43 protein-coding genes, 3 tRNA genes and 3 pseudogenes (2 of these 49 cut by a window edge) are annotated in these 57,024 nt (G+C 72.0%); 21 read left to right on the top strand and 28 right to left on the bottom strand.

Translation table 11 applies throughout. The features are described 5' to 3' along the window. Window positions 1-1,067: the 5' end (the start) of a nitrite reductase large subunit NirB gene (gene nirB / locus ACFZDJ_RS04455; protein WP_391056029.1), read on the bottom strand. 1,567 nt of this gene lie to the left of the window's left edge; 1,067 of the gene's 2,634 nt are visible here — the first part of the coding sequence; its start codon is at window positions 1,065-1,067; its stop codon lies beyond the left edge, outside the window. 249 nt (window positions 1,068-1,316) lie between these two features. After that, a pseudogene (locus tag ACFZDJ_RS04450) lies at window positions 1,317-2,951 on the bottom strand (IS200/IS605 family accessory protein TnpB-related protein). A 218-nt stretch (window positions 2,952-3,169) separates the two neighbouring features. Here ACFZDJ_RS04450 and ACFZDJ_RS04445 point away from each other — a divergent pair. Then, window positions 3,170-3,952 (top strand): TSUP family transporter, encoded by a 783-nt coding sequence (locus tag ACFZDJ_RS04445; RefSeq protein ID WP_390927564.1) that lies wholly within the window; start codon window positions 3,170-3,172, stop codon window positions 3,950-3,952. Between the two features lie 16 nt (window positions 3,953-3,968). Here ACFZDJ_RS04445 and ACFZDJ_RS04440 read toward each other — a convergent pair whose 3' ends face one another. From ACFZDJ_RS04440 to ACFZDJ_RS04430, 3 genes are all read right to left on the bottom strand, one after another. Beyond that, window positions 3,969-4,586: a class F sortase gene (locus ACFZDJ_RS04440; RefSeq protein ID WP_384905445.1), complete on the bottom strand. Its 618-nt coding sequence runs from the start codon at window positions 4,584-4,586 to the stop codon at window positions 3,969-3,971. A 178-nt stretch (window positions 4,587-4,764) separates the two neighbouring features. After that, complete coding sequence (locus ACFZDJ_RS04435; RefSeq protein WP_360263456.1) at window positions 4,765-5,286, bottom strand: hypothetical protein; 522 nt, start codon at window positions 5,284-5,286, stop codon at window positions 4,765-4,767. Window positions 5,287-5,672: 386 nt separating this feature from the next. Beyond that, entirely contained in the window at window positions 5,673-7,343 is a 1,671-nt protein-coding gene (locus ACFZDJ_RS04430) for a M4 family metallopeptidase (RefSeq protein ID WP_391056025.1), read from the bottom strand. Between the two features lie 157 nt (window positions 7,344-7,500). Here ACFZDJ_RS04430 and cutA point away from each other — a divergent pair. The 3 genes and pseudogenes from cutA to ACFZDJ_RS04415 all read left to right on the top strand — a co-directional run. Beyond that, window positions 7,501-7,860 (top strand): annotated as a pseudogene (gene cutA / locus ACFZDJ_RS04425) (divalent-cation tolerance protein CutA); the annotation flags it as partial. A gap of 95 nt (window positions 7,861-7,955) precedes the next feature. Then, on the top strand, window positions 7,956-8,390 hold the full coding sequence (locus ACFZDJ_RS04420; protein WP_390927570.1) for a gamma-glutamylcyclotransferase: 435 nt from the start codon (window positions 7,956-7,958) through the stop codon (window positions 8,388-8,390). Window positions 8,391-8,554: 164 nt separating this feature from the next. After that, a complete protein-coding gene (locus tag ACFZDJ_RS04415) occupies window positions 8,555-8,761 on the top strand; it encodes a hypothetical protein (protein WP_391056023.1) in 207 nt (68 codons plus the stop codon). Here the strand turns inward: ACFZDJ_RS04415 and ACFZDJ_RS04410 are convergent. The 3 genes and pseudogenes from ACFZDJ_RS04410 to ACFZDJ_RS04400 all read right to left on the bottom strand — a co-directional run bounded on the left by ACFZDJ_RS04410 (window position 8,751) and on the right by ACFZDJ_RS04400 (window position 12,021). Then, the gene (locus ACFZDJ_RS04410) at window positions 8,751-10,883 is read right to left on the bottom strand and encodes an alpha-galactosidase (RefSeq protein ID WP_391056021.1); all 2,133 of its coding nucleotides are present in this window, start codon (window positions 10,881-10,883) and stop codon (window positions 8,751-8,753) included. The two genes, ACFZDJ_RS04415 and ACFZDJ_RS04410, sit on opposite strands and share 11 nt — an antisense overlap. A 167-nt stretch (window positions 10,884-11,050) precedes the next feature. Then, window positions 11,051-11,305: pseudogene (locus ACFZDJ_RS04405) on the bottom strand (membrane-associated oxidoreductase); the annotation flags it as partial. An 8-nt stretch (window positions 11,306-11,313) separates the two neighbouring features. Further along, window positions 11,314-12,021: a vancomycin high temperature exclusion protein gene (locus ACFZDJ_RS04400; RefSeq protein WP_054233541.1), complete on the bottom strand. Its 708-nt coding sequence runs from the start codon at window positions 12,019-12,021 to the stop codon at window positions 11,314-11,316. A 356-nt stretch (window positions 12,022-12,377) separates the two neighbouring features. Here ACFZDJ_RS04400 and ACFZDJ_RS04395 point away from each other — a divergent pair, with 356 nt between their 5' ends. The 5 genes from ACFZDJ_RS04395 (at window position 12,378) to ACFZDJ_RS04375 (ending at window position 19,499) form a co-directional block, all read left to right on the top strand. Next, a complete protein-coding gene (locus ACFZDJ_RS04395) occupies window positions 12,378-13,202 on the top strand; it encodes a CbiX/SirB N-terminal domain-containing protein (protein WP_391056019.1) in 825 nt (274 codons plus the stop codon). A 62-nt stretch (window positions 13,203-13,264) separates the two neighbouring features. Next, complete coding sequence (locus ACFZDJ_RS04390) at window positions 13,265-14,602, top strand: deoxyguanosinetriphosphate triphosphohydrolase (protein ID WP_384905427.1); 1,338 nt, start codon at window positions 13,265-13,267, stop codon at window positions 14,600-14,602. Between the two features lie 91 nt (window positions 14,603-14,693). Further along, window positions 14,694-15,959 (top strand): NAD(P)/FAD-dependent oxidoreductase, encoded by a 1,266-nt coding sequence (locus ACFZDJ_RS04385; protein ID WP_168508544.1) that lies wholly within the window; start codon window positions 14,694-14,696, stop codon window positions 15,957-15,959. A gap of 145 nt (window positions 15,960-16,104) precedes the next feature. After that, on the top strand, window positions 16,105-18,009 hold the full coding sequence (gene dnaG, locus ACFZDJ_RS04380) for a DNA primase (RefSeq protein WP_390927578.1): 1,905 nt from the start codon (window positions 16,105-16,107) through the stop codon (window positions 18,007-18,009). 179 nt (window positions 18,010-18,188) lie between these two features. Further along, entirely contained in the window at window positions 18,189-19,499 is a 1,311-nt protein-coding gene (locus tag ACFZDJ_RS04375) for a sigma-70 family RNA polymerase sigma factor (protein ID WP_391056016.1), read from the top strand. Window positions 19,500-19,766: 267 nt separating this feature from the next. On the opposite strand, the gene ACFZDJ_RS04370 is transcribed toward ACFZDJ_RS04375, so the two are convergent. The 4 genes from ACFZDJ_RS04370 to ACFZDJ_RS04355 form a co-directional block, all read right to left on the bottom strand. Beyond that, entirely contained in the window at window positions 19,767-21,695 is a 1,929-nt protein-coding gene (locus ACFZDJ_RS04370) for an ABC transporter transmembrane domain-containing protein (protein ID WP_391056013.1), read from the bottom strand. After that, window positions 21,695-23,428 carry an ABC transporter transmembrane domain-containing protein gene (locus tag ACFZDJ_RS04365; protein ID WP_391056010.1) on the bottom strand — a complete coding sequence of 578 codons (1,734 nt, stop codon included), beginning with the start codon at window positions 23,426-23,428 and terminating at the stop codon, window positions 21,695-21,697. Before ACFZDJ_RS04365 ends, ACFZDJ_RS04370 begins: the two co-directional genes overlap by 1 nt. Before the next feature lie 203 nt (window positions 23,429-23,631). Next, window positions 23,632-25,086, bottom strand: coding sequence for an FGGY family carbohydrate kinase (locus ACFZDJ_RS04360; protein ID WP_390927585.1), 1,455 nt, complete (start codon window positions 25,084-25,086; stop codon window positions 23,632-23,634). A 212-nt stretch (window positions 25,087-25,298) separates the two neighbouring features. Further along, window positions 25,299-25,604, bottom strand: a complete 306-nt coding sequence (locus ACFZDJ_RS04355) for a hypothetical protein (RefSeq protein ID WP_054233549.1) — start codon at window positions 25,602-25,604, stop codon at window positions 25,299-25,301. A gap of 145 nt (window positions 25,605-25,749) precedes the next feature. Between ACFZDJ_RS04355 and ACFZDJ_RS04350 the strand changes: the two genes are divergently transcribed. The 3 genes from ACFZDJ_RS04350 (at window position 25,750) to ACFZDJ_RS04340 (ending at window position 26,139) form a co-directional block, all read left to right on the top strand. Further along, window positions 25,750-25,822: transfer RNA gene (locus ACFZDJ_RS04350), tRNA-Asn, on the top strand. 5 nt (window positions 25,823-25,827) lie between these two features. After that, window positions 25,828-25,900: transfer RNA gene (locus tag ACFZDJ_RS04345), tRNA-Asn, on the top strand. A 165-nt stretch (window positions 25,901-26,065) separates the two neighbouring features. Next, window positions 26,066-26,139 (top strand) — tRNA-Ile (locus ACFZDJ_RS04340). A 225-nt stretch (window positions 26,140-26,364) separates the two neighbouring features. Here ACFZDJ_RS04340 and ACFZDJ_RS04335 read toward each other — a convergent pair. Both ACFZDJ_RS04335 and ACFZDJ_RS04330 read right to left on the bottom strand, forming a co-directional pair. Then, window positions 26,365-27,444 carry a glycoside hydrolase family 5 protein gene (locus tag ACFZDJ_RS04335; RefSeq protein ID WP_389599946.1) on the bottom strand — a complete coding sequence of 360 codons (1,080 nt, stop codon included), beginning with the start codon at window positions 27,442-27,444 and terminating at the stop codon, window positions 26,365-26,367. 590 nt (window positions 27,445-28,034) lie between these two features. Then, on the bottom strand, window positions 28,035-28,883 hold the full coding sequence (locus ACFZDJ_RS04330; RefSeq protein ID WP_391056007.1) for a DUF1932 domain-containing protein: 849 nt from the start codon (window positions 28,881-28,883) through the stop codon (window positions 28,035-28,037). A 438-nt stretch (window positions 28,884-29,321) separates the two neighbouring features. Between ACFZDJ_RS04330 and ACFZDJ_RS04325 the strand changes: the two genes are divergently transcribed. Beyond that, window positions 29,322-30,239 (top strand): class I SAM-dependent methyltransferase, encoded by a 918-nt coding sequence (locus ACFZDJ_RS04325; protein ID WP_391056004.1) that lies wholly within the window; start codon window positions 29,322-29,324, stop codon window positions 30,237-30,239. Window positions 30,240-30,329: 90 nt separating this feature from the next. Beyond that, entirely contained in the window at window positions 30,330-31,085 is a 756-nt protein-coding gene (locus tag ACFZDJ_RS04320) for an SDR family NAD(P)-dependent oxidoreductase (protein ID WP_391056001.1), read from the top strand. 15 nt (window positions 31,086-31,100) lie between these two features. Here ACFZDJ_RS04320 and ACFZDJ_RS04315 read toward each other — a convergent pair whose 3' ends face one another. The 3 genes from ACFZDJ_RS04315 to ACFZDJ_RS04305 form a co-directional block, all read right to left on the bottom strand. Beyond that, window positions 31,101-31,850, bottom strand: coding sequence for an SDR family oxidoreductase (locus tag ACFZDJ_RS04315; RefSeq protein WP_390927592.1), 750 nt, complete (start codon window positions 31,848-31,850; stop codon window positions 31,101-31,103). Between the two features lie 119 nt (window positions 31,851-31,969). After that, window positions 31,970-33,448, bottom strand: a complete 1,479-nt coding sequence (locus ACFZDJ_RS04310) for a GAF domain-containing protein (RefSeq protein WP_391055998.1) — start codon at window positions 33,446-33,448, stop codon at window positions 31,970-31,972. A gap of 28 nt (window positions 33,449-33,476) precedes the next feature. Beyond that, on the bottom strand, window positions 33,477-34,514 hold the full coding sequence (locus tag ACFZDJ_RS04305; RefSeq protein ID WP_075026728.1) for a rod shape-determining protein: 1,038 nt from the start codon (window positions 34,512-34,514) through the stop codon (window positions 33,477-33,479). Window positions 34,515-34,811: 297 nt separating this feature from the next. Between ACFZDJ_RS04305 and ACFZDJ_RS04300 the strand changes: the two genes are divergently transcribed. Further along, window positions 34,812-38,474: a S8 family serine peptidase gene (locus ACFZDJ_RS04300; protein ID WP_391055996.1), complete on the top strand. Its 3,663-nt coding sequence runs from the start codon at window positions 34,812-34,814 to the stop codon at window positions 38,472-38,474. A 131-nt stretch (window positions 38,475-38,605) separates the two neighbouring features. Here the strand turns inward: ACFZDJ_RS04300 and ACFZDJ_RS04295 are convergent, their stop codons facing one another. The 3 genes from ACFZDJ_RS04295 to ACFZDJ_RS04285 form a co-directional block, all read right to left on the bottom strand. Then, the gene (locus ACFZDJ_RS04295; protein ID WP_391055994.1) at window positions 38,606-40,042 is read right to left on the bottom strand and encodes a carboxyl transferase domain-containing protein; all 1,437 of its coding nucleotides are present in this window, start codon (window positions 40,040-40,042) and stop codon (window positions 38,606-38,608) included. Continuing rightward, on the bottom strand, window positions 40,035-41,552 hold the full coding sequence (locus ACFZDJ_RS04290; protein WP_391056826.1) for an AMP-binding protein: 1,518 nt from the start codon (window positions 41,550-41,552) through the stop codon (window positions 40,035-40,037). The genes ACFZDJ_RS04295 and ACFZDJ_RS04290 overlap by 8 nt, the downstream gene beginning before the upstream one ends. A gap of 300 nt (window positions 41,553-41,852) precedes the next feature. Then, window positions 41,853-42,602: a metallophosphoesterase gene (locus tag ACFZDJ_RS04285; RefSeq protein WP_390927598.1), complete on the bottom strand. Its 750-nt coding sequence runs from the start codon at window positions 42,600-42,602 to the stop codon at window positions 41,853-41,855. 81 nt (window positions 42,603-42,683) lie between these two features. Between ACFZDJ_RS04285 and ACFZDJ_RS04280 the strand changes: the two genes are divergently transcribed. The 5 genes from ACFZDJ_RS04280 to ACFZDJ_RS04260 all read left to right on the top strand — a co-directional run bounded on the left by ACFZDJ_RS04280 (window position 42,684) and on the right by ACFZDJ_RS04260 (window position 47,458). Then, window positions 42,684-44,138 carry an aminotransferase class I/II-fold pyridoxal phosphate-dependent enzyme gene (locus tag ACFZDJ_RS04280; protein WP_391055991.1) on the top strand — a complete coding sequence of 485 codons (1,455 nt, stop codon included), beginning with the start codon at window positions 42,684-42,686 and terminating at the stop codon, window positions 44,136-44,138. A gap of 269 nt (window positions 44,139-44,407) precedes the next feature. After that, complete coding sequence (locus ACFZDJ_RS04275) at window positions 44,408-44,848, top strand: DUF6086 family protein (RefSeq protein ID WP_391055988.1); 441 nt, start codon at window positions 44,408-44,410, stop codon at window positions 44,846-44,848. Window positions 44,849-44,999: 151 nt separating this feature from the next. Further along, on the top strand, window positions 45,000-45,614 hold the full coding sequence (locus ACFZDJ_RS04270) for a transcriptional regulator (RefSeq protein ID WP_390927604.1): 615 nt from the start codon (window positions 45,000-45,002) through the stop codon (window positions 45,612-45,614). After that, window positions 45,611-46,228 (top strand): toxin-antitoxin system, toxin component, encoded by a 618-nt coding sequence (locus ACFZDJ_RS04265; protein ID WP_391055986.1) that lies wholly within the window; start codon window positions 45,611-45,613, stop codon window positions 46,226-46,228. Before ACFZDJ_RS04270 ends, ACFZDJ_RS04265 begins: the two co-directional genes overlap by 4 nt. A 6-nt stretch (window positions 46,229-46,234) precedes the next feature. Then, window positions 46,235-47,458, top strand: a complete 1,224-nt coding sequence (locus tag ACFZDJ_RS04260; protein WP_390927608.1) for an MAB_1171c family putative transporter — start codon at window positions 46,235-46,237, stop codon at window positions 47,456-47,458. A 1-nt stretch (window position 47,459) separates the two neighbouring features. Here the strand turns inward: ACFZDJ_RS04260 and ACFZDJ_RS04255 are convergent, their stop codons facing one another. Beyond that, complete coding sequence (locus ACFZDJ_RS04255; RefSeq protein WP_391055983.1) at window positions 47,460-48,545, bottom strand: MerR family transcriptional regulator; 1,086 nt, start codon at window positions 48,543-48,545, stop codon at window positions 47,460-47,462. A 144-nt stretch (window positions 48,546-48,689) separates the two neighbouring features. On the opposite strand from ACFZDJ_RS04255, the gene ACFZDJ_RS04250 reads away from it, so the two are divergent. Beyond that, window positions 48,690-49,607 carry a RimK family alpha-L-glutamate ligase gene (locus ACFZDJ_RS04250; protein WP_390927612.1) on the top strand — a complete coding sequence of 306 codons (918 nt, stop codon included), beginning with the start codon at window positions 48,690-48,692 and terminating at the stop codon, window positions 49,605-49,607. Here the strand turns inward: ACFZDJ_RS04250 and ACFZDJ_RS04245 are convergent. The 7 genes in view from ACFZDJ_RS04245 to ACFZDJ_RS04215 are tightly spaced (at most 15 nt apart) and all read right to left on the bottom strand, a layout consistent with a single transcriptional unit that may run on beyond the window. Then, window positions 49,588-50,193 carry a hypothetical protein gene (locus tag ACFZDJ_RS04245; RefSeq protein ID WP_391055980.1) on the bottom strand — a complete coding sequence of 202 codons (606 nt, stop codon included), beginning with the start codon at window positions 50,191-50,193 and terminating at the stop codon, window positions 49,588-49,590. The two genes, ACFZDJ_RS04250 and ACFZDJ_RS04245, sit on opposite strands and share 20 nt — an antisense overlap. Continuing rightward, window positions 50,162-51,016, bottom strand: a complete 855-nt coding sequence (locus tag ACFZDJ_RS04240; protein WP_391055977.1) for an FkbM family methyltransferase — start codon at window positions 51,014-51,016, stop codon at window positions 50,162-50,164. The genes ACFZDJ_RS04245 and ACFZDJ_RS04240 overlap by 32 nt, the downstream gene beginning before the upstream one ends. Next, complete coding sequence (locus ACFZDJ_RS04235) at window positions 51,013-51,264, bottom strand: Trm112 family protein (protein WP_390927618.1); 252 nt, start codon at window positions 51,262-51,264, stop codon at window positions 51,013-51,015. The genes ACFZDJ_RS04240 and ACFZDJ_RS04235 overlap by 4 nt, the downstream gene beginning before the upstream one ends. Continuing rightward, on the bottom strand, window positions 51,261-52,166 hold the full coding sequence (locus tag ACFZDJ_RS04230; protein WP_075026885.1) for a hypothetical protein: 906 nt from the start codon (window positions 52,164-52,166) through the stop codon (window positions 51,261-51,263). The genes ACFZDJ_RS04235 and ACFZDJ_RS04230 overlap by 4 nt, the downstream gene beginning before the upstream one ends. Before the next feature lie 15 nt (window positions 52,167-52,181). After that, on the bottom strand, window positions 52,182-52,964 hold the full coding sequence (locus ACFZDJ_RS04225; RefSeq protein WP_390927620.1) for a methyltransferase domain-containing protein: 783 nt from the start codon (window positions 52,962-52,964) through the stop codon (window positions 52,182-52,184). After that, a complete protein-coding gene (locus tag ACFZDJ_RS04220) occupies window positions 52,961-54,367 on the bottom strand; it encodes a condensation protein (protein ID WP_391055975.1) in 1,407 nt (468 codons plus the stop codon). The genes ACFZDJ_RS04225 and ACFZDJ_RS04220 overlap by 4 nt, the downstream gene beginning before the upstream one ends. Then, on the bottom strand, window positions 54,364-57,024 hold the 3' portion of the coding sequence (locus tag ACFZDJ_RS04215; protein WP_391056824.1) for an alpha-(1->3)-arabinofuranosyltransferase family protein. 1,929 nt of this gene lie beyond the right edge of the window; the window shows 2,661 of its 4,590 coding nt (coding positions 1,930-4,590); its start codon lies beyond the right edge, outside the window — the gene reads right to left on this strand; it ends in the stop codon at window positions 54,364-54,366. The genes ACFZDJ_RS04220 and ACFZDJ_RS04215 overlap by 4 nt, the downstream gene beginning before the upstream one ends.

Here is a 57,024-nt window from a genome sequence, read left to right as displayed (position 1 = left end):
GCGCCGTGCGCGTCGCCGAAGGACGCGACGTCGACGCCGAGCAGCTTCAGCTTCGTGGACAGGTCGGCGCCCGTGAAGCTGGCCTCGTCCGCGGCGATCGTCGCGGCGGCCGTCTCGGCCATCTCGTAGCCGGGCGCGACCAGGCCGTACACCCGGCCGTCCGAGGCGAGGGCGCACTCGCCGATCGCGAACACCTGCGGGTCCGAGGTGCGGCACTGGTCGTCGACCGTGATACCGCCGCGCTCGCCGACCGTGAGCCCGGTGTCGCGGGCGAGCTGGTCGCGCGGGCGGACGCCGGCCGAGAACACCACGAGATCCGTGGGCAGTTCGGAGCCGTCGGAGAGCTTCATCCCGGTCACGGCGCCGTCGTCGCCGGTGACGATCTCCTGGGTTCCCGTGCCCGTGTGCACGCTCAGGCCCATGTCCTGGATGGTGCGCAGAAGCGCCGCGCCACCGCCCTCGTCGACCTGTACGGGCATCAGACGCGGCGCGAACTCCACGATGTGCGTGGTCAGTCCGAGCCCCTTCAGCGCGCCCGCGGCTTCGAGTCCGAGCAGGCCGCCGCCGACCACCGCACCGGTCGTCGCCCTCGCCTTCGCGTACTCCTCGATGGCGAGCAGGTCCTCGATGGTGCGGTACACGAAGCAGCCCTCGGCGTCCTTGCCGGGCACCGGCGGGACGAAGGGGTACGAGCCGGTGGCGAGGACCAGGGTGTCGTACGTGATGACCAGACCCGAGCGCGCCGTGACCTGCCTGGCCTCCCGGTCGATCGTCTCCGCCGGGTCGCCGAGGTGCAGTTCGATGCCGTGCGCGGTGATGAACTCGGCGTCGGTGAGGGAGAGTTCCTTCGGAGTGCGGCCCGAGAAGTACGAGGTGAGTTGGACGCGGTCGTACGCCGGGCGCGGCTCCTCGCACAGCACGACCACACGGTGCGTGGCGGTCAGGCCGCGTTCGGCCAGCGCTTCGAGGAAGCGCTGGCCGACCATGCCATGGCCGACGAGCACGATGGTGTGCGCGCTGCCGTCGGTGGCGTTCGCCGCCGTCGTCATCGTCGTGTCCGTGGACATTCAGGAGCCTCCGTCGTTGGTGAGCAGGTGGAGCAGCGGGGCGCTGTCCGCGGGGGAGCGGTGCGGTTCCCTCCCGGGCCGAGGGTGAGGGCCGGCCGGGTCAGGGAGCGGGCGCATTCGAGGTCATGCACCGCAGCCTGCGACGCCGGTGTTACCCGGTCGCATCACGGCTGTTTCCCGGGAGGAACGCTGCCCTCAGCGGGAGCGGCACCCGGTTGTGAGGGTTTGGTGGGGTCAACCGAACCGTTCCTATGGACTGAGCGGGAGTGAGTCCTGTTGCCAGTACTCATGCTCAGCCGAGCGCCTCGAACGGTGTTGGGCGCTCTGGTTGCCCGCGTTCGCTCCATAGTCCGGCGGCACGCATCGTGTGCGTGGTCCGGGAATACGGGGGCGGGATCCCTCACGCCCAAGGGTGCCTGGTCCGGCCTGGACGGTCCGATGCCCCTGTACATCGCTCTGGTGTGCAGGGGGCTGTGTCGTCCGTCGCCGGACGGGGTGGCCTTGGGCGCGCCGTCCGATCGCCACGGCGGCAGCCTCGTGGCGGGTCGTCTTCCTGTTTTCGTGGGTGAGGGGCTTCTGCCAGTGCTGGGCGCCCCACTTCGAGGTATAGGCCGGGTCGACCGCGATGACCGCGATGCCGGTCCGGTCGGCCATGGAGGCCAGGCGGGCACGGAGTCTGCCGGTGGGCATGCCGGAGATGAGCTGCCGGAACCGGCGCTTGCGGCCGTGTTTCTCGCGCGTCTTCTCCGCTGTGAAGTCGAGGTCTTCGACGGCGATCGCCTTGACGCCGCAGGCGCTGGCCCAGTTCAGCAGCCGGATGAGGGCATGGCGGACCTGGGCGTCACGGTGGCCGGCCGGTCCGGACAGGTCGAAGGGGAAGCGGCGCGGGTTTCCGATCGGGTTGCCGTGGACGTCGAGGCGCCAGGCGGCGAGATGGTCGGCGTTCATGTCGACGCCGATCACGCCGTCCGCCAGGACCGCAGTCAGGGGGACGGTCCGGGACACCGGGATCTGCCAGGAGGCGGTCAGGTACCAGCGCCCGCGGGCCGTGTCGTAGTGGATGCGGTAGGCGATGGCCCGGTTCGCCTCCACCCGGTCCGCCCACTCCTCCCCTCTGTGCGGGAACCGCACCTGGCAGGCGAGGACGTACCGGCCGTGCGGGGCATTGGCCAGCTCCTTGAGAGGGGCTGGGAGCTTGATGCTCACCTCACCGTCCGCACTGACGCGGATGGTCTCGTTGCCGAACCGCTTCCCGGACTCACCGTCGGCCTTCAGGAACCAGCGCTCGGCCTCCCACCGCTGCCGCCACTCGGCCCCGGTGAGCTGTGCGGAGGGGAGGTGGTGACGGGTGCGGGCCAGGTGCTTGCCGCCCCGTACGACGTGCACGACCCCGACATCACGGTCCGTGCGAGCCTGCTCCAGCCGGTCTTGAAGGACGTGCAGGCGGCGGGCCTTGGCGTGCCACTCCTGCTTGCTGTGGTAGCCGCCCGGCGTCCGCCTGCCGCCCTTCTCCCGCAGAGGCAGAGACAGCCGGTGCCTGATCGTGCTGATACCGGCTTCAAGACTCTGGATGTGGGCGAGCCGGCAGCGGCGGGACAGGGCCCACTGGTCGTGGCTGGCCTTGGTGATTGCTCCCGCCCACCGCGAGGAGGACAGGGGTGTCAGTTCCCGCTTGCGCGCCGCCCACGCCTCACCGTCGTGTGCCAGAGCGTCCGCGCAGCGCGCCTTCAGATCACGGGAGGCCAGCGTGCCCAGATGTGCGCCTACCCGCCGCAACGCCTCCTCATCAGCAGGCGCGAGCTGCTTGAGCCGGGTACGGACCGCCACCCCCGAAGGACCGGACGCGAGCAGCGCCCAGCCCCGCCCGGGAGCGTCAGGGCTCACTCATGCACGCCAGAACACGCTCGTACTCAGGCAAACGCCAGCAGTTCCCAACCCCAGGGACCCCGGGGCCCCGGGCCGAACCGCAGAAGACGCCGAACCGCAGAAGACGCCGAACCGCAGAAGACGCCGAACCGCAGAAGGCGCCGAACCTCAGAAGACGCTCAGGCTTCATAGAATCCATGGACGGCACATCTACCCCGTCACATAGGGTCGCGATCATGCCCGACATATCGCTGACCGTCGTCGTTGTGCTCTGCCTCGCCTCCCTCGCGGCGGGCTGGATCGACGCCGTGGTGGGCGGTGGCGGGCTGCTTCTGCTCCCCGCGATGCTGCTCGGACTGCCGGCCGGCACACCGGCGGCGTACGCGCTCGGGACGAACAAGGCGGTCGCGATCGTCGGGACGACCGGCGCGGCGGTGACGTACACGCGCAAGGCGCCGGTGGATGTGCGGCTGGCCGTGCGGATCGGGCTCGCGGCGCTGGCCGGCTCCACGGCCGGTGCCTTCGTGGCCGCCGGGATGAGTACGGACGTGCTGAAGCCGGTCGTCATGGTGGTGCTGCTCGGCGTAGGGACCTTCGTCATGCTGCGGCCCGCCTTCGGTACGGCGCCCTCGACCGAGCCCGTCTCCGCGCGGCGCGTGCTGGCCGCGATCGGGCTCGCGGGCCTAGGGATCGGCTTCTACGACGGACTCATCGGGCCCGGCACGGGTACGTTCCTCGTCCTGGCGCTGACCGCGCTGCTCCACTTCGACCTGGTGACCGCCTCCGCCACCGCGAAGATCGTCAACTGCTGCACCAACGCGGGCGCCCTCGCGACCTTCGCCTGGAAGGGCACGGTGTACTGGCAACTGGCCGCGCTGATGGCCGTGTTCAACCTGGTGGGCGGCACGGTGGGGGCGCACACCGCGCTCAAGAGGGGCAGCGGGTTCGTCCGGGTGGTGCTGCTGACGGTGGTGTTCGCGCTGGTGGCGAATCTGGCGTACCAGCAGTGGATCGCGTAGGCGCCGCGGATGCCGGTCAGCGGCTGCCGGTGAGGTGGGCGAAGACGACCACGTTCCCCTGGTACCCGGTGGCCTTCGAGTAGTCGCCGCCGCAGGTGATGACGCGCAGTTCGGCGCGGGACGCGGCGCCGTACACCTTCTCGTCCGGGAAGTCGCGGGCGGCGTACACCTCGACGGCGTCGACGGCGAAGAGCGCGGTGCCGCCGTCGCGGCGTGCCACCTCGATGGCGCTGCCCTTCTTGAGGGCGCCGAGGTTGTAGAAGACGGCGGGGCCGTTGGCGTTGTCGACGTGGCCCGCGACGATCGCGGTGCCCCGCTCGCCGGGGGTGGTGCCGGCCTGGTACCAGCCCGCGAGGTTCTTCTGCCCGGCGGGCGGGACGTCCAGGCTGCCCTGCGGGGTGAGGCCGAGACCCATCAGCGGGGCGTTCACGCCGATGGAGGGGATGCGGATGCGCTCGGGCGGGGAGTGGCGGAGCGCGGGGGCACCCTGCGGGAGGGCGTCGCCGGTGCCGGCCTGGGCGGCGGAGGGCTGGGGCGGTGGGTGGACCTGGGTGCCGTTGTACAGCAGCCAGGTCCCTGAGCAGAGGGCGACCACGGTGACGGAAGCTATGACGGTGTTGCTGACCCGGCGCATGTGAGCCTCCTCTCGGGGTCAGGGGTTGTGCGGTTGTGGTCGTGACGGTGGTCGTGGTCGGGGCGGGTCCCCTTCCCCCCTGGGGTGGGTCCCCTTCCCCCTCCGGGCCGCGAGGGGCGTCGGGCCACGGAGGGGGAGGGGACGGCGGTACCGGCGGACGGACAGCGGAGGGTGTCCGTCAGATCCCGTCGCCTCTCGCCCGGCGATGCAGGAGCCAGGTACCGCCCGCGGCGGCGACGGCCAGGGCCGCCACTCCCGCCGCGGTCTGCACGGGGTCGGTGCCGAGTGCGCCGCCGACCCCGGTGTTCACATGCCCACGCGGCAGATGGATCTGTTCGCGTGTGGCGGTCAGGTTCACGATCAGGTCGCCGGTGACCTGTCGGCCGTGGGAGCACTTCGCGACGATCTCGTACGTCCCCGGCTGGGCGCTCGGAGGCACCTTGAACTGGCCGATCGCGTCCTGTTCGTGGGCGCTGGCGGCGAGCATGAAGATGCCCGCGCCGACCGCGCTGGCGTCACCCGTGGCGGTGCCGTCCGCGCCGCACGCCGCCGTGTTGACGGTGACGTCGGTACCCGGGATGACGGTGGAGGGAAACACCTCCAGGCTCTCCGTGGACCCGCCGTACGCGGGCGCGGTGGCGAGGCCCACCGCGGCGACGGCGAGCGCGGTACCGGTCAGCAGACGGGCTGTGCGTCGCATGGCTGTGCTCCTCCGAGGGGGCGCGGCCGGCGGCACCCCCAAGTGCCGCTGTGTCGGTCGTGCCCCTGCCCTTCCGAGGTAAGTGGCAGTCGGCTCGGTCCGCTTCCTGACAGAGCGTCACAAATGCTGGGCAAGGGCGCGGGGCGGGAGTGTCCGAGGGACCGGATCGATGGCGTTCCCGCAGGTCAGCGGCGTACGGCTGGTGTGTCGCGGCAAAGAGCCCGAAGAGCGCAGGGAGGGGGTGCGAACGGGTGACGGGGGCGGGTGGGAGGTGCCTTGACCTCAAGGATGGTTGAGCCTTTCCCCGACCGCTCCCGCTGCCCCGGCGCGAGCGTGTGCCGCACGCGCCGGGGCTGCCGGTCGAGGCCCTGCCGGGCGCCCGACGTTCAGCTCACGGACACCGCGGACCAGGCCGCCGCCACCGCGTTGTACTCCGTGCTCCCGGCCCCGTACAGGTCCTTCGCCGCGTTCAGCGTCGCCGTCCGCGCGCCCGCGTAGTTCGTCGAGGACGTCATGTAGACCGTCAGCGCGCGGTACCAGATCGCACCGAGCTTGTCCCGGCCGATGCCGGTGACCGTCGAGTTGTTGCAGGTGGGGGAGTTGTAGCTGACCCCGTTGATGGTCTTCGCGCCGCTGCCTTCGGCGAGCAGGTACGCGAAGTGGTTCGCGACACCGGACGAGTAGTGGACGTCGAGATTGCCGACCGAGGAGCTCCAGCAGTTCGCCGAGTTGCCGTCCTTGGAGGGCTGGTCCATGAACCGCAGGGCCGCCTTGCCGAAGCCGGAGCGGACGATCTTCTCGCCGATCAGATAGTCCCCGGGGTCGGTGGAGTTGTGCGCGTAGAACTCCACCAGTGTGCCGAAGATGTCGGAGGTCGCCTCGTTCAGACCGCCGGACTCTCCCGAGTACGTCAGCGCCGCCGTCTTCGACGTGACACCGTGGGACATCTCGTGACCGGCCACGTCGAGCGCGACCAGCGGCCCGAGCGTGGTCCCGTCACCGTCCCCGTATGTCATGCAGAAGCAACTGTCGTCCCAGAACGCGTTGTTGTAGTTGTTGCCGTAGTGGACGCGGTTGAACGAGCCCTTGCCGTCGCCCGCGATGCCGGTGCGGCCGTGGACGTTCTTGTAGTAGTCCCAGGTCTCGTTCGTGCCGTACTGGGCGTCGACCGCGGCCGAGGAACGGTCCGAAGCCGCCCCGGTTCCCCAGTGGTTGTCGGCGTCCGTGAAGAGGGTCGCCGGAGCGCGGCTGACGCAGACCCCGAAGATGCACAGGTCCGTCTTGTTCGCCGCGTCGCCCGTGTACGTGTTCCCGCGCGTCGGGTCCTTGAGCTGGTACGTCGATCCGGAGAGCGTGGTCTCCAGCGGGACCGTGCCGCTGTAGAGGGACTGACCGTCACCCGTCGCCGTCTCGATGCTGTCCCACGCGTCGATCTGCCGGCCGGTGCGGGCGTCGGTCAGCACCGTGCGGGCGACCGGGTTGCCCAGCGAGTCCTGGCCCACCGCGTTGGTGCGCCAGGCCAGCCGGGGCGCGCCGTGCAGGGCGTCCACGACGAGCTGGGGCTTGGCCGTCACCTTCTTCAGCGTCTCGCCGAGGTGCGCGGCGCGCAGCGCGGCGGTGGCCAGGTCGGCGGCCTCGGGGGCGGCGAGCGCGGGCCTGGTGGTGGGGACGGAGAGGTCGCGGGAGGTGGCCCGGTTCGCGCCGCGGTAGGAGCCGTCAGGGGCGAGGTGCACCACGAAGTCGCCGCCCAGGACCGGCAGGTCCCGGTACGTACGGTCGTAGCGCACATGCTGGCCGCCGTTCGCGTCGACGACCACGTCACGGACGCTGGTGCCCTCGGCGGAGGTCAGGCCCAGCCGGGCGGCCTCCTTCACCAGGGCCGCGGCGGCGTTGTCGATCGCGGTGGCGCGGCTGGGCCGGCCGACGGCGCCCGCGGTGGGGGTAAGCGCGGCCGCCAGCAGGGCGGTGGCGGCCGCGGCCACACCGGCCGCGGCCAGGCGGGAGCGTCGGGTGTGCGGTCGGGTACCTCGGGTCTGCCGTATTCGGATCCGACTCATCGGTCTCCTCGGGGAGGGGCGCTCAGACGCGTGGGGGCGCTGATGTCGAATCAGAGTTAAAGGTCCATGACATGTCATGTCCATAGCGCGTGCGTGATGTGCGCGAGGTGCGGCGAGAATCGTTTCTGCACCCTCACGAAAGGAGACGATCATGGAGATGGCCGCCGGGGTGGGCACCGGAACGGCCGCTGGGACGGCCGCTGGGACGGCTGCCTGGCTGACCGTGCTGACCACGACCGACGCCCCCGAGAAGGCGGAGGCGCTCGCATGCGGCGCGGTCGAGGCACGGGCCGCGGCATGCGCGCAGATCACCGGGCCGGTGACGTCCGTCTACCGGTGGAAGGGGGCGGTGGAGACGGCGAGCGAGTGGCAGGTGCTGTTCAAGACGACGGGTGCGCGGTACGACGCGCTGGAGGCGTATCTCCTCGCGGCGCACGACTACGACACCCCCGAGATCATCGCGACGCCCGTCGTCAGGGGGAGCGCGGACTATCTGCGGTGGGTCGAGGAGGAGACCGTGGCGGAGGAGAGCATGGAGGAGGAGAGCGTGGCGGAGGAGACCATGGAGGAGGAGAGCGTGGCGGAGGAGAGCGTGGCGGAGGAGACCGCCGAGTGACCGTCCCCTTCTTCGTCTACGGCACCCTGCGCCCCGGCGGGCACAACCACGACCTGTTCCTCCGCGGACGTACGGAGTCGGAGGAGCCCGGACGGATGCGAGGAGCCGTGCTGTACGAAGGGCCCGGATATCCGTACGCCGTCGAGGAGCCCGGAGGTGTCGTGCGCGGGGAGTTGGTCACCGCGCTCCCGGAGGCGTACGGGCAGTTGCTCGGCGCGCTCGACCGGCTGGAGGAGTATGTGCCGGGCGACCCCCGCAACCTGTACGAGCGGGTGGCGCGGGAGGTGACCCGCGCGGACGGCACGGCCGTACGGGCCTGGGTGTACGTGGCCGCCCCCGCCGTCGCCGCGCGGCTGCGGGCCGGCGGCACGCTCATCGAGGGCGGGGACTGGCACGTCCGTCCTCGAGGGCACGGGCGCACCTGTCCTTGAGGAGCCCACTCGTGCGGGTGGCGAGTCCGCGTGACTCCGCGCGCCCCCACGGCCGCGCCCAGGGCCTAGGGTCCCGCCATGACCGACAGCGGCATCACCCGGCGCCGTCTCCTCGCGCTGGGCGGCGCGGGTGCGGGGGCCGCTCTGGGGCTCGGGATCAACTCGTGCTCGTCGAGTCCCTCGAACTCCCTGTCCCCGACGAACTCCCCATCCCCGGCGAACCCCTCGTCCCCGACGAACTCCCCATCCCCGGCGAACCCCTCGTCCCCGGCCGGCACCGACTCCTCGCCCCGGACGAACGCCTCGGTCCCGCCGCACGTGTCCCGGGAGACAGGAGGAACGCCCTCGCCCAGGTGACCGCTACACGGTGAGCCGCGTCAGCAGCACCGCCGGAGCCTGCGGCAACGTCACCCGCAGCGCCGACCCGTCCCACACCACCGGCCCCGCCGACCCGTGCAGTACGTCGACCCGCACCTCCCGCCCCGCCAAGTGCGCCACAGGCAGGGCGACTTCGGGACCCTCGCCCGCCCTGCGCCACACCAGCACATACGTGGTGTCGAGGAACGGCACCCGCATCCCCAGCGCCACCCACGCGTCCCGCCACCCCGGCAGCCCCAGCGGCCAGAGCGGCACCGACTGGCACAGATCGCCCCGGACGGCCTTGTACGTCACCAACGCCTCCTGCACGAGGCTCAGTTGGTGCGGTGTCATGCGGTCCAGACGCCCGGAGAGGTGAACCCGCCCCAACAGTGCCGAGCCGAGGGTGAAGACGATCTCCTCGTCCGTGAACTCCGGCTGCGGGTACGCCCACACGGCCCCCTGCTCGGGCGGCACCGCGGTCGGCGCGGCGGCCGCGATGGGCGGGTAGCGCAGCGGGTCCTGCTGGTCGGAGGTGGACTGGAGCTGGGCCACGGCCAGTGACGCGCCGTCCATGCGCAGGCCGCCCGAACCGCGGTTCTCGACGACCAGCCCCGGGTGGCGGTCCAGGACGGCCGACAGCCAGGACAGCCAGGCGCGCGTGCGGTCGAGGAGCCCGGGCGCGGAGGTGGTGATGTGGTGGTCGAGCTGGAGACAGCCCACGCCCCACTCGCCGACGAGCCGGTCGACCGTCCGGTCGAGGTGCGCGCGGGCGGCCGGATGCGTCAGGTCCAGCTGGTGGCGGTCCTGTTCGGTGACGCGCGCACCGCCTTCGTGGCGAAGGAAGGCCTCGTCCGGCAGCTCGGTGGCGAGCGGACTGCGGACGCCGATCACCTCCGGTTCCAGCCACAGCCCCGGCACCATCCCGCGCTCCCGGATCCGGCCGAGCACGGCGTGGAGGCCGCCGGGGCCGGGGAAGCGCCGCGCCGACGGCAGCAAGGCGCCGACACTGTCCCGCCAGCTCCCGCCGCCGTCTCCGCCGCCGTCCCCGCCCATGTCCCCGCCCATGTCCCCGCCCGTGTCCCCGTCCCCGCCCTCGTCGTCGTACCACCCGGCGTCGACGCAGAAGTACTCCGCGCCCGCCTCGGCCGCCGCGTCGATCAGCGGCAGCAGCCTCTCGGTGGTCGGGTCGCCCATGAGGGTGTTCATGCGGTCGTCGAAGACGACGGGGAGCCGGTCGTGGTCGGGGTGCGGGCGACGGATCCGGCGGCGGTAGTCGGTCAGCGCGGTGAGCGCTCCCTCGAAGCCGTCGCCGAGCGCGAGGGCCGCGTACTCGGAGACGAACTCCGCGCCGGGGGACAGGACGTGACGCCATTGGTGGTCGTCCGCGGTCGGACCGCTCAGGGAGAGGTACGTGTGGTGGTCCGCCTCGCCCGCCTCCCACAGCCAGCTCGCGGCGGACTCGATCTGCCAGAGCCAGCAGCGCCCGTCGGTGCGGTCGGTGAGCGCGCCCATCGCCAGATGCCCGTCGGTGGGCCGGCTCCCGCGCCCGGCGAGCCGCAACCCGGCCCGCCCGTCGTGCCCGTGGAACGCCCGGCCGACGTCGGGCACGGACTCCCGCAACTCCTCGGCGTACCAACGGCATTCGGCACGCCAGTCGTTGCGCGCCCGGTGCACGTCGAGTACGTCGGGTGAAGGCAGCGCGCCCAGCAGCAGACTGCCCACGGAGCGCACGGTGACGGGCGTGTCGCCGTCGTTGCGGAGTCGGACGCGGGCACGCAGCACGGGCACCGCGTCCGGTGAGGAGTACTCGACGAAGACGGTCAGACCGCCCCGCCTGTCCCGGAGTTGGACGGTGAGGTGGTGCCAGCCGTCGCCGTACGCCGCATGGTGGGCGCGGTGGGTCAGGTGCTGCCCGAGCGCCGTACCGGTGAAGTGCGGCCCGGACCAGCCGGTGCCCTGTCCGAGGAGGGTCACGTCGACGAGCGGCAGCGCGGCCCCGGCGGCCTCGGCGGCGTTCTTGGGTTCCGGTTCACCGGGCACGGTCAGCCGGACCAGGCGGGGTGTGCGGCCGTCCAGATCGAAATCGGCGGTGAGTGCGGAATGGCCCCAGCGGTAGCTGAACTCCTGCGTCACGCGATCCCCCGCCGCCGAGTCGTTCCCGCACCGGCCCACAGCCACGGCACGGTGGTTGGCAGGGGTTCATGCTAGTGCCAGGGGCACCTGCCAACGGGCGTATTCCCAGGAGTCGTTCACCGTACAAAGGCCGGGCCGGAGGCTACTGGCGGTTCAGGGAGCGGGTGGCGCCCGCCGGTGAGCTTCAGGCCGGCTATCTCGCCGTCGTGCGCCGGTCCGTCGATCATCAGCGCCCGCAGCACCTCGGCGCGCACGGTCCGCTCGGGGCCCCAGGAGGCGCCGGCCGCGGGGTCGTCGGCGGGGTTCCCGCCGGGGTCGGTGGAGGAGGCGGAGGCGGGTTCCTCGCGGAAGTCGACGCCCTCACCGAGCGGAAAGGCCTCCCAGACACGGCGCTCCGCGGGCGTCAGACCGGCGGGATCGATGACCGTCCTCACTTCCGCGCCGCAGCGAGGGCCCGCGCCACCCCCGGCTCCTTCGGCCCCAGGAACTGCGGATCGGGCTTGAACACCGCGTCCAGCAGGGCCTTGCCCGCCGCGAACACCTCGCGGGTGCCCCCGTAGTACCAGGTGACGTCGTGGGTGGCGTCGACCCCGATGCCGTACGACCGCACGCCCGCCGCCCGGCACAGCGCGACGGCCCGCCGGATGTGGAAGGTCTGGCTGATCAGCACGGCCTCGTGGACGCCGAAGATCTTCCGGGCCCGCACGCAGGAGTCCCAGGTGTCGAACCCGGCGTAGTCGCTGACGATCCGCCGGTCCGGCACCCCACGCTTCGTCAGATAGGCCCGCATCGCGTCCGGTTCGTCGTAGTCCTTGCGGCTGTTGTCCCCGGTGACGAGCACGGCCTCGATCCGCCCGGCCCGGTACAGCTTCGCCGCCGCGTCCAGCCGGTGCGCGAGGTACGGGGACGGCTCGCCGTTCCACAGCCCGGCCCCGAACACCACCGCGACCTCGGTGCGCGGCGCGTCGGCCGTCGTGCGCAGCCCGTCGGCCGTGCTCACGTACAGCCAGGTCACCGGAAGCAGCGCCAGCACGCACAACAGCATGACCGTCTGCACGGCCCGCCGCTGCCCGGCGCGGGTGCGTGGCAGGCGGGGCAGCCGCGGTCTGAGGATTCTCGGGTGCGGCAGGCGCGGCATGGTTGTTCGTCCCCCCCGGTGGCGTCCGATCGCGTCGGTATTCGACAGATGGGGACGCAGCGTAAGACCGTTCGGTTCGCCCGGGTACCGTGACCGGGCTCACTCGGCGCCACGCAACCGCAGGTGGGAGGCGCTCACACCGCCACCGCACCGGGCCGTGAACCCCCGGAAAACACCTGACACGCCCGTGCAACCGCGCGGCAACCTCGTACCGTCACCATCGGTTCATGACGGCGTCGAAACCCTCTCACGACGAGTCCAGGACCCTCTCCCACGCTCGGCTCCGCCCGAGCGGGGGGACCCCCACCGGCGGGCAGCCGCTCGGTGGCGCCCACCTCGACAGTACGGCGCAACTCATGAACGCGATCACCAGTCAGCTCGGCAGTCAGCTCAGCCTCGTCTCGCTGAACGGGACCCGCCGCCCCGCGCCGCCGCCGCTCGTCCTCGTCGCGCACGGCAGCCGCGACCCGCGCGCGCTGAGCACCGTACGCACCCTGATCGAGCGCGTCCGCGAGCTGCGCCCGCACCTGTCCGTGCACCTCGGTCACATCGAGCTCAACGAACCGCTGCTGGCCGACACGCTCGCCTCCCTCGACACCGGCGACGGCGCCGACGGTGCCGTTCTCGTGCCGCTGCTGCTCAGCCGCGGCTACCACGTCAAGCGGGACATCCCCGAGGCCGCGGCCGCAATCCCGGGACTGCGGGCCCGTATCGCCGCCCCGCTCGGCCCGCATCCCCTGCTCGTCGAGACGCTGTACGCACGGCTCGTCGAGGCCGGCTGGCGGACCGGGATGAGCGACGCGGCCCGGCGTGCCGGCGGGGTCGTGCTCGCCGCCGCGGGCTCGCGCGACCCGGAGTCGATCACCGACACCCGCCGCACCGCCCAACTGCTGGCCGAACGCCTCGGCGTGCCCGTCGTCCCCGCGTACGCCTCCGCCGCCGCGCCCACCGTCGCCGCCGCCGTGCGCGCCCTGGCCGCGCGTGGCCGCCACCGCATCGCCGTCGCCTCCTACTTCACCGCGCCCGGCCGCTTCGCCACCGAGTGCGCCGCGGCCGCCCCCTGGATCGCCGCCGCTCCGCTGGGCACCCACGCCGCGATGGCCCGCCTGGTCCTGCACCGCTACGACCAGGCCGTGGCGACCCCCGAACCGGCCCCGGAACGCGAGCTGGCCTCGGCCTGATCCACGCCTCCCGGCGGTAGGCCGCGCCCCGTTTGTCACTGCCTGCGTTTACTGTCGGGTACATGGACGGCACCGCACCCCTCTCCGACGAGTACGACCCGACGTCAGTCGAGCGCTGGGCCGTAGAACCCGACAAGCGTCCCGGCCGCACCGCCTTCCAGCGCGACCGCGCACGCGTGCTGCACTCCTCCGCGCTGCGCCGCCTCGCGGGCAAGACCCAGGTCGTCACCCCGGGGACCCGCAGTCAGGCCTGGGACGCCAGCGCCCGCACCCGCCTCACCCACTCCCTGGAGTGCGCCCAGGTCGGCCGCGAGCTCGGCGCCGCCCTCGGCTGCGACCCCGACCTCGTCGAGGCGGCCTGCCTCTCCCACGACCTCGGCCACCCGCCCTTCGGGCACAACGGCGAACAGGCGCTGAACGAGTTCGCGGAGGACTGCGGCGGCTTCGAGGGCAACGCGCAGTCGCTGCGCCTGCTGACCAGGATCGAGCCCAAGCGCTTCGTCCGCTCGGACGCTGTGACATCGGCCGCCGCCGCGGCGGGGGGCGAACTCGTCAGCGTGGGACTGAACCTCACCCGCGCCGCCCTCGACGCCGCCACCAAGTACCCCTGGCCGCGCGGCGCCCACCCCACCGACCCCGCCTCGCCGAAGTTCGGGGCCTACGAGGACGACCGGCCGGTCTTCGACTGGATCCGCAAGGGCGCCCCCGGCACCCGTACGTGCTTCGAGGCCCAGGTCATGGACTGGTCCGACGACGTGGCGTACTCGGTGCACGACGTCGAGGACGGACTGCACGCCGGCCACATCGACCCCAACTGCCTGCACGCCGAACCGGAGCGTGAGGAGATCTTCAAGGTCGCCATCGGCCGGTACGTGTCCGCAGACACCGACCCGACCGAGCTCTCCGAGGCCCTCGACCGGCTCCTGGAGCAGGAGTGGTGGCCGCACGGGTACGACGGATCGGCCGTCGCGCAGGCCCGGTTGAAGGACGCCACCAGCCAGCTCATCGGCCGCTTCTGCCTGGCCGCCGAGGGCGCGACCCGCGCGCGGTACGGCGCCGGCCGCCTCACCCGGTACGCGGCGGAGCTGGTCGTCCCGCGCGCCGCCCGCCACGAGTGCGCCGTCCTCAAGGCCGTCGCCGACCGGTACGTCATGCAGCGTGCCGAGCAGGAGCGGCTGCGCGCCGATCAGCGGATCGTCGTCGCCGAGCTGGCCGAGGCCCTCACCGCCCGCGCCCCGGACGGTCTTGACCCGCAGTTCCGGGCGCTGTTCGACGAGGCCGGGGACGATCGCGCGCGCAAGCGGGTGATCGTCGACCAGATTGCCTCGCTCACCGACGCCTCGGCACGTTCACTGCATCTCAGGTTCACCACCCGCCCCACAGGCGGCGGCGGAGTGTGACCCTGAGTGGCCTGATCGGGCCACACCCTCTTCCCGCATCACGCTGCGTGCGGGACGCTCGCTTGGCGACAACGTTACGAGGAGGCATCAAGTGGTCGACGCGGATCAGACATTCGTCATCGTCGGAGGAGGCCTGGCCGGCGCCAAGGCGGCCGAGACGCTCCGAGCGGAGGGTTTCACCGGCCGCGTGATACTGATCTGCGACGAACGTGACCACCCCTACGAGCGCCCGCCGCTCTCCAAGGGCTATCTGCTCGGCAAGGAGGAGCGGGACAGCGTCTTCGTGCACGAACCCGCCTGGTACGCGCAGAACGACGTGGAGCTGCACCTCGGCCAGACCGTCGACGCCATCGACCGCACGGCGAAGACCGTCCGCTTCGGCGACGACGGCACCCTCGTCCACTACGACAAGCTGCTCCTGGCGACCGGCGCCGAGCCGCGCCGCCTCGACATCCCCGGGACGGACCTCGCGGGCGTCCACCACCTGCGCCGCCTCGCCCACGCCGAACGCCTCAAGGGCGTCCTGGCCGCGCTCGGCCGTGACAACGGCCACATCGTGATCGCGGGCGCGGGCTGGATCGGCCTGGAGGTCGCGGCGGCGGCCCGCGAGTACGGCGCCGAGGTCACCGTCGTCGAGCACGGGCCGACCCCGCTGCACGCGGTCTTCGGCCCCGAGCTGGGCCAGCTCTTCGCCGAGCTGCACCGCGAGCACGGCGTCCGCTTCCGCTTCGGCGTCCGGCTCACCGAGATCGTCGGCCAGGACGGCATGGTGCTCGCCGCCCGCACCGACGACGGTGAGGAGCACCCGGCCCACGACGTACTCGCGGCCATCGGGGCGGCGCCGCGCATCGGCCTCGCCGAGGCCGCGGGCCTGGAGATCGCCGACCGCGCGCACGGCGGCGGTATCGCGGTCGACGACCGCCTGCGCACCTCCGACCCCGACATCTACGCCGCCGGTGACGTCGCCTCCTTCCCGCACGCCCTCTTCGACACCCGGCTGCGCGTCGAACACTGGGCCAACGCCCTCAACGGCGGACCGGCGGCGGCCCGCGCGATGCTGGGCCGCGAGACGACGTACGACCGTGTGCCCTATTTCTTCTCCGACCAGTACGACGTCGGGCTCGAGTACTCGGGCTGGGCGCCCTCGGGGACGTACGACGAAGTGGTGATCCGGGGCGACGCGGGCAAGCGCCAGTTCATCGCCTTCTGGGTGAAGGACGGGCGGGTGCTGGCCGGGATGAACGTGAATGTGTGGGACGTCACGGAACCCATCCAGCGACTGATCCGGTCCCGGGCCCAGGTGGACACCGAGGCGCTGGCGAACCCGCACGTACCGCTGGAGAGCCTTGTCCCCTGACCGATCAGAGGTCCCTGCGACGAACGGCGGCCATCGACTGTCACACCACCCCCGGCTGCGATTCCCCGGGGGGCAACCCCCGGACCCCCGGCCGGGGCGTTCGCCTCGCCCCAGGAGTGTCAGTCCGGCCCCGTAGAATCACCTCGTGGCTGGAAGGATCAACGACGAGGACGTGAAGGCGGTTCGGGACGCGGTCCCGATCGACGCCGTCGTGTCCGAGTACCTCCAGCTGCGCAACGCGGGCGGCGGAAACCTCAAGGGTCTGTGCCCCTTCCACGACGAGAAGTCCCCGTCCTTCCAGGTCAGCCCCAGCAAGGGTCTCTTCCACTGCTTCGGCTGCCAGGAGGGCGGCGACACCATCACGTTCGTGATGAAGGTCGACCACCTCACCTTCTCCGAGGCCGTCGAGCGCCTCGCCGGACAGGCCGGCATCACCCTGCGCTACGAGGAGGGCGGGTACAACCCCTCCCACCAGCGAGGCGAGCGGATCCGCCTGGTCGAGGCGCACAAGATCGCCGCGCAGTACTACGTGGAGCAGCTCGATATCAGCCCCGAGGCCGACGCGGGCCGCAAGTTCCTCGCCGAGCGCGGGTTCGACCAGGCCGCCGCCGCGCACTTCGGCGTCGGTTACAGCCCCCAGGGCTGGGACCACCTCACCCGCCATCTGCGCGGCAAGGGCTTCACCGACAAGGAGCTGCTCCTCTCCGGCCTCTCCCAGGAGGGCCGCCGGGGCCCCATCGACCGCTTCCGCGGCCGCCTGATGTGGCCGATCCGCGACATCGGCGGCGAGGTCGTCGGCTTCGGCGCGCGCAAGCTCTACGAGGCGGACAACGGCCCGAAGTACCTGAACACGCCCGACACCGCGATCTACCGGAAGTCCCAGGTCCTCTACGGCATCGACCTCGCCAAGAAGGACATCGCCAAGGCCAGCCGCGCGGTCGTCGTCGAGGGCTACACCGACGTCATGGCCTGCCACCTGGCCGGCATCACCACCGCGATCGCGACCTGCGGCACCGCGTTCGGCAGCGACCACATCAAGATCCTCAGACGCCTCCTGATGGACAACGGCTCGGCCCGCGTGATCTTCACCTTCGACGGCGACGCGGCGGGCCAGAAGGCCGCCCTGCGCGCCTTCGAGGACGACCAGAAGTTCGCCGCCGAGACGTACATCGCCATCGCGCCGGACGGCATGGACCCCTGCGACCTGCGCCTCGCCAAGGGCGACGAGGCGGTCGCCGACCTCGTCGAACCCCGCACGCCCCTCTTCGAGTTCGCCCTGCGCCAGATCATCCTGCGCTACGACCTGGAGACCCCGGCGGGGCGCGCGGCGGCCCTGGACGAGGCGGCGCCCATCGTCGCCCGCATCAAGAACAGCGGCGCCCAGCACGAGGTCGCCGTGCAGCTCGCCGGCATGCTCGGCATCCTCGACACCCAGTTCGTGGTCAAGCGGGTGGCCCAGCTGGCCCGTTGGGCCCGCGACCGCGGCGGCAGGGGCCCGGCCCCCGCCGACGGGCAGCGCCCCCAGCAGACGTACGCCACGGTCCGGACGTCCGCGGGCGGCCCGGCGCTCAACCTCCGCAACCCCGTCTACGCCACCGAGCGCGAGCTGCTCAAGCTCGCCCTCCAGCGGCCCGAGCTGGTCTCCCCGGCCTTCGACGCCTACGGGATCGACGAGTTCACCGCCGCGCCCTACGCCGCCGTACGCCTGGCGATCATGGAGTCGGGCGGTGCCGAGTACGGCACGCAGGACCCCCAGGAGTATCTGGTCCGGGTCCGCGAGGCCGCCCCGGACGACGTGGTCCGCTCCATGGTCACCGAGCTGGCCGTCGAGGCGATCATGCGCAAGACCGTCGACGAGACCTACGCGGGCGACCAGCTCGTCATGGTCCGCCGCCGCGCCGTCGAGCGCCGCGTCGTGGACGTCCAGGGTGCCCTGGCCCGCGCGAGCGCCCACGGCGACCCGGCCCAGCTGGCGGCCGTGCAGAACGAGTTGTGGGTGCTCCAGCAGTACGGACAGGCGCTGCGCGAGCGGGGCGCGGAGGCGCTCTGAGGCCGCCCTGCCCGGATGGGCCCGGCGCACATGCCAATCCCGTACGCCCTTCAATCGGTTTCGCGCGCGCTGAGCTGCGCACTCGGACGGCACGGTAACCACCGGGTCACGGACCGGAAGCAAAAAGTCACCGCACGCCCCTCGTGGCGGCGATGTGTCGTACTCCACACTGGGTTCCGGTGCCTGAGTCCTCGGAGCGCGGCCGACCCGCACGCGACGGGTTTCCGATTCCCGCGGTTCCGCCAAACGACTACGGGATGGACAGCGGCGAGGCCGTCGACCCCATCCCCGACGTACCGCTGCCGCACGCCTCAGCAGCGACATTCCTGGAGGTCGCCCCCGTGCAGACCCAGACCCTCACACAGACCGACAACCTCACGGACACGGATACGGACGCCGAGCCCGACGCCGTCACGGCGGTGCCCCCGCAGAGGGGTGCCGCGCACCACCCCGAGACGGAGCCGGACGGGCCGGCGGCGGACGCCGTCGAGGCCGAGGCCGAGCCCGTGGAGGTCGAAACCGAGGCCGAGGTCCCGGAACCCGTCGAACCGCCCCGAGGACGCAGTACGGACACCGGAGGCCCCTCCTCGGACCTGTTCCGCCAGTACCTGCGCGAGATCGGGCGCATTCCGCTGCTCACCGCGGCGGAGGAGGTCGAACTCGCCCGTCGCGTCGAGGCCGGACTCTTCGCCGAGGAGAAGCTCCGCCTCGCCCCCGACCTGGACAGTCAGCTCGCCCTCGACCTCGACAAACTCGTCGTCATGGGCCGCATGGCCAAGCGCCGCCTCATCGAGGCGAACCTGCGCCTGGTCGTCTCGGTCGCCAAACGCTATGTGGGCCGCGGGCTCACCATGCTCGACCTGGTCCAGGAGGGGAACCTCGGTCTGATCAGGGCGGTGGAGAAGTTCGACTACGCCCGTGGGTACAAGTTCTCGACGTACGCGACCTGGTGGATCCGGCAGGCCATGTCGCGGGCGCTGGCCGATCAGGCCCGTACGATCCGGGTCCCCGTCCATGTGGTCGAGTTGATCAACCGGGTCGTGCGGGTCCAGCGGCGGATGCTGCAGGAGCGCGGCTACGAACCGACGCCGGACGAGGTCGCCGCGCACCTCGACCTTCCCGGTGAGCGGGTGAGTGAGGTGCTGCGTCTTGCCCAGGAGCCGGTGTCGTTGCACGCGCCGGTGGGGGAGGAGGACGACGTGGCGCTCGGCGACCTGATCGAGGACGGTGACGCGACGTCGCCGGTGGAGTCCGCCGCGTTCCTGCTCCTGCGGGAACACCTGGAAGCGGTGCTTTCCACGCTCGGCGAGCGTGAACGCAAGGTCGTCCAGCTCCGGTACGGGCTCGCCGACGGCCGTCCCCGCACGCTCGAGGAAATAGGCCGCATCTTCGGCGTCACCCGCGAACGCATCCGCCAGATCGAGTCCAAAACCCTCAACAAACTGAGGGACCACGCGTTCGCGGACCAACTCCGCGGCTACCTGGACTGACCCGACGTCTCTCGCCCCCGCCGCCCCTACCCGTCCCATCCCCGGGGGCTGCGCCCCCAGACCCCCCGATCGGCCTGAACGGCCTCGTCCTCGAACGCCGGACGGGCTGAAGGCTCTTGGGGGCGCGGGGAACTGCGCGACCAGCCCCCACCGGGCCGCAGTCGAAAGACCACCCTCCGGGGTCTGGGGCGGAGCCCCGGGAGGATGGGACGGGTAGGGGCGGCGGGGGCGAGGAAGCACCTCCCCGCACCCACCCACCCACACCCGCTAGTCGACCTCGGCCACCGCCTGGGCGAACTGGGCCTTGTAGAGGCGCGCGTACGCACCGTCGGCAGCCAACAGTTCCGCATGCGCGCCCTGCTCGACGATCGACCCGTTCTCCATCACCAGGATGGTGTCCGCGTCCCGGATCGTGGAGAGCCGGTGGGCGATCACGAACGACGTCCGCCCGTGCGCGAGCTTCGCCATCGCCTTCTGGATCAGCACCTCCGTACGGGTGTCGACAGAACTGGTCGCCTCGTCGAGGACGAGGATCACCGGGTCGGACAGGAACGCCCGCGCGATGGTGATCAGCTGCTTCTCGCCCGCGCTGACCCCCGTACCCTCGTCGTCGATGACGGTGTCGTAGCCCTCCGGGAGGGTACGGATGAAACGGTCCGCGTGCGCGGCCCGCGCCGCCTCCTCGATCTCCCCGCGGGTGACCTCCCGCGAGGCCCCGTACGCGATGTTCTCCGCGATCGTGCCGCCGAACAGCCAGGTGTCCTGGAGCACCATCCCGATCCCGGCCCGGAGTTCGTCCCGGGACATGGACGCGATGTCGACCCCGTCGAGGGTGATCCGGCCGCCGGTGACGTCGTAGAACCGCATCAGGAGGTTCACCAGCGTGGTCTTGCCGGCGCCGGTCGGGCCGACGATCGCCACCGTGTGGCCCGGCTCGACCTTCAGCGACAGGTCCTCGATGAGCGGCTTCTCGGGGTCGTAGCGGAAGGACACGTTCTCCAGCGCCACCCGCCCGCGCAGCTCGTCGGGGCGCGCCGCCGGCACCGGGTCGGCCTCCTGCTCCTCCGCGTCGAGGAGTTCGAAGATCCGCTCCGCCGACGCGACACCGGACTGCACGAGGTTCGCCATCGAGGCGACCTGCGTCAGCGGCATCGAGAACTGGCGGGAGTACTGGATGAAGGCCTGGACGTCGCCGATCGACAGCGAACCGGACGCGACGCGCAGACCGCCGACGACCGCCACCAGCACATAGTTCAGGTTCGACACGAACATCATCAGCGGCTGCATGACCCCGCTGTTGAACTGCGCCTTGAACCCGGCCTCGTACAACTTCTCGTTCTGCTCGGCGAACTGCGCCGCCGACTCCTCCTGCCGCCCGAACACCTTCACCAGCGTGTGCCCGGTGTACATCTCCTCGATGTGGGCGTTGAGCTTGCCGGTGGTGCGCCACTGCTGCACGAAGTGCGGCTGCGAGCGCTTGCCGATGCGCGTGGCGACGAAGAAGGAGAGCGGGACCGTGACGAGCGCGACCAGCGCGAGCAGCCACGAGACCCAGAACATCATCGCGAGCACGCCGATGATGGTCAGCAGGGAGTTCACCAACTGACCCATCGACTGCTGCAGGGTCTGCTGGATGTTGTCGATGTCGTTCGTGGCGCGGCTGAGCACCTCACCGCGCTGGCGCTTGTCGAAGTACGACAGCGGCAGCCGCGAGAGCTTCGCCTGCAGGTCCTCGCGCATGTGGTAGACGGTCTTGTTGACGGCCCGGTTCACCAGGCGCGTCGCCACCGCCATCAGCAGGCCGGCCAGCAGGAACGTACAGAGCGCGAGCAGCAGTACGTTTCCGACGGCACCGAAGTCGATGCCCTTGCCGGGGGTGAAGTCCGTCCCGGCGAGCATGTCGGCCATGCCGCCCTCACCACGCTTGCGCATCGAGGCGAGGACCTCGGCCTTGGTGGCGCCGGCCGGCATCTGCCGCCCGATGATGCCCGCGAAGACCAGGTCGGTGGCCTTGCCGAGGATCTTCGGTCCGACCACCGAGAGCCCCACGCTCAGGACGACGGCGACCAGCATCCCGTACATGGTGACGCGCTCGGGTTTGAACTGGGCCAGGAGCCTTTTCCCGGACACCTTGAAATCCATCGAGCGCTGATCGGGGCCGCCCCCGGCCATCATGCGTCCCATGGGCCCGGCCATCAGGCGGCCTCCGCTTCCGTCAGCTGGGAGAGAACGATCTCCCGATAGGTCTCGTTGTCGGCCATGAGCTCGTGGTGACGCCCCGTGCCCACCACCCGGCCCTCGTCGAGGACCACGATCCGGTCGGCGTCCCGAATGGTCGACACCCGCTGGGCGACGATCACCACGGTCGCCTCGGCGGTCTCCTGGGAGAGCGCCGCGCGCAGCGCCGCGTCGGTCGCGTAGTCGAGCGCGGAGAAGGAGTCGTCGAAGAGGTAGATCTCGGGGCGCTGGACGAGGGTGCGGGCGATGGCGAGGCGCTGGCGCTGACCGCCGGAGACGTTGGTGCCGCCCTGCGCGATCGGCGAGTCCAGGCCGTTCTCCAGCCGCTCCACGAAGCCCTTGGCCTGTGCCACCTCCAGCGCGTGCCACAGCTCCTCGTCGGTCGCGTCCGGATTGCCGTACCGGAGGTTGGTGGCGACCGTCCCCGCGAAGAGGTACGGCTTCTGGGGGACGAGCCCGACCGTCCTGGCGAGCAGCTTCGGCTCGACGGTCGACACGTCCACGCCGTCGACGAGGATTTCTCCGTCGGTGGCGTCGAAGAGCCGGGGCACGAGCCCGAGCAGCGTCGACTTGCCGCTGCCCGTCGACCCGATCACGGCGGTCGTCTCACCCGGCCGCGCCACCAAGTCGATGGACTTCAGGACGGGCTCCTCGGCACCCGGGTAGCGGAACCCGGCGCCGCGGATCTCCAGGTGGCCGTGGCGCCGCAGCTCCACGACGGGCGCGCTCGGCGGCACGACGCTCGACGAGGTGTCCAGGACCTCTTCGATGCGCTCGGCGCAGACCTCCGCGCGCGGCACCATCATGAACATGAAGGTGGCCATCATCACGGACATCACGATCTGCATGAGGTAGGCGAGGAACGCGGTCAGGTCGCCGATCTGCATGCCGCCGCTGGCGATGCGGTGGGCGCCGAACCAGACCACGGCGATCGACGAGAGGTTCACGACGGTCATGACCATCGGGAACATCAGGGCGAGCATCCGGCCGGTACCGAGGGACACCTCGGTCAGCTGGGCGTTGGCGGACTCGAAGCGGTCCTTCTCGTAGTCGTCCCGGACGAAGGCGCGGATGACGCGGTTGCCGGTGATCTGCTCGCGCAGCACCCGGTTCACGGTGTCCAGACGCACCTGCATGGTCCTGAACAGCGGGCGCAGCCGGCGCACGATCAGGGTCACTCCGATGCCGAGCACCGGCACCACGGCGACCAGGACCGCGGAGAGCGGCACGTCCAGGCCGAGGGCCAGCACGATGCCGCCCACACACATGATCGGCGCCGACACCAGCAGGGTGAACGTCATCAGGGCGAGCATCTGCACCTGCTGGACGTCATTGGTGGTGCGGGTGATCAGGGAGGGCGCCCCGAAGTGGCCCACCTCGCGTGCGGAGAAGGACTGCACCCGGTCGAAGACGGCGGCCCGGATGTCCCGGCCGACGGAGGACGCCGTACGGGCGCCGTAGTAGACGGCGCCGATGTTGCAGACGACCTGGACCAGCGAGATCCCGATCATCAGGGCACCGAAGGACAGGATGTAACCCGTGTCTCCCTTGACGACACCGTTGTCAATGATGTGTGCGTTCAGGGTCGGCAGATACAGGGTCGCGCAGGTCTGCAGGAACTGCAGCAGCACGAGGAGAGCGATGGGTTTCTTGTACGGACTGAGGTAGGTCCGAAGCAGTCGTATGAGCACGCGGCTTCTCTCGGAGTCGTCGACGGCAGTGCGGTCGGTGGTGCACCACCCCCTATCGTCGAACACTCCACCCGTGTTACCTCAACCGATTAATCCAAGAGCGGACCAAGAGCGGACCGGAACCGGACCTTGAGACGTACGTCATAGGGCCCATGCCGGCCTCTACGCCCACCGGTGACACGCGTCCGCACCCCTCCCGCCCCCTATGACCGGAACGCCCCCGGATGCGTCTGTTCCCGTACGGACACGTACTGCTGCCGTACGGCCTGACCCACGGCCAGTTCCTCACCGGGCTCCAGAACCTGGGCGACCGCACCCTGCCAGACGGGTGGCAGCTGGGGGTCGAGCGTGCCCTGCGAGACGCCGAGGGCCCAGGCCGCCTGACGGGCCGCGCCCAGCGCCGCGTAGTCCGCCGGCTGGGGCACGACGACCTGCACGCCGAACAGCGCGGGCGCCGCGGCCTGCACGGCCGGCAGCTCGGCGGCCGCCCCGAGCAGGAACACCCGCCGTACGTCCACGCCGCGCCCGCGCAGCACGTCGAGCGCGTCCGCGAGCCCGCACAGCATGCCCTCGAAGGCGGCCCGCGCCAGGTGTTCGGGGCGCATCGACTCGCGCCGCAGTCCCGCGAGCGTCCCGGCGGTGTGCGGCAGGTTCGGGGTCCGCTCGCCCTCCAGGTACGGCAGCAGGACCAGCCCGTGGGAGCCCGGCGTGGACTTCATCGCCAGCTCGGACAGGCTCTCCAGGTCGGGCAGGCCAAGCAGTTCGACGACGCCGCGCAGGGTCCGTACGGCGTTGAGGGTGGTGACCACCGGCAGATGCATGCCGGTCGCGTCCGCCAGTGAGGTGATCATGCCGGAGGAGTCGACCAGCGCCTCGGGGTGTACGGCCATCACGGACCCGGAGGCGCCGAGGGACACGACCGCGTCCCCGAGCCCGATGCCGAGCCCGAAGGCCGCCGCCATGGTCTCTCCGGTGCCCGCGGCGATCAGCAGCCCCTCGGGTGTCGTCCCCGCCGCCTCGGACGGGCCCAGCACGTCGGGCAGCGTGGCCTGGTGGCCGAGCGCGAGCTCGACGAGATCCGGCCGGTAGTTGCCGGTCGCCGCCGACCAGTAGCCGGTCCCGGAGGCCCCGCCCCGGTCCGTGGTCCGCCGCATCGGCCGCCCGAGCAACTGCCACACCAGCCAGTCGTGCGCCTGTAGCAGTACGGCGGTGCGCAGCGCGGCGTCGGGCTCGGTCTTGTTCAGCCAGCGCAGCTTGGTCACCGGCTGGGCGGCCTGCGGTACGTGGCCCACGGCCTGCGCCCATGCCTCGCGCCCGCCGAGCGCGTCGACGAGATCGGCGGCGGCGACCTGTGCGCGCTTGTCACCGCCGACCATGGCCGGCCGCACCGTGTTGCCCTGCGTGTCCAGCGGTACGAGCGCGTTCTGCTGCGCGGAGACGCCGATGGCCTGCACGCCTTCGAGCAGCCCTCCGCCGGCCGCCTCGCCCAGGGACAGTAGCCAGGCCTGCGGATCGACATCGGAAGGACGGCCGCCGCCCTCGGTGGTTTCCACCGGATGCGGGGCATATCCCTGCCTGAGCACGGCTCCCGTGTCCGTGTCGCAGACGACGATACGAGTGAAATCGGGCGAACTGTCCAACCCGGCGACTATCCCCATGGCGGAAATTCTGCCGTACGGCGGGGGATGGGCGCGCCGGGCCGGGTGGTAGCGACCGGCTCACGGGGTGCCCGACGGGCCGGGGCGCAGGTCGGACGGGGTGGCGCGTTCGCCCGCCCCGCCAGGGATCCCCTGGCCCTGCCTGCCGTGAGTCGTACGGCTTTCGGTAGGTGGGGGCTGATCGGGTGGTTCCCCGCGCCTCTCGCGGGCCCTTACGTGTTGCTGGTGCCCCAGTCGTCCTCGCGGGTGCCGTTGGTGTTGCGTTCGCGCAGCGAGCGGACGCGGGCGGTGACCGAGTCGGGGACGTGGTCGCCCACCTTCTCGCCGACCGTGTGGAACGCCTTGCCCGCGATCTCGCGCCCCTGCTGGGCGGCGGTCTCGGCGGTGTTGCGCACCGCGGGGTTCTGCGCGACCTGGCGCGCGGACTTCTTCAGCTGCTCGTAGCGCTCGCGCCCGGCGCGCGTGCCGAGCACGTAACCCAGAGCCAGTCCGGCGACGAATGTGAGCCGGTAGCGCATGGCGGCCACCCTTCCCTTGCGTCGGCATCGGTGCGGGGGGAACCGATTGGCGGAGCACCCCCCTGCTTGCGCTAATGTATGTGTCGCAGCGAGCGCACGCCCCCTGGCGAATACCCGGGTAGGTGCGTTCGATGCAACGAGGCAATCCTCCGTAGCTCAATTGGCAGAGCAGCCGGCTGTTAACCGGCAGGTTACTGGTTCGAGTCCAGTCGGGGGAGCTCGATCTCCTGTAGCTCAATTGGCAGAGCAGCCGGCTGTTAACCGGCAGGTTACTGGTTCGAGTCCAGTCGGGAGAGCAACGGAAGAGGACCCCTCAGGGGTCCTTTTTCATGTCCGGCGGAACCGCGCAGGCCACGCCGCAGTCCTCATGGTCATGCGTTGCCGACCATCCGAAGCAGGAGATCGTATGAGCGGCTATGCTGCGGCAGACGGCGCGCACACATGTGCGCGACGCGCCGTAAGGGGCGGTAGCTCAGCCGGTTAGAGCAGCGGACTCATAATCCGTCGGCCGTGGGTTCGAGTCCCACCCGCCCCACTCCGCGCTACGCGTGAAGAAACGATGCCGCCTGCGCACTCGTGGTTTGTCAGCAACAAGGTTGCGGCCCCCGGAGCTGATCCGGGGGCCGCAGTCGTGCGTTTCGCGTTCTTTGCACTCGTCCGGGGGAACGGCCGGGGAATCGCCGTTCCCTGGTGTGACGTCAGTTCGAGCCGGGAGCGGCCCGATCGGGCCCGCGGGTGACGGGCGGGCCCGGGGGCCGGGTCAGGGCTGGACGGGCTTCCCGCGGCCCCAGGCCCAGGCGAGGCGGTCGGCGCCGGACTGGTTGGTGGTGGCGAGCCACGGGCGGGCGGGGTCGCCGGTGAGGGTCTGCAGGGAGTACGTGTCGTCGGTGCGCAGGCCGGGCCAGTAGACGGAGCCCATCTTCAGCTGGCGGAAGGTGTCGGTGACGGCCTGGACGTAGTTGACGTAGTTGTTGGAGGCGTCCGGCTTGTTGTAGTCGAGGCCGGTGGTCATCGGGGCGCCGAACTCGTCGGCGACGGTACGGCCCGCGCAGTCACCGATGCGCTCCTTGAGGTCGGACACCCACTGGTCGTAGGTGGCGTAGTCCTTCCAGAACCCGTAGTGGTGCAGGGAGAGGTAGGTGCCCTTCAGGCGCGGGTCGGCGCAGACGGAGGTGACGTGGTCGTTGTAGCCGGCGCCGCTGACGAACACCCGGTCGCGCGGGACGGAGGGGTAGGTGGCCAGCCACTTCGCGGCGATGTCGGCCCACTCGGTGTCGGTGTAGCCGTGGGGCTCGTTCATCGGCTCGAAGTAGACCTGCTTGTCGTTCCTGTAGGTCTTGACCACCGTGTTCCACATGGGCCAGAAGGTGGCGGGGTCGTCGATGAAGCCGTCCTTGCGGGCGCCCGTGCCCTCCCAGTAGGAGACGATGACCTTGAAGCCCTTGTCCGACGCGGCGTCGATGACCCCGCGGTAGGACTTCCAGTAAGAGCCGTTGACCGTGTACGGGTTGATGGGCAGCCGGACGGTGTTGGCGCCGAGGTTCGCGCGGAACGCCGAGATGATCCGGCTCGCCTTGGCGTAGGTCCGGGCGTAGCTGTCGGAGGTCGACAGGCCGGACAGTACGACCGGGTCGTCGGCGAAATTGTCACGCGGGTCGGCCCAGTTCACGCCCTTGAACTGGGTCGTGTCCTTGCCCGGCGCGGCGTGGACGGGGCCGCCGGCGACGGCCGTGCCGCTGGTCGCGGCGATGGCCGTGCCACTGGTGCCGGCGATCAGGAGCGCCACGAAGGCGGCGCGCAGGCGGGGCGTGAGGCGGGTTCTGGCGGGGGTGTTGCGCATCGACTTGCCCTTTCAGGTGACTGCGGCTCAGCGCCCGGCGGAGCCTGCGCGGGGCTGGGCGGCCGTCGGAAGGTTCGCCGGGCCGGACGGGACGCGGGGGCGTCGGCTCGCCGTCGTGGGCCCGGTGACGACCGGTGCTGTAGCGGTGGTGCGGTGGTGCTTCGCCGGTGGCGCTTGACCGGTGTGGGGAAGGGTGTGGGGGGAGCGCGGGGCGGTCCTGTCGCCCGCGCGGGTGGGTCTTGGCGTGCTCAAGGCAGGTGCGAGGCGCGGTTCTTGCGCCGTCTCGACCTCGACGGTCTCCAGCCGCCGTGAACCCTCGCCTGCGGCGCTGAACCCATCCGTCCGCTCCTCCCTGATCCACCGACCGGAACGCTGTGTTTACGTAAACATCGGTCGGCACGGCGAGGCCTGATCTCATGGCCGGGGCTGGGTCGGTGGCGATGTTTACGTAAACATGGCGGCGCCGGAATCGTGGCACCCGGGACAGTGATCGTCAAGGTTTCCCGCACGTGACGTCGTTGGGCTCCTGTGGTGGATTCCCGGCACCAGGGCGAGAGGGGTGAGCGGTGGTGAAGTGACGGAACCGGACGTCAGTCCAGGTCGTCGGGCGTGTGGAGGTGGGCGAGTACCTCCTCCAGGGGCAGGTCGAAGCGGTCCTTGTCGGCGGTCCAGTGGCGCAGAACCGTGGCGCTGGCCTCGGCCAGGGCGGGCGGGAGGCCGGTGGAGCGGAGGGTGGCGGCGATCTCCTCCATCTCGGGGGCCCAGCGCCAGGCGCGGGCCGCGATGCTGGGCAGATAGTCCACCTCGGCGAGAATCCTGGAGGTGATCGACTCGGCCTCCAGGGTCAGTTCGGCATCCACTCCGTGACGCGTGGCGAGCGCGTGAGAGACGGCGGCCAGCGCGCGGGCGGACTTCTGGAAGGAGGCGAAGGCCATCTTCAGTGCCGACGCGGCACCGACCCCGGCGTCGAGCGGTCGGGCGAGTACGGCGGTGCCCTCGAACACCGCGGCCACCCGGCCGACAGCCTCCGGGTCGCCGCTCAGGTAGAGCCGCGGGGCGCTGTCCGCCCCCGGAGGCGCTCCGATGATCGAGCCGTCGACCATGACGATGCCGCGGTCGCGGCAGGCTCCGTCGATACGGAGGGCCCGTTCGGGGCTGATGGCGTTCGCTTCCACGTAGATGCCGCGGAAAGCGTGCCCGAGGACCTCGTGCGCGACGTCCTCCGCCGCGTGCGGTGGACAGACCGACAGGACCAAGTCGCTGACGGCCACGGCGGACCCGAGTGACTCGGCCGCCTCCAGGCCGGCCTTCCGGGCCCGCTCGACGCTGGCGGAGCCGCGGCCTGTGGGGACATGGAGCACCCGGGCCCCGGCGCGGCGTGCCTGGGCGCCGACCTCCGCGCCCATGGCGCCGGGGTGCAGGAGTGTCACGGTCGTCATGAACGGTCCTTGTGGAGTCGGGGGAGATGGATGAGGGGAGGCGGGTGAGGGGGAGATGGATAAGGGGGGATGGATGAGGGGGGATTGATGAGGCGGAGGCGGGCGACGGGAGAGAGTTTCACGTTACGAGGAAGATCCGTCGGGCGCGGAGTGTCGCGGCGCGACCCCGCTCCGTGGCCCTCGCCCCCTCCTGACCCGCCATTCAGCTGATGGCGCGGCACATCACGACGTACGTAACCCTCTCGTGGCCCAAGCATCATTCACGCGTTCCCCTTTAGGGGGCCGGCGTTCGCTGTGTTTTGGCTGTGGGACGTTTACGCTTTACCGTCCTTTGGGCGTTGGATCCCCACTGCGCAGCCGGTTGTCATCAGGGTGTGCGCACCTTCTGTCCCCCCGCGTACGCAGCACTTCTCCTATACCTGCGAGGGTCAAAGAGCCATGCGAGCGTTACTCACCACCAAGACCGCCAGGCGCGCCCTGCGTCCGATCGCCGACCTCATCGATCAGCGCATCGATCGCCGGATCCGCCGCGCCCTCGGGGACGGATCCGAAGGCGGACTCCAGCGCGAGCTGGCGACACTGCGCAATCGTCAGCGGCCCCTCGAACTGCTGATCGACGGGACGGGGCGCGGCGTGTCGCGCATGCCGGCCCAGGTCCATCTCGATCGCGCCATCGAGGAGTTGGCGCAGGTGAGCGGAGACAAGAGCGGGGCGGAGCGGAACATCGCCCAGGCGTTCCGGCTGCTCATCGCTCTGGAGGCGCTCGGGGTCGGCCGGATCGCCGGCGGCACCATGAACATCTGCGGCAAGCTCTCCGCCGTCCCGCTGCTCGACCCGCCGAACGACGAGATCCTCGAGATCGGCACCCTGTACGGGATGTTCGGCGCGGCCCTGATCCGGATGATGGAGCGCGCGGGACGCGACCCGCGTCTGACGATCGTCGACCCGCTCGCGGGCCTCCAGTTGCAGCCCGGCACCACCGAGGGGGCCGACCCGACGGGCACTCCCGTGCGCGGCGCCGCGGTGCGCGCCAATCTGGCGCTGGTCGGCGCGGCCGGTGCGGCGGCCCGCGTCCAGCAGGGCTTCTCCGAGGACCCCGAGGTGCGCGCCCTGGTCTCCGACCGTTCCTACGGGGTGATCATCGTCGACGGTGACCACTCCGCCGCCGGTGTCGCCGCGGACCTGGAGTGGGCCGAGCGGATCGTCGCACCCGGCGGGATCGTCGTACTCGACGACTTCGGACACCCCAAGTGGCCCGGTATCAAGGAGGCTTTCGACAAGCACATGGCGACCGACACGCGGCTGACGTTCCTCGGCCAGGTGGCGAACTCGGGGTATCTGCGCGCGAGTGCGTAGAGAGGCGTTGCAGGGGGTCTGCCCATCGGCCCCGACTCGTGATAGAAGCGGCGGAAGGGGATTGTCGGATACTGAGAATGAGGTTCTGGCATGAAGGCTGTCGTAGTCGGGGCGTCGAGTGGACTGGGCCGGTGCATAGGGGTCGACCTGGGGCGCCGCGGCGACCAGGTCGCCCTGCTGGCACGCCGGCGCGACCGGCTGGTCGACGCGGCGAAGGAGGCGGGCCCGGACGCGCTCGCCGTCGCCTGTGACGTGACCGACGAGTCGTCCTGCCGGGCGGCGATCGAGGAGGCCGCCGCCGGGCTGGGCGGCATCGACGCCCTCGTCTACGCCACCGGCATCGGCCCCCTCGCCCCGGTCGAGAAACTCGACGCCGACGCCTGGCGCCGCGCCATGGACACCAATGTGATCGGCGCGGCGCTGGTCACGAGCGCCGCGCTCCCGCATCTGACGAAGTCGGGCGGGGTCGCCGCCTACCTGTCCTCCATCGGCGGCTCACTCACGCCGTCCTGGCCCGGGTTCGCCGCCTATCACGTGAGCAAGGCGGCCCTGGAGAAGCTCGTCGAGGCCTTCCGCGTAGAGCACCCGAGCGTGGGCTTCACCCGGTTCGTGGTCGGGGACTGCGCGGGCGGGGAAGGGGACTCCAGGACCGGGTTCAACGACGGCTGGGACCGGGAGTACGCGGCGCAGGTCTACCCGGTCTGGCGGCAGCGCGGCTATCTGACGGGTTCCCTGCTCGACGTCGACGAGTTCCTCCGTGTCCTCGACGTCGTACTGCGCTGCGGCGGCACCATCCCGGAGGTGACCGTGACGCCGCGCCCGCCCGTCCAGGCGTCCCAGGCCTGATCCGCCGGACAGGACCTAACGGCCCAGCGCCGCACCCCCGTTGATGTGCAGCAGTTGCCCCGTCAGGTAGGCCGCCTCCGGTGACGCCACGTACCGGACGGCGGCGGCGATCTCGGAGGGGTGACCCGGCTTGCCGGTCAGGGTCTGGCCGACCCGGGAGGCGACGAACTCTGGTGTCGCGCGGGCGCCGAAAAACTCCGTGTCGCCGACGAAACCGGGGGCGACCGCGTTCACGGTGATGCCCTCGGGGCCGACGCGCTGCGCGAGGGCGTAGGTGTACGTGTTGACCCAGGCCTTGGAGCCGCCGTACGAGCCGGGCCCGCGCAGCGAGGCGATGGAGGAGAGCTGCACGATACGGCCGCCGGGGCGGCGCATGTGCGGAAGAAGGGCCTCGGTGAGCAGGACCGCGGTCAGTACGTTGGCGTCGAAGTTGTCGCGGTAGCTGTCCGCGATGGAGGCGAGCGTGCCGTCGACTTCGCGGGCCGCGTTGCCGCCCGCGTTGGCCACCAGTACATCCACCGGGGTCTCGTCCGCCGTGATGAACTCCCTTACCCGGCCCACCTGTTCGGGGTCGGCGAGGTCCGCCGCGCACCAGCTCGCCGTCGACTCGCCGTACTGGCCGTTCAGGGTGTCGGCCGCCTTGCGCAGGACGTCCTCGCGGCGTCCTAGGAGCACCACCCGGTCCCCGTCCGCGGCGAACGCCTCCGCCGTCGCCAGGCCGATCCCGGTACCGCCGCCGGACACCACCACACGTCGCTGAGTCATGGCCATCCCGTCCTTGGATGTGAATTTCGGTCATGTGGGCGTACGGGCTGCGACGCTACGGAGACCGTGAGGGGACGTCAAGTGAGTTGTGGGCGCGGCTCACAGAGGCTCACGGGGGCTCACAGGGGCGACCGCCAGGTGACCGTCGTGCCCGAGCCGCCGCCCTCCGCACGGCCGTTGCCCGTGTCGCCGTCGTCGAAGACCGTCAGGCGGACCCCGGGGCGTCCGTCGGGGAGGGGCGCCGTCGCGTCGACCGTGATCTCGACGCGGGAGACACCGGCGCGGCGGGAGGCGGCGGCCAGGGCGCGGCGCAGCGCGGTGAGCAGCCGGCCGGCGACGGGCTCCACGAGAAGGTTCTCCACCGCGCCGGTGAACCGGGTGGAGGGCTGGAAACCCAGCACCACGGCCGCGGCCGCCGCCTCCCGCAGGACCTTGCCACGGAAGGTGGTGGGGGCGTCGGCCGGCGGCTGCTGGAGCGCGAAGATCGCCGTGCGGACCTCCTGGACGGTGGACTGGAGTTCGTCGACGGCACGGCCGAGGATCGCGTGCGCGTGGTCGTCCGCACCGGCGCTCCTGCGGTGCGTGGACTCCAGCATCATGCCGGTCGCGAACAGCCGTTGGACGACGAGGTCGTGCAGGTCGCGGGCGATGCGGTCGCGGTCCTCGTAGACCGCGAGCCGCTCCCTGCTGTGCTGGGCCTCGGCGTGGACCAGCGCCAGCGCGGCCTGTGAGGCGAACTGGGTGGCGAGCAGCCGCTCCACCGCGGTGTACGGACGGCCGCCGCGCCGGCGGGGGAGGGCGAGTGTGCCGATGAGACGGCCGCCCGCCTGGAGCGGCAGCATCATGCTCGGCCCGAACCGGTGCCGTACATGCGTGGTCATCCGCGGGTCGGTCGCCGAGTCGTCGATGAACACCGCTTCGCCGCCGAGGAGTTGTTCGAGGACGGGGCTGCCCGGCTCGATCATGGCGCCGACGATGTCGGAGGGGTCGTCGAGCGTGGAGGCGGTCACGACCTCCATGCCGCCGTCCTCGGTGGGCCGCAGGATGACGCCGGCCTCGGCCTTGGCGAGACGCCTGGCCCGTTCGGCGACCGTCATCAGCGCGTCGGCGGCGCTCTCGCCGCTGAGCAGCGCGGTGGTGACGGCCGCCGCGCCCTCGATCCAGCGCTCGCGCTGTCGCGCCGTCTCGTACAGCCGGGCGTTGCCGATCGCGATGCCGGCCTGGGTCGCCAGGACTCGTACGAGTTGCTCGTCCTCGTCCGTGAACGGGGCGTCGCGCTTCCCGGTGAGGCGCAGGTCGCCGAACACCTCGTCGTCGACGTGGATCGGCACGACCAGCTCCGACGGCTCCGACGGCTCGGACAGGTCGGGCGGCTCGGGCGGCCGGGGAGGACCGGCGAGATCGGGGCGTTCCGCCGTACGGATCTCCTTGAGCCCGTCCCGTGCCGGATCGGTCATGTCCAGCGCCGCGTACCGGGCGTCCGTGAGCTCGGCGGCGGCGTCCACGATGTGCTGGAGCGTGGCCCGCAGTTCGAGGTCGGTGCCGACGCTGAGGACGGCTTCCAGGAGCGACGGCAGGCGGGGGACCGGATCGTGCATACCGGGGCCTTGTTCCGGGGCCCGGCCGTCAGAGCGCCAGCGGGTCCAGCGTCAGCGGCTCGATCTTGCCCTCCAGCATGTAGCCCAGGCCCTGCACCGCGCACACGTCGGGACGCTCGGCGATGTGCACCGGCATGCCCGTCGCCTGCCGCAGCATCTGGTCGAGGCCCGGCAGCAGCGCGCTGCCGCCGACCATCATGATGCCGCGGTCGGCGAGGTCGGCCACCAGGTCGGGCGGGCAGGCCCGCAGCACCTTCCCGATCCCGTCCAGTACGGCGGTCAGCGGGGTCTGGATGGCGTCGCGTACGGCGGCGGTGTCGACCTGTACGGACCGGGCGAGGCCGGTCGCCACGTCCCGCCCGTGGATCTCCGTGGACGCCGGGCCGTGCGGGGTGAGCCCGTTGCCGGAGAGGGCGAGCTGCAGGGGCCGTACCGACTGCGAAGGAAGCATCAGCTCGTGCTGGTGGCGCAGGTGCTGCACGATCGCGCGGTCGACGGCCTCGCCGCCCACCGGAATGCGCTCGGCGGTCACGATGGACCCCAGGGACAGCACGGCGACCTGGGTGGCGGCCGCCCCGCACACCATGATCATGGTGGCTTCCGGCTGTTCGACGGGCAGCCCGCACCCGACGGCGGCGGCGATCAGCGTGTCGACCAGTTCGACCCGCCGCGCCCCCAGCCCGACCAGTGTCTCGATCGCGGCGCGCTGTGCCAGGGGGTCCGCGTCGTGCGGGGTGCAGGCCGCGGCGCGCAGCCGGGGCTTGCGGCGCAGGGCGCGGCGGACCTTGTCGCCGAGCAGCTGGCGCAGCATGCGCTGGGCCATCTCGATGTCGACGACCGTGCCGCCGGACACCGGCCGCATGACCCGGATGTAGTCGGGGGTACGGCCCGTCATCTTCTCCGCGAACTCGCCGACCGCGATCAGCGCGCCGTTCCTGGTGTTGATCGCGGCGACACTAGGCTGATCGACGACCAGCCCCGCGCCCTTCACATACACCCGGGTCCGGGCCGCGCCCAGGTCGACGGCGAAGTGACAGCGGCGCAACCGCTCGAGACTGGCGGTCATGGCAGGTCCTCCCGAGAGCAGACCGTGGGGGCTCCGCCGGGTGGCGGTCCTTCCTCGCATCGTGGACGGGCGCCGGACCAGGCGCCTTCTGTGGGGGGCCGGGCGGGGTGCCGCTGGATGGGTGGTCCTGTCCGGATGCTGGTTGGGCCGTCTTGTCCGGATGAGTGCTCCCGGCGCCCTGGCGGAAACCCGCCAGGGCAGTTTCTCGCCAGGTTCCGTCAACTCCCGCGCACCACCGGCCCCCCGAAACTCTTCGCAGCACCGGAGCCACCACGTGCCGACGAGGAGAGGTCATCCATGACCAGAGGACCAGTCAGACGGGGGGCGGCCCTGCTGTCCGCCGGGCTCGTGCTCGCCGTACTGCCCACGGGGCTGGCGGGCGCGGCCGAGGCGGCCGCCCCGGCCCCGACGCGCACCGCCTCCGTCACCCACACCGTCACTCTCGTCACCGGCGACAAGGTGACCGTCACCGACCTCGGCGCCGGAAAGAAGACGGTCACGGTCGAGCGGCCCCGTGAGGCCACGGGGGCGGTCCGCACCCAGGTGACGAACGGCGCCGTGACCGTCGTACCGGACGAGGCGCTGCCCTATCTGCGGGCGGGCACCCTCGACCGGCGGCTGTTCGACGTGAGCGAGCTGATACGGCAGGGGCTCACCGACGGGAAGACGGCCGAGCTGCCGCTGATCGTGACGTACGGGAAGGGGGCGCGCGCGGCCGCTTTGCGCGGGGCCGAGCAGAAGCGCGCGCTGCCCAGTATCCGGGGCGCCGCCGTCGCCGCCGACAAGGGGCGCACCTTCTGGCAGTCCCTCACCCGGCAGGGCGGGACGGTCGACAAGGTCTGGCTCGACGGGCGCGTGCACGCCGACCTGGCCGAGAGCAATGCCCAGATCGGCACCCCGCAGGCCTGGGAGGCCGGGCTCACCGGGAAGGGCGTCACGGTCGCCGTGCTCGACACGGGGGTGGACGCCGACCATCCCGACCTGGCCGGACGGGTCTCCGTCAGCAAGAGCTTCATCGACGGGCAGGAGGTCGCCGACCGCAACGGGCACGGCACGCACACGACGTCCACGGTCGGCGGCAGCGGCGCCGCGTCCGACGGCAAGGAGCGGGGGGTCGCGCCCGACGCGACGCTCGCCGTCGGCAAGGTCCTCAGCGACGAGGGCTCGGGCAGCGACTCGGAGATCATCGCGGGCATGGAGTGGGCCGCGCGGGACGTGCACGCCAAGGTGATCTCCATGAGCCTCGGCTCGACCGAGGCGAGTGACGGTACGGATCCCATGGCGCAGGCGGTGAACACGCTGTCCAAGGAGACCGGCGCCCTCTTCGTCGTCGCCGCGGGCAACACCGGCGCCCCCTCCTCCATCGGCTCGCCCGGCGCCGCCGACGCCGCGCTGACCGTCGGCGCGGTGGACTCCGCCGACCAGGCCGCCTACTTCACCAGCGCAGGACCGCGCTACGGCGACAACGCCCTCAAGCCCGACCTGTCCGCACCCGGCGTCGACATCCTCGCCGCCCGCTCCCAGCTCGTCGCCGGCAGTGGCTACTACACCTCCATGAGCGGTACGTCGATGGCGACGCCGCACGTCGCCGGTGTGGCCGCCCTGCTCGCCGAGAAGCACCCCGACTGGACCGGCGCCCAGCTCAAGGACGCCCTGATGTCGACGTCGAAGCAACTCGACGCGTCCGCCTATGTGCTGGGCTCGGGCCGGGTGAGTGTGCCGGACGCGATCGACGCGAGGGTCACCGCCACCGGGAGCGCCGATCTCGGTTTCTACAGCTGGCCGTACGAGGCGAACCAGCCCGTCACGAAGACCGTCACCTACACCAACTCGTCCGGCGCGGCGGTCGAGTTGAGCCTCGCCGTGCGGGGCGCCGCCGACGGGGTGGCCACCCTCGCCGACTCCATGCTCACCGTGCCCGCGCACGGCAGCGCGTCGACGACCGTGACGGGCGACGGCTCGAAGGCGCCCGTGGGCGACACCTCCGGGCAGATCGTCGCCTCCGCCGGCGGCACGCCCGTCGCGCACACCGTGTTCGGGCTGGTCAAGGAGGAGGAGCGGTACACACTCACCGTCCACGTCAAGGACCGCGCGGGCGAGCCGACCGCCGCCTACCTCGCGGTGCAGCAACTCGCGGCGGGCGTGGACCCGTTCCCCGCCTCGGTCGACGACTCCGGAACCCTGAAACTCCGGCTCAGGCCGGGGGCGTACAGCCTGACCTCCTTCCTCGACGTGCACGGCAGTCACGGCGCCGACTCGCTCGGGCTCGGCTTCCTCGCCGCGCCCGAGATCACCCTCGACCGTGACCGCGAGGTCACCCTCGACGGACGCCGGCTCCGGGAGATCCGGGCCGAGGTGGAGCGGCGGACCGAGACCCGGCAGCTGCTCATGGAGTACGACCGGAACGCGGGCGGTTCCGACCAGTTCGGCGCCGTCCAGGTGCCCGTGAAGTACGACAGCATTTTCGCCGCGCCGACCGCGAAGGTCACCCAGGGCACCTTCGAGTACCGGACCGTGTGGCGGCTGGGGAAGCCGTTGCTGGAGGTGAAGGGCGTCGCCGAGGCGGTCGCCCAGCCGGGCGGGACGCTGATCGAGGGCCGGAGCAAACTGCCGCTGGTGGACGTCGGGACCGGACCGTTCACCGGGGTGAGCGGCAAGGCCGTGCTCGCGACCCTCGCCGACGGTGTGGAGCCCGCCGCGCTCGCCCAGGCAGCGCAGGACGCGGGCGCCAAGGCGCTGTTCGTCACCGACGGCGCGGCCGGGCGGCTCAACGCCTGGTTCGGCACGGACGACGGCGCGGACCGGCCGCTGCAGATCGCCACGGTGAACGCGGCGGACGCGGCACGGCTGCGGGCCGTCATGGGGGTGCCCCCTGGTCGAGCGAAGTCGAGAGCTTGGGGGAATCTCGACATGACCGGCACGCGCAACACGCCGTACGTCTACGACCTCTCGGAAGGGCACGAGGGGGCCATTCCGCGCGGCGACCTGACGTACGAACCGGGCGCGCGTGAACTCGCCGTGCTGGGCACCAGGTTCCACGCGGTCAAGCCCGTCTCCGGCAGCGAGTTCCGCTACTCGGTCACCGACGCCTTCCCCATCGGGATCGGCTTCCAGGAGCGGATCGACTACCCCGCCGAGCGGACCGACTACGTCTCCACGGGCACCGGACAGACGTGGATGGAGTCCGTGAACCTCGGGGCGGGCACGCTGGAGGAGCGCAGTGGGCTCGTCCACTACCGCGGGGGCTCGCACGCGACGCTGAACTGGTTCAAGCCGGTCTGGCACGCGTGGCTCGGCACCGGGCTCGGCTGGGGACAGGAGCGCGCGGGCAACCAGATCCAGTTCAACACGCCCGGCTGGGGCGACTCCGGGCCCGACCACACGGGCTTCGGCGACGTGTGGAGCGACGACACCGGAATGACCCAGTTCACGTCCGTGTACCAGGACGGCACCCTGGTCGACCGGCGCAAGAGCTCCGGCGCCTACGTGTGGGACGCGCCCGCCGACGAGCACACCTACAAGGTCGTCACGGACACCACCCTCGACCCCGACCGCTGGACCCTGTCCACCAAGGGCCACGCCGAGTGGACCCTCCGCTCGGCGGCCACGCCCGCGGACCGCTGGACGTTCCTGCCGCTCATCAACCTCGGCTACGACATCGACACCGACCTGGCGGGCGCGGTGCGCGGCGGCGGCCGGGTGCCGGTGGGGATCCACGCCGAGTACGTCAAGGGCGCGCCCGGCACCGGGACCATCGGGGGCGGGAAGCTGGAGGTGTCCTACGACGACGGGAAGTCGTGGCAGACGGTCCCGCTGTCGGGCGGTGGCGGCGCGGCGTCCTGGAAGGGGACGTTGAGCGTGCCGCGCGGCGCGGAGTTCATCTCCCTGCGGGCCTCGGCACGGGACGACCGGGGCGGCTCGGTGAGCCAGGAGGTCGTCCGGGCGGTGGGGGTACGGTAGCCCGCCTCCGTCCTCTGCGAACGGGCGGCGCCGGTTCCCCTGGGGAGGGGGGAGCCGGCGCCGCCGCTTGGCTTCGGTTCACTGCGCTGGGTGGCACGCTCAGCGTCCCGCGGGCTCCAGGACGGGCACGCTCAGCGCCCCGCGGGCTCCACGATGCCCCGGACCACGCCCAGTTCCACCAGGTCCTGTGGCCGGATGCGGAGTTGGTCCGCCGTGGCGTGCACCTCGCTCGCCGGGCGCTTGAGGATCGCGGCCGCGAGCTCCGGCGCGATAACGGAGAAGTAACTGTCCGGCGTGGCCCAGGTGTTGCCGGGTGCGGCCAGCGCGAGCGCGCCGCCCGAGCCGCCCTCGCCGATCACCAGGGTGGTGACGGGCGTACGGGCGGTGGCCACCGCGGCGAACAGGTCCGCGATCGCCGAGCCCGCGCCCTGCCGCTCGGCCTGAGCGTCGTTGGCGGCGCCCGGGGTGTCCACCAGCGTCAGTACGGGGACGCCGAGCCGGCCGGCGAGCCGGATCAGCCGGGCGGCGGTGCGGTATCCGGCGGGGCGGGTCGCGGTCCCGCACTGGGCGGCGTACGCCACGGTCCGCCCCGCGGGTCCGGAACCGAACCCGCACAGCATGCCGTCGTCGCTGCCGCCGCAACGGTCGCCGCTGATCGCGGCGCGGCGCGAGAAGTAGGCGTCCAGGTAGGCGGCGGCCCGGGGGCGTTCGGGGGAGCGGGCGTGCCGGACGGCGTCCCAGCCGGTGGCGGGGAGGCCGGGGGCGCCGAGGGCGGGCGGCGGAGGGACGGGCTCGACCTCGACCTCGGGCTCGGACTTGGAGTCGGACTTGGAGTCGGACTTGGAGTCGGGCTCGGACTTTGGTTCGGGCTCGACCTCGCCCCCGGCTTCGGCCGCGGGTGCGGTCAGCAGGGCCAGCCACAGCGCCAGTGTCTCCCGCAGCTCCTCCTCCCGTACGACGGCGTCCACCGCGCCCGCCGCCACCTGGGCCTCGGCCGTGTACGCCGCCGGGTCCGCGCCGGGCGGGCGGACCCGGGAGCCGGCGAAGCCGACCTGGGAGCCGGGCAGCGCCAGGGTCACGTCGGCGCCCGCGCCCAGCGTCGCCCAGCCGCCGCCCGTCGTCGGATCCCGCAGCACGGCGATCTGCGGCAGCCCCGCCTCCCTGGCGAGCGCCGACTGCCGTGCCACGCGCTGGAGCTGGGTGAGCGCGAGCATGCCCTCCTGCATCCGGCTGCCACCCGTCGCGACGAGCGAGACGACCGGCAGGCGGTGCTCACGGGCGTGGGTGTAGGCCGCCTCGACGCGGTCGCCGGTGCGTTCGCCGAGCGAGCCGCCGAGGTAGCCGAACTCGAAGGCGATCAGTACGGCGCGGGTGCCACCGATGACCGAGGTGCCGCAGACGACGGACTCGTCCTCGCCGGTACGGGTGACGGCGCGGCGGCGCGAGTCGTCGTACCCCTGCCAGGACAACGGACCGTCCGGCTTGAACACCCGCATGGGCACGGGCAGTTCACGGAAGTCATCGCCGGCCAGGGCGATGGCCTCGCGGGCGGAGAAACGCTCAGTCATGCTTCGGGGCCTTTGCGACGGCGTCGGGGAGGGCTCGCTTGAGAATCTTGCCCATGTCGTTGCGCGGCAGCGACGTGAGGAAGCGCACGGTCCGCGGGCGTTTGTGCGGGGCGAGGCGGCGGGCCACGTGGTCGGCCAACTCCTCGGCGGCGGGCGGGGCGTCGGGATCGGCGGGGACGATCCAGGCCACGATCCGCTCGCCCAGGTCCTCGTCGGGCTCACCGGTGACGGCGGCCTCGCGCACGGCCGGATGCTCAAGCAGCGCGTTCTCGATCTCCCCGGCGCCGATCTTGTAGCCGCCGCTCTTGATCAGGTCGGTGGCCTTGCGGCCGACGATGCGTACCGCGCCGTCGGGGTCGACGACCGCCATGTCGCCAGTGCGGAACCAGCCGTCCTCGGTGAACGCGGCGGCGGTCGCGTCGGGCCGGTTCAGGTACTCGGTGAAGAGGTTCGGCCCCCGGACCTGGATCTCGCCGACGGTCTCGCCGTCATACGTACCGGTGGGAGTGCCGTCGGCGTCGTACGAGGCGATCGTCGTCCCGTCCTCCTCGACGAGCCGCACGTCGACGCCGGGCAGCGGCACTCCGACGGTGCCGGGCCGGGGTTCCCCGTCCACCCGCACGCTGGTGTTCATGAGGGTCTCGGTCATGCCGTACCGCTCGACGACCCGGCGTCCGGTCGCGGCCGTGATCCGCTCGTGGTCGTGCACCGGCAGCGCGGCGGAACCGGACACGAGCAGCCGCGCCCCGCCGAGCGCCTTGGCCAGTTCGGTGTCCTCGACCAGCGCCTCGGCGAGCCGGTGGTACATCGTCGGCACCCCGAACAGCATCGTCGCGCCCGTGCCCAGCTCCCGCGTCACGCCCTCCGCGCTGAACCTGCCCAGATGCCGCACCGCCGCGCCGCGCCGCAGCGGGCCGAGGATGCCCAGGATCAGCCCGTGCACATGGAAGAGCGGCAGCCCGTGCACGAGCACGTCGTCGCCGGTCCACTGCCAGGCGTCGGCCAGCGCGTCCAGGGTCGAGGCGATGGCGCGTCGCGGGATGACGGCACCCTTGGGCGGGCCGGTGGTGCCGGAGGTGTAGACGACGAGGGCGGGGGCGGCGGGGTCGTCCGGTTCGGTGCCGGGGAGTGCGGGGGTTTCCTGACCGGCCGCACCCACCTGGACGTCGACGCGCTCCAAGTCGCTCACGGGCGAGGGGAGTTCGACGCCCGGCTCGGCCAGCACCAGCGACGGCGCGCTGTCGCCCAGAATGTGCCCCAGTTCGCCCTCCCCCGACTTGGGGTTGAGCGGCACGGCGGGCACCCCGGCGAGCAGCGCGGCGACGACCCCGACGGCGGTCTCCAGGGACGGCGTCGCCCACACGGCGACCCTCTCCCGGCCGTCGAGCCGCGCGGCCAGCGCACCCGCCGAGGCGGCGAGCTCCGCGTACGTCAGGGACCGGTCGCCGAAACGCAGGGCGGGCCGCCGTGCGGTCGAACCGCTGACCAGGGCGGGGAAGAGGGAGGACACGCGGGGTACTCCTTGCCGTAGGGACCTGCTGGAGGACGTGCTGCCGGTGACAGTCACCACCGTTCCTACACCAGCCCGAGGGAAACCCGCCGCCGCGCTCACCCCGATGACGCCCTCGACCTGGTCGGCGAAGACCTCGGCCGCGACCCGGGCCCGCTCGGCGTCGCGCTCCACGCCGAACAGCCGTACGCCCTCCCGTGCCCCGGACGCCAGCCACGCGAGCCCCACCCCGCACCCCGTACCCGTCTCACCGATCCGGAGATCGTGCCCTGCCATGTGGCCCGGATGGTGGGGAGAAGGTCACATCACGACGCTCCGGTAGTGGGTGGTCAGCCGTCCCTCCTCGTCCAGAACGTGGAACGCGAGCGCGGGCGGCAGGTCCAGGTGGACGTGATCGTCCGGGTGGGCACGGTGTTCCCACGGGAGGCGGCTGGTGGAGACGACGCCCGGGGCGACCAGGAGCGGACGGCCGGCGAAGGTGGTGGCCGCCGGGGTGTGGGCGTGGCCGGTCAGGAAGGCGGTGAGGTGGGGGTGGCGGGCGGCCAGTTCGGCGAGGCGGTGCTCGTCGAAGAGACGGATGCCGTCCACGTACGGCATGTTGAGCGTGGCCGGGGGGTGGTGGAAGGCGACCAGGACCGGAGCCGTGGCGTCCGTCAGTACGCCGTCCAGCCAGGTCAGGGTTTCGTCGTCGAGGTGGCCGTGGTCCTTGCCCGGCACCGAGGAGTCGCACAGGGCGAGCACGAGACCGGGCGCGTGGTGGACCTGGTTGACGGGGCCTGGCGCGGACGGCAGCCCGAGTAGATGCGTTCGGAACGCGGCGCGTTCGTCATGGTTGCCCGGGCAGAGGCGGACCGGATGCCGGGAGGCGAGGAGCCGGCCGACCCGCTCATACTCGGAGGGCAGCCCGTGGTCGGCGATGTCCCCCGTGACGAGAACGGCATCCAGGTCGTAGGGCAGGTCTTCCAGATACGACATGACGGCACGGGCACGCTCGACGCTGCGCTGCCCGCTGTCGATGTGGAGGTCGCTGACGTGCGCGATCACGATCACGATGAGGTCCTTTCGGGGGTCGTGTTTCCGTGCCGGGACCGACCCTAGGAACCCTCCGGACCAGACTTAAGATCCAGTCCCATGCCCGAAAACTGGACCAGTTCGCGGCCGGGCGGTCACGTCGACCTGCATCTCGACCTCGGTGCGGAGGGCGGTCGCCGCAGCCGCCTCGAAGCCGCCCTGCGCGAGGCGATCCGATCCGGCCGGCTGAGCACTGGGACCCCTCTGCCGTCGACGCGGGGCCTCGCGCGGGAACTTGGCCTCTCGCGCGGCACCGTGAGTGCCGCCTACGACCAGCTCGCCGAGCAGGGCTATGTGACCACCAGGCCGGGAGCGGCGACGAGGGTCGCGGACGTGCAGTCCCACCTCCCGCCGTACACACCGCCCGCAGCCACTGGTACTCCTTCCCCGGCACACGACTTGCGCCCCGGCCGTCCCGACCTCGGCGCGTTCCCGACCCGGGTCTGGCTCGCCGCCACGCGCCGCGTCCTCGACCGGGCCCGCCCCGAGGCGTTCGGCGCCGGCGATCCCCAGGGCCGTATCGAACTGCGCACCGCACTCGCCGACTACCTGGGCCGCACCCGCGGTGTGCTCACCACCCCGGACCGCATCGTGATCACCTCCGGCTACTACCAGGCAGTGCGGCTGCTCTGCCGGGTCCTGTCGGCACAGGGCCGAGCCGTCGCGGCCGTCGAGGATCCGGGACACAATTTCTACCGCGAGACCGTCCGCCGCTCGGGCCTCACCACCTACCCGCTGCCGGTCGACGCGCACGGCGCGGACGTCACCGCCCTGGACGCACCCACCCACACGGTCTTCCTCACCCCCTCGCACCACTACCCGACCGGAGTGCCGCTGCACCCCAGCCGCCGCCAGGCCGTCTCCGCCTGGGCGCGCGCCACCGGCGGGCTGATGGTCGAGGACGACTACGACGGCGAGTTCCGCTACGACCGCCACCCGGTGAGCGCGCTCCAGAGTCTGGCTCCCGACCACGTCGTGTACTGCGGTACGACGTCCAAGACGCTCGGCCCCGCCCTTCGCCTGGCCTGGTCGGTCCTGCCGTCGGACCTGGTGGCGCCGTTCGTCCGGGCCAAGGAGGAGGCCGACCAGTACTCCGAGACGTTGGGCCAGCTGGTCCTGGCGGACGTGATCGCCACGCACGCGTACGACCGTCACATCCGCGCCGCCCGCCTGCGCTACCGTCGACGCCGCGAGCTCCTGATCGACAGAGTCTCCGCCTTCCCCGGCCTCACCGCCCACGGCGTCCCCGCCGGACTGCACACCCTGGTCACGCTGCCGCCCGACGGCCCCACCGAGACCGCCCTCCTGACCACCTGCGCCACCCGCGGCCTGGCCCTGCGCGGTCTCACGGAACTCCACCACACCCCCACCGCCGACCGCCCGGGCGGCCTGTTGATCGGGTTCGCCGCCCCGCCGGAACGCGGATACCCGGCGGCGCTCGACGCGCTGTGCGGTGTCCTGGCGGAGTTCTTCGCCGACCCGGGTGCTCCGGACCGGCGGGTGCCGCGACCTTGAAGCCGGCCCAGCCGGCCCAGCCGGCCCAGACGGTCTTGCGGCGAACTCGCGTGCCGCGTGGACAGAGGCGCGTGCGCGCGGGCGAGGTATCGGCGCCTCCCGGGCTCGCGGATCTGCTGGGACTGTCCGAGGCGGCGCCGGCCGTCGTACGCCGGCGCTCCTCGCGGACCTCGGGCTCCGCCGCGGCTCACCGTGGACAAGGTGTCCGCCGCGACGGCATCGCCCGGGGCTGATTACGCTGGCTCGCCGCTACGGAACGAGGAGCCGGCATGAGCCAGGACTACGACATGGATGACGCGACCCTCTGGAATCCCTCCAACGGGGCGTCCCGGTTGTTTCTGCGTCAAGTGGCCCTCTTCGAAGCGGAGCTGGAACTCCCGTCGGGCATCGGGCCGATGGTGAACGACGAGAGCCGGATCGACCGGGACACCTTCGCGGTCTTCGTCGACGCGCTGCTGGCACGGCATCGAAGAACGAGTCACGCCGTCATGCTGGCCCTCTCCGAAGGCTTTGTCGCCACGGTGCTGGTCCTCGCGGAGCGTGGCGGGGTCGTCGTGGACTGGGCACGGCTCGGTGCCGCTCCGGACGGCCCGCCGGAGAATGTGCAGATCTCCGCGCTCACCGGGATGTCCGCCCCGCCGGAAGGCGGTGCCTGGGAGTCACGACTGCGGGAGAGGTCACGAGAATTGGGTCGCTTCATGTCCCGTTGATCGGGGCGATTCCGGTTCTTCCGCCGCACGGGAGCGATCGTTCTTGAATCGGGAACGATCGTTCGGAAAGCATGGCGCGGGCCCCGCCGGGGACCGTAGTCTCGGCCCCACAGCGTGACAATTTGACGGATCAACTGCCGGGAGTGCATGGGTGAGTGCGTCGCTGCCTCCTCTTCACGAGACACTCGCGCGTCTCGACGCGCACCTCGCCGAGAAAGGCCTCGATCGCGGGGAGTTCCTCGACGTGCGGGAGTTGTCGAGAAGAACGGCCCTGGCCGAGGGGGAGGTCCGGGCGCTCCTCGATGGCGCGGGGGTGCTTGACGACAAGGTCGACGACCGGATCCGGGGACGCGTCCGCGCGCTGTACGAGGCGTATCTCGACGAGAGCGGGAAGCGGCCCGCCGATGTGTGCCGGGACGTCGCCGGGCGGCTCGGCATCAGTGACAAATGGGCCCGCAGCCTGCTCAACGGCGACAAGATGCCGAACGTGCCCGACCTCACCCGGCTCGCGGAGTTCTTCCGGATCGAGGAGGGCACGAAGTTCTTCACCGATCCGGCCCCCGTCGTCCTGAACGGCGCACTTCAGCGCGTCGTCGGTGAGCTGGAGGGCGGCGCCGAGGACGGGCCGCTGCTCAGGTTCACGCTCAAGCACGGAGTCGTCACGCTCGCCCTGCGGGGCCGGCGGCTGACGCCCCGCAAGCAGGAGGCGCTCGCGCTCATGCTGGAGGGTCTGCTGAGCGGCGAGAGCGAGGAGGTGGATCGATGAGGCCTTTCCACACCGTGTGGAAGCGCGCTGCCGCACTGCTCTCCCGCCGGGTCGACTCCGAGATGCATGGCCTCGCCGTCGAGCTCACCCGCGCGCTGAAGAAGCGACTCGACGCGCCCGTGGACGTACGGGAGTTGGCCGAAGCCCTCTGCCAGGAGATGAGCCGGCGCCGCGACGACCGCCCCATCCAGCTCCGCTTCGAGCGCTTCCCCGACGAGATCGAAGTCACGGGTCTGTGGATGGAGTTCCACGACTTCGACCTCGTCATCGTCGAGGAGCGCGCCGAGACGGTGCAGCAACTCGTCATTCTCGGACACGAGTTGTGGCACATGATGGCGGGGCACTCCCACTCCCATCACCACTACGCGGGTGCGGCGGCCGCCGCCGGCGCGCTGTCGGACGACCCCAGCTGGCAGGAGATCGCGCTCACCGTCGCCGCCCGCAACGGCTCGCACGAGGCCGACGAGGCCGAGGCGGAGGACTTCGGCCTGCACCTCGCCAGCGTCTTCCGCTCCTGGGTGACCGGCCCGCGTACGAAGGGCCCCGTCGACCCCGTCGACCCGGTCGGACAGGCCATCCAGGCCTCCCTGGGCTACCGCGGACCCCAGGACTGACCGGCGATGAATCCTTCCCGCTTCTTCGCCGGGCTCTACATCTCCTTCTGGATCCCGACGGCCGTCCTCACCGCCGCGCTGGCGGTCAAACTGCCCAGCATCGTCAAGCTGTGGAAGGACCCGCTGCTGCGTGCCGTCGGCGGCCTGCTCGTCCTCGCCTGCGGCGTCTTCGTCTTCGCGGCACCGGCGACCATCGCCTGGACCAACCGCGTCACCGGCGTACCGAACATCGCGGCCCCGCTGGTCTACAGCCTGATCACCGCGTTCTGCGGCGCCTGCCTGCTCATGATCACCGCATGGCGCAACGGCATCTCCGACCGCTCCGGCGCCACCCGCCGCGCCACCCGCTGGGTGGTCACCGTCTACACGAGCGTGATCGTCGCGCTGTGGGTGCTGTTCGCGCTCGCCGACGTCCCCGTCGAGCGGATACGGGACCTCGACACGTACTACGCCAACACCCCCTTCATGCGCGAAGAGATCGTGCTCTACCTGCTCGCGCACACCGCGGCCGCCCTGATCACGTCCAAGCTGATCTGGAACTGGATCCGCACCGGCGGACTCGACGTCTGGCTGCGCGGCGGTCTGAAGTTCCTCGGCGTCGGCTACGCGATGAACCTGCTCTACGACGGTTCCAAGTTCTCCGCCGTCGTCGCCCGCTGGACCGGCCACGACCTCGACTGGCTGAGCACCGGGCTCGCCCCGCCGGTCGCCTCGCTCTCCGCGATCCTCATCGCGGTCGGCTTCATCCTTCCGCACACCGGCCAGTATCTGCATCGCCGGGTTCGCACCCGGCTCGGCCACTGGCACCTGCGCCCCCTGTACCGCCTGATGGGGACCGTCACAGGCGGCGGACGCGTCCCCTTCAGACTCCGTGCCACCCCCGAGCTGCGCCTGACGCGCCGTGAGACGTTCATCCGGGACGCGCTGCTGCACCTGTCCCGGTTCATCGACGAGGACCTCCGGCGGAAGGCGTACGACGCCGCCCTCGGCCTCGGCTTCGAGTCCGGCCGGGCGGGGGCCCTCGCCCACGCCGTGACCATCCAGGACGCCATCGCGACCAGGCAGCGCACCCGCCAGGACGACGCCGCCGCGTCCCTCCACACGCCGGACACGGAGAACCTGCTGGCGGAGATCGATGCCGTGTCCCGGGCGCTGCGCCACCCCGCCGACATCAGGGCGGTACGCGAGGCCGCGGCCGTCGCGGCGCAGAGCGTGCCCGCCTCACCCTGAGTCAGCCGAGCCCGTGACCCCCGTCGGCCTCCACCACGTCCGCCACCACGCAGCTCACGTTGTCGGGCCCGCCGCCGTCGATCGCGGCTTCGACGAGGGACCGTACCGCCGCGTCGGGAGCCGGGGCCGAGTCCAGCAGTTGGCGGACCTCCTCGTCCGGCACGACGGTGCAGAGCCCGTCCGAGCAGAGCAGGTAGCGATCCCCGGGCAGGGCGTCGCACAGCCGCAGATCGGGTACGACGGTGTCGGCGGCGCCGGTGAGCGCCTTCAGCAGCAGGGCGCGTTGGGGATGGACGGTGGCCTCCTCCGGAGTGAGCCGGCCCTCGTCGATCATCGACTGGACCATGGTGTGGTCGTGCGTGATCCGGAACAGCTCGCCGTCGCGCAGCAGATAGGCGCGGGAGTCGCCGATGTGGACCAGCCCGAGCTGGGATCCGGTCCACACCATGGCGGTGAGGGTGGTGCCGTCGTCCTTGCCCGGTGCGGCGTCCTGGACGGCCCGCGCGGCCCCCCGCACCGCGTCCTCCAGAAGGTTGAGGACGCTCCCGCCCGGAAGGGGTTCGCCGTCCAGGGACTTCAGGGCCTCCACGGCCGCCGTACTGGCGGGCGCGCCGCTCGTGCCGAAGCCGTCGGCCACGGCGAGGACGTGGGCGCCGGCGTGGGCCGTGTCCTGGTTGGCCGGGCGGACCAGACCGGTGTCGGAAAGTGCGGAGTATCGGAGTTCGAGCATGGTGGTGTCCTTCCTCGACGTGTGCGATGTGTACGAGAGGTGATCCACGAGGAACGTCACGAGCTCCCGCCGGCCGGCGGTCGCGGCCTCGACCTGCGCCCAGTAGGCGCGGATCTCGCGGGCGGCGGACGCGCCGTCCAGAGCGCACACCTGGCGGATCCGGGCCAGCGGCATCCCGATCCGGCGCAGCCACGCCACCAGCCGTGCCCGCTCCAGCTGTGCGACCGCGTAGTACCGGTACCCGGTCTCCGGGTCGACCCGGGCGGGCCGCAGCAGCTCCAGCTCGTCGTAGAGCCGCAGCGCCTTCGGCGAAAGCCGGCACGCCTTCGCGAACGCCCCGATCGTCAGCATCTCCATGCGCCCACCCGTGGTCGTGTCGTGCCCGTCATGCTTTCCTCGTTCCGCCACCGATGCTGCGGCTTCACCGAAGGTGAAGGTCAAATGGGTTGCCGCAGTTCCCCACGCGGTTGTTAGCCTCCCCGGGGATCAGCCGTTACGAGGATGGAGTCCGCCGTGGCCCGCACCGCCGCCGCCCGCGCCCGTATCGCACTCGCCACCTACCGGCCCGAGGAGGGCGCGGAGAGCCTGGACCGGGATCTGCCCGTGCTGAGGGCGGCCCTGGAGGACGCCGGGGCGGAGGCCGTCATCGGGTACTGGGACGATCCGGACGTCGACTGGGCGGCCTTCGACCTCGTGGTGATCCGGTCCACCTGGGACTACACCTGGCGGGTGGCGGAGTTCGTGGCGTGGGCCGAGCGGTGCGGGAAGCTGACGCGGCTCGCGAACCCGGCGGCGGTGGTGCGGTGGAACACCGACAAGCGGTACGTCGGCGATCTCGCGGAGGCGGGGGTGCCCACCGTGCCGACCCGGTACCTCGCGCCGGGTGAGCCCGCGGAGTTTCCCGACGACCGTGAGTACGTCGTGAAGCCCACCTCCGGCGCGGGTGCGCGGCTCGCCGCCCGCTACCGTCCCGAGGAGCGGGAGACGGCCCTGCGACAGCTGGAGCGGATGCACGACCGGGGACTGACCGCCATGGTCCAGCCCTACCTGACCAGCATCGACACCGCCGGTGAACGCGCCCTCCAGTTCTACGGCGGCCGCTTCCTGCACGCCAGCCGCAAGGGCGCCGTCCTCGAACCCGGCACGGCCTACGACGCGGACAAGGTCGCGCACCCCCGCCTGGAACCCTGGCAGCCGACCCCGGCCGAACTCGCCGTCGCGGAGCGCGCGCTGGCGGCCGTACCGGAGCGCACGGACGGCTCGGAGCTGCTCTACGCCCGCGTCGACCTCGTCGACGGCGACGACGGGAACCCGTGCCTCATGGAGCTGGAGCTCGTCGAGCCGAACCTGTTTCTGTGGCTGCACCCGGAGTCGGTGCCCGTGGTCGCGGAGGCCGTCGTCAAGGCCGCTCTGCGCTGACGGCCACGCGCTGCAGCAACCCCCACGTGAACTCCGCCGCGCACTCCCGCGGGACCCCCGACGCGTCCGGGGCCGTGAACGCCAGGCCCCAGCGGGTCGGGGCCGTGCCCTGCAAGGGGCGGGCGGGGGCGAAGGCGCGGGCGACCTCGTCGACCGTGCAGGACCAGGGGCGGAGGTCGTCCAGAGCGCGGGGTTGTGGACCTTTGAGCCCTGGGGCGCGGACCAGCCACTCGTTCCAGGCGACGCCGTTCGGGGCGACGAGGACCTCGAAGCGGAGGTCGGGCCAGAGGGGGACGGGCCAGAGCAGGGCCTCGCAGGCCAGGTCGCCGATCTGGCGAGGGGTGATGGACTCGGGGGCGCCGAGGATCGAGCGGTAGCGGGAGGTCGCCGCCCGTGAGCGCGGGGCGTGCAGCATCGCCTGCCAGCGGCGGTTCGCCTCGCGCATGTCGGCGATCGAGACGCCCAGCTCGTGGCGGGCGTCCTCGACGAGGCCGGGGTTGTGGTCGGCCATGCGGCGCAGCAGGACCAGTTGGAAGTCGAGCGGGGTGAAGGGGCTAGCGGGTCGCTTGGCGGGCATGGGGTCCATGGTCGCGTATCGGGAGGGAGCCCGGTCGGCGGCCGTCCGGGAGGAACAGGACCGAGTTGACGTAACGGGGGCCGCGCGGGGGCAGGACGCGGCGCAGCAGGCCCTGGGTGACCACGTGGGAGGTGCGGGCCTGGTGGGCCTCCAGGGGGAAGGTCGCCAGGGGCAGCCAGGTGGCGGCGGGCAGGACCCAGCCCGTGTAGCCGCGCTGGGTGAGGTGGTCGACCACGGGGGCGATCGGCTGGATTCGGGACTCCAGTTCGATGAAGAGGGCCGGGCGGTCGCGGGTCAGGAGGGCCTCCGCGCCGCGCAGGACCGCGAGTTCGTTGCCGTCCACGTCGATCTTGACGAAGTCGACGTCGTGGAGGCCCAGGCTGTCGAGGGTCACGCGGGGGACCTCCAGCGCGCGGGCGTGGATGTCCCGGCGGACCAGGGACGACACGCCCCGGTCGCCCGCGTCGTCCGGCGGGAGCCAGAGCCGCGCCGTGCCCGGGCGGTCGGAGGCGGCGGCGCGGACCACTCGGACGTTGGAGGGGGAGGTGGCGCAGAGGAGTCCGGCCAGGTGGGGGACCGGTTCGACGGTCACCACGCGGTGGGCCAGGACCGCAAGACGGTGGGTCCAGGGGCCGTACCAGCCGCCCACGTCCACCGCCGTGCCGCAGCCGGGCGGGCAGAGGTCCGCGAGGCGGGCCAGTTCGGGTTCGAAGCGCGGGTAGACCAGCCGGGCGGTCGCCGCGACGAGGCGGGTGGGCAGGTGGGGAGCGAGCCGGGCGGCCCAGGTCCTCGTCGTCCTCGTCGCTCTCGTAGTCCTTGTCGTCCTCGTCATGGGGCCATCCTCTTGAGGAGTTCCTCGTGCTCGTCCTCCGTGACCTGCTCCCCGGAGGACGGCAGCAGCTGCGGGATGCCGTCGACGATCGGGTAGCGGCGGCGCAGGCGCGGGTTGTACAGCGCCTCCCCAGCGCTCGGTTCCGTCCCGGGGTGCGGCGCCTCGTCGTCACTCAGGGGCAGCAGGTGCAGTGGGCCCTTGTCCAGCGGGCAGGCCAGGATCTTCAGCAGCGGGTCGTCGGGGTTCATGGTGGCGTCAGCTCCTTGGCCACGATGGGGGGTTGGGGTGCCGCGTCGTGTTTGGGCATGACCAGCAGCACGGACACCGCGAGGGCGGTGCCCGCCAGGCGCAGGGTCAGCCGCACCGGGTCGTGCGGCAGCGCCTCGCCGAACGCGAGCGTGCCGAGCACCGCCGTGAACAGGCTGGTCACCGTCGTACAGACCGGCACGATCAGCGAGGCCCGGCAGCGCTGCAGCGCCGCCTGGGACATGACCAGGCCGAACGCGCCGGTGAAGAGAAGGAGATAGGGGTACGGGGAGCGGAGCACGTCGACCACCGCCCCCGCCAGGTCGCTGGTCGTCAGATAGCTCGACACGCCCTTGATGGCCAGCGAGCTCACCCCGTACAGCAGGCCCACCGCCACGCCGTACTCGACGCCCGTCGTCGGCATCCGGTGCCGGTGCCGCGCACGGCGCTCGGCGGCCCCGTACAGCCACAGGCCCGCCGCCAGCGACGGCAGACAGACGGTCAGGATCAGCGGCGCGGGGGCACTGCGGCTGACCCGGTCCGAGCCCTCGCGCAGGGAGAGGACCACCATCAACAGGGCGAGCAGGATCGCGCCGAGCGCGTACCGCTCCCGGCCCGACGTCTCCTCGCCGAGCAGCCGGGCGGAGAGCAGCACCAGCAGCACGAGCCCGGAGACGAAGATGCCCTGGGCGGCGGCGATCGGCAGGGTGCGGTAGACGGCGAGCTGGGCGCCGAAGCCGGAGGCCAGCGCCAGTGAACCGCCGATCCACAGCGGGCTGCCGAGCACCAGCCGCAGCAGCCGGGCGGGGCGGCGGATGTCGACCTCGGGCAGTGCGGCGAGCGCGCGCTTCTCCAGGACGAATCCGGTGCTGTACAGGACGTTCGCCAGCAGGGCCGCGGCCACTCCCCACCACATGGGCTACGTCCTTCGGGCGTGCAGGAGCAGGATGGAGGAGAGGGCGGGCGCCGTGCAGGCCAGTCGGTCCAGGGGGCGCAGCGGACGCGGTACGCCGTGGAAGGGTGCCCCGCTCAGTCGTACGACCTCGAAGCCCGCCGCGGCCACGAACTCCCGCAGCGCGCGGGCCGTGTAGAGCCGCAGATGGCCCACGACCTCCCGCCCCGGGCGGCCGTGGATCGCGCGCAGGCTCACCTCCGAGAAGACGGGCTGGACACCGGCGAGCAACAGGGCGCGGTTGTACCAGGCGGCGAGGTTCGGGGTGGAGAGCATCAGGTGGCCGCCGGGGCGCAGGACCCTGCGGATCTCGTCCAGGGCACTGTCCGGGTCCACGAGGTGCTCGATCACCTCGCTGAACAGGACGGCGTCGGCCGAGGCGTCGGCGAACGGCAGTCCTCCGTCGGTGAGTTCGCCGCGGATCGCGTACGGCAGCCGGGCGTGGGCGCGTCTGAGGGCGTCCTGCGACCAGTCGACGCCGACGAGACGGTGTCCGGCGAGCAGCGGTGCGGCGGTCGCGGCGGCGGTGCCGTCGCCGCAGCCGATGTCCAGCACGGTCCGCGCGCCGGCCGTGGCGGGGCCGAGCGCTGCGGCCAGCATCCGGGCCTGGCGGAGACTGCGGGGGGTGCCGGAGGCGACGGGGACGCTCGGATCCTCGTAGAAGTCGCGAAGTCCCCGGCGGGCGGCGGCGGTTGCCGAGGCAGCGGAAGGGGTGGGGGTAGGGGTGGGGGTCGAGGTCGTGGGTGTCATCGGCTGCCGTCCTCCTCCGTCGCGTGCAGATAGTGCTCGAAGAGGTCGCGGAGGTGGGCGCCGTCGCCGTGGCTGAGCAGGGTGCGCGACCAGCGCAGGGCGACGTGCAGACGGTCCGCGGTGGAGGCCGTGGTGACGGTCAGGCCGCGGGGTGTCCGGGCGGGCGCCGAGAACCACACCGCGTGCGCGCGGCCCGCCTCCGCGCCGAAGTCCAGCGCGTACGGGATGCGGCCGATGTTGCTCAGCAGCGTGGTCGACGTCCAGGGGCCGGCCGCGCGGCGCAGGCCCCGGGTGAGGGCGGCGCGCCAGGCGACCGGGACCACGGGGGCGGTCAGGAGGGCCGCGCCGTGGCCGAGTTGGGGCCGGGACAGCGACTTGAGCGCACGGGTCCGTTCCGCCGTACGGCGCAGCAGCTCGCCCATCCGTCCCGCGTCCAACTCCTGGACTGTGAAGGGGACTTCGACGAGTCGCGTCCCGTTGCCGATGGGCATGTCCGTGCCGCGGGGGCGGTCGTCGACCGGCATCGTGATGCGCAGGGGGCGCGGGCGGGCGCCGTGTTCCCTGTTCCAGTGCGTGATCATCAGGGCGGTGGCCGCCATGAGCTGGTCGTTCACGGTGTACGGGGAGCCCTTGGGGCGGTGCGGGACGCCGAGTTCGGTGACGAGGAGGCCGTTTCCGGGCGAGGGCTCCGGGGTGCCGTGGGCCACCCGGGCGGGCGGGGTCCAGGTGGACGGGGTGTCGACCTGTACGGCCTTCGCCTCCGCCTCTGGTGGTCGTACGGGGGGTGCGGTCGGGGAGTTGTCCTTGCCGCCGTACAGCTCCGCGGCGGTGGCGAGGACGCGGAGGCAGGCGGGGCCGTCGAGGGCGGTGTGGTTGACGGTGAGGAAGAGGACGGTGCCCTTGGGGCGGGGGCCGGTGTGGGGAGGTGGCGCGGCGCTTCGGCGCGGCGCCGTGCCCACCGCGTCCGTCGCCTCGCTGCCGACGGGCGGGCCCGCGCCGTCGACCACCTCCAGGCGGATGGGCGGCGAGGCGGACAGGGGCGGGGCGGTCAGCAGGGCGCGGGTCCGTGCGTGCTGGAGGGCGCCTGGGCCCGGTGGGGGGAAGGAGACGACCTCCAGGTCCGGATCGGGGGTGAGTTCCCACTCGTAGCGGCGGCGGTACCAGGGGCCCGCGGCCTCGCGCATCAGGATGCGGGGGTGCCGGTGCAGGGCCGCGGTGAACGCCGAGGTGAGGCGGGCGGGGTCCAGGTGGCCGGGGAGGTGGACCTCGATGTGGACGGTCTCGGGTTCCTCCTTCTGGAGACAGTGCCGGGAGACCTCGTCCACGACGGGGAACGGCACGCGGGCGGGGGGCCGGGACGGTCCGTCGGTACCGTCCCGTGCCGGGTGCTCCAGCGCGGTCATCGGGGTGCGTCCCTTCCCGTGTCGTCGTCCGCCGGGTTCCCCGCCTTGCGGAAGGCGATCCGTGCGGTGGGTGGATCGACCTCGCGCGCGTCCGCCTCGCCCGCACCCGCGTCACCCGCGCCCGCCTCGCGCGGGGCGGAACCCGGGCCGCGTGCGGCCGGGCCGGAACCCGGGCCGCGTGCGGAGATGGTCGGGCTGGAGGCACGGTCGGGCCCGGGGGGCGGGGGTTCGGCTCCGGCTTGTGTGGCGGCCTGCCCGGTTCCGCGAGCCGGTGCCTCTCCGAGCGACTTGGCCCGCGTGCCGGGTTTCTCCCCGGGGGACGTGGCTTCCGGGCCGGGCTTCTCCTCCACAGTCCCGGGGCCGCCGTTCTTGCCGCGGCGGCGTCGGGGGAGCGGTGCCGTCGGGGCCTCGGAGCCCGGGGGCGGGCCGGGCGGGAGGACCGGACGGGAGCCCCGGGGTGTCGCTCCGGAGGGCGGCTCCTGGACGCTCACCAACGCGGCGAACAACCCGATCAACGCCAGCAACTGTGCCGCGGGCCCGAACGCGCCCTCGCTCGCGCCCGGTGGCGACCCGGCGCCCGTGGCGGCGGCGATCCCCGCCCCGGTGAGCGCGAGGAACGCGATCGGTACGAGGAGCGCGTGCCGTTTCCACGCGAGCAGCGCCAGCGCGGGGACCAGCAGCGCGAACGGTCCCGCGATGACCACGCCCACCAGCGTGAGCGCCACCGTGCCGAGCCAGAGCCCGGCGTCCGGCGCCGCCGGCTGCGGTTCGTCGGTGTTGGCCTCGCGGCGACGCCACAGCACGAGGCCCGCGAGAGCCGCCACGCCGACCCCGCCGCCGATCAGCCCGGCCTCGTACGTCGTCGAGGGCTCGTACGACAGCTTGACCGTGCCGCCCGCCCCGGCCGGGATCTGCCAGCCCTGCTGCCAGCCGTCGAGCCGCAGGGGCGTCAGCTTCTTGCCGCCCAGCGTGGCCTGCCAGCCGTCGTTGTAGTTCTCGTACGTCGTGAGGTACGAGGCGGCGCCGGAGCCGACCTTCACCTCGCGGCGGTCGCCCAGCCAGTCCACGATCCGCAGTTCGCGCGCGGCACCGGCGGCGGCCTCGACGGTGCCACGGGTGAGGGTGACGTCCGTGACCGCGAGGGGCCCCGCGTCGCCCGCCTCGACCCGGTGCGAGCCGGACCCGAGGTCCAACGCGGGGTTCGAGGAGCCTTCTTGGCACAGCGTCAGTTGAACCGGCCGCCGTTCGGTGAGATCGCCCACCGTCCCCTTCGCGCTCGTCTCGTACAGCTTCCCGTCGACCGCGAGCGTCGGCCCCTTCCCGCAGGCGAGCGAGAACTCCTGTGTCTCCACGGGCTGCGTGGTGCGGTACTCGGCGAGGGCCGGGAGGTACACCTCCGTCAGCCCGACCGGCAGTTGCAGGTCGGCGCCCGCGACCGGGTTGTGGAGGGTCAGCGGCGCGGTCTCGGTGACGGTGATGTCGAGGTGGTTCGTGGTGATCGGGTCGAAGCGGGCCCAGCCGTTCTCGTCGACGTCGGCCACGGTGTCCCCGTCCGGGGAGCGGATCTCGATCTTCGTCGGGCGGGTGGAGAGGCCGCCGGCCGCGGCCAGGACCATGGACGAGACGGGCTTCTTGTCGGGCCAGCTCAGATGGATCGTCGGCCTGTCCCCGGCGATCCAGGCCGTGGTCAGGTTGCCGTCCGTGAGGTTGCGGGCGTCGAGGCCGGGGCCGAGGGCCGTCGTGGAGTCGGCCGTCGCGACGATCCGGTTCGGCTGGTGGGGCGAGACGTCGTATAGGAGCTTGTCGAGTGCGTCGCCGGTGATCGCGACGGCGCTCGCGTTCACCTCGTACGATCCCGCCGTCGAGGTGGAGAAGGTGCGGTGCAGGCCCGCCTCCGTGCCCGTGGGGGCGAGACCGGTGGGGTCGGTGGTGCGGTGCAGGGAGACGATCTCGGCGGCGGCGTCCGAGCCGGCGGCGTCGGTCGGGAGCTTCAGCAGGCGGGTGACCTGGACGTCCGGGAGGGCGATCTCGGAGAAGCCCGCGCCGGTGAGTCCGGCGCGCTGCGCGGTGGAGCCGACGATCGTCAGTTTCATCCAACTTGTCGACCCGGCGGGCGCCTTGACGGACTGGGTCGTGCCGTCGGGTTCGAGATAGCTGGTGGCGGAGCCCTTCTCCGTCTCCACCCGGACCCGGGTCGCCGCGGACCGCATGCCGTCCTGCGGCAGCGGGGTGACCTTGAAGGACTTCGGCATGTCCAGGGACCCCTCGAAGCGGATCCGCAGCCACTGCCCGTTCGCGGAACCGGACGCGCCCTCCGCCCACGCGGTGTCGGGGTTCCCGTCGAAGGCGTTCACGGGGTCGTACTGGGGAAGATGGAACAGCCAGTTGCCGGTGGAGGACGCGGTCACCGAGCGGGCGCCGCGCAGCTCGGCCACCGTCTGGTGCTGGATGCCCTTGGTCGGCAGGATCTGGTGCGGTTTCTTGCCGGCGTCCTGGGCGCTGCCGCTGTCGTTGCGCTGGTCGGGCGTGTACGTGTACGAGGTGTTGGAGTTGACCAGGCCGAAGCGGGTGTCGGCGCGCCGCAGCCCGTCGCCGATCACCTGGACCGCGGCGGTGCCGAGGCCGGGATGGTTGTCGCCGGTCAGGACGGCGGGGCG

Source organism: Streptomyces sp. NPDC007896, assembly GCF_042959425.1.
GTDB lineage: Bacteria > Actinomycetota > Actinomycetes > Streptomycetales > Streptomycetaceae > Streptomyces.
Note: the sequence above shows the minus strand (reverse complement) of the source record. Positions and strands in the feature narration are given on the sequence as shown.

What these genes read in the sequence shown, in the direction of transcription:
- ACFZDJ_RS04265 (WP_391055986.1), top strand. Translation starts at nt 45,611, where the DNA reads ATGAGGCCTTTCCACACCGTGTGGAAGCGCGCTGCCGCACTGCTCTCC.
- ACFZDJ_RS04390 (WP_384905427.1), top strand. Translation starts at nt 13,265, where the DNA reads ATGGACGGCACCGCACCCCTCTCCGACGAGTACGACCCGACGTCAGTC.
- ACFZDJ_RS04245 (WP_391055980.1), bottom strand. Translation starts at nt 50,193, where the DNA reads ATGGACCCCATGCCCGCCAAGCGACCCGCTAGCCCCTTCACCCCGCTC.
- ACFZDJ_RS04275 (WP_391055988.1), top strand. Translation starts at nt 44,408, where the DNA reads ATGAGCCAGGACTACGACATGGATGACGCGACCCTCTGGAATCCCTCC.
- ACFZDJ_RS04320 (WP_391056001.1), top strand. Translation starts at nt 30,330, where the DNA reads ATGAAGGCTGTCGTAGTCGGGGCGTCGAGTGGACTGGGCCGGTGCATA.
- ACFZDJ_RS04220 (WP_391055975.1), bottom strand. Translation starts at nt 54,367, where the DNA reads ATGACCGCGCTGGAGCACCCGGCACGGGACGGTACCGACGGACCGTCC.
- ACFZDJ_RS04370 (WP_391056013.1), bottom strand. Translation starts at nt 21,695, where the DNA reads ATGGCCGGGCCCATGGGACGCATGATGGCCGGGGGCGGCCCCGATCAG.
- ACFZDJ_RS04255 (WP_391055983.1), bottom strand. Translation starts at nt 48,545, where the DNA reads ATGGAGATGCTGACGATCGGGGCGTTCGCGAAGGCGTGCCGGCTTTCG.
- ACFZDJ_RS04325 (WP_391056004.1), top strand. Translation starts at nt 29,322, where the DNA reads ATGCGAGCGTTACTCACCACCAAGACCGCCAGGCGCGCCCTGCGTCCG.
- ACFZDJ_RS04315 (WP_390927592.1), bottom strand. Translation starts at nt 31,850, where the DNA reads ATGACTCAGCGACGTGTGGTGGTGTCCGGCGGCGGTACCGGGATCGGC.
- ACFZDJ_RS04225 (WP_390927620.1), bottom strand. Translation starts at nt 52,964, where the DNA reads ATGACACCCACGACCTCGACCCCCACCCCTACCCCCACCCCTTCCGCT.
- ACFZDJ_RS04250 (WP_390927612.1), top strand. Translation starts at nt 48,690, where the DNA reads ATGGAGTCCGCCGTGGCCCGCACCGCCGCCGCCCGCGCCCGTATCGCA.
- ACFZDJ_RS04355 (WP_054233549.1), bottom strand. Translation starts at nt 25,604, where the DNA reads ATGCGCTACCGGCTCACATTCGTCGCCGGACTGGCTCTGGGTTACGTG.
- ACFZDJ_RS04240 (WP_391055977.1), bottom strand. Translation starts at nt 51,016, where the DNA reads ATGACGAGGACGACAAGGACTACGAGAGCGACGAGGACGACGAGGACC.
- ACFZDJ_RS04235 (WP_390927618.1), bottom strand. Translation starts at nt 51,264, where the DNA reads ATGAACCCCGACGACCCGCTGCTGAAGATCCTGGCCTGCCCGCTGGAC.
- ACFZDJ_RS04400 (WP_054233541.1), bottom strand. Translation starts at nt 12,021, where the DNA reads ATGCCGCGCCTGCCGCACCCGAGAATCCTCAGACCGCGGCTGCCCCGC.
- ACFZDJ_RS04395 (WP_391056019.1), top strand. Translation starts at nt 12,378, where the DNA reads ATGAACGCGATCACCAGTCAGCTCGGCAGTCAGCTCAGCCTCGTCTCG.
- ACFZDJ_RS04430 (WP_391056025.1), bottom strand. Translation starts at nt 7,343, where the DNA reads ATGAGTCGGATCCGAATACGGCAGACCCGAGGTACCCGACCGCACACC.
- ACFZDJ_RS04360 (WP_390927585.1), bottom strand. Translation starts at nt 25,086, where the DNA reads ATGGGGATAGTCGCCGGGTTGGACAGTTCGCCCGATTTCACTCGTATC.
- ACFZDJ_RS04435 (WP_360263456.1), bottom strand. Translation starts at nt 5,286, where the DNA reads ATGCGACGCACAGCCCGTCTGCTGACCGGTACCGCGCTCGCCGTCGCC.
- ACFZDJ_RS04445 (WP_390927564.1), top strand. Translation starts at nt 3,170, where the DNA reads ATGCCCGACATATCGCTGACCGTCGTCGTTGTGCTCTGCCTCGCCTCC.
- ACFZDJ_RS04295 (WP_391055994.1), bottom strand. Translation starts at nt 40,042, where the DNA reads ATGACTGAGCGTTTCTCCGCCCGCGAGGCCATCGCCCTGGCCGGCGAT.
- ACFZDJ_RS04440 (WP_384905445.1), bottom strand. Translation starts at nt 4,586, where the DNA reads ATGCGCCGGGTCAGCAACACCGTCATAGCTTCCGTCACCGTGGTCGCC.
- ACFZDJ_RS04260 (WP_390927608.1), top strand. Translation starts at nt 46,235, where the DNA reads ATGAATCCTTCCCGCTTCTTCGCCGGGCTCTACATCTCCTTCTGGATC.
- ACFZDJ_RS04330 (WP_391056007.1), bottom strand. Translation starts at nt 28,883, where the DNA reads ATGACGACCGTGACACTCCTGCACCCCGGCGCCATGGGCGCGGAGGTC.
- ACFZDJ_RS04305 (WP_075026728.1), bottom strand. Translation starts at nt 34,514, where the DNA reads ATGACCGCCAGTCTCGAGCGGTTGCGCCGCTGTCACTTCGCCGTCGAC.
- ACFZDJ_RS04300 (WP_391055996.1), top strand. Translation starts at nt 34,812, where the DNA reads ATGACCAGAGGACCAGTCAGACGGGGGGCGGCCCTGCTGTCCGCCGGG.
- ACFZDJ_RS04310 (WP_391055998.1), bottom strand. Translation starts at nt 33,448, where the DNA reads ATGCACGATCCGGTCCCCCGCCTGCCGTCGCTCCTGGAAGCCGTCCTC.
- ACFZDJ_RS04280 (WP_391055991.1), top strand. Translation starts at nt 42,684, where the DNA reads ATGCCCGAAAACTGGACCAGTTCGCGGCCGGGCGGTCACGTCGACCTG.
- ACFZDJ_RS04335 (WP_389599946.1), bottom strand. Translation starts at nt 27,444, where the DNA reads ATGCGCAACACCCCCGCCAGAACCCGCCTCACGCCCCGCCTGCGCGCC.